The sequence below is a fragment of the Simplicispira sp. GW247-4R2A genome, assembly GCF_059424465.1.
The window spans coordinates 1-43,659 of the sequence record NZ_JBWKZM010000039.1; the positions used below are offsets into that span (position 1 = coordinate 1).

Below are 43,659 nucleotides of genomic sequence, written 5' to 3' on the forward strand. Positions count from 1 at the left end.
GGGTGGGCGTGGGGGCAATGTGCTCGGCCTGCAGCCAGTCGTCCAGGCTCCAGCCGCGGCGCACGGCGGGATGCTCGCGCGAGACCAGGCACACCACCTCATCGGCAAACAGCTTGCCCAGGTGCAGGTCGCCCGGCGGTTCGGGCCAGTTGCCGATCACCAGGTCGGCCCCGCCATCGGCCAGTTGCGCGTGGTAGTGCGCGTCGGGCGAGAGCGGCAGGATCTCGATCGGGCACAGCGGCGCCTCGGCCTTGATGCGCGCCACCAGGCGGGGCAGAAACAGCGGGTCCAGGTAGTCGCTGGCCGCGACGCGAAAGCTGCGCGTGCTGGTGCGCGGATCAAACCCCCGCGCATCGGAAAACAGCGCCTCGGCGCTGCGCAGAATGTCGGCCGCCGGCTCCACCATGCGCAGCGCGGCATCGGTGGGCACCATGCTGCTGCCCGAGCGCACCAGCAGCGGATCGCCCGCGAGCTCGCGCAGGCGTTTGAGCGCGCTGGACACCGCCGGCTGGTGCATGCCCAGACGGATAGCGGCCCTCGATACGCTGCGTTCAGTGAGCACGGTGTGCAAGACCCTTATGAGATGGAGGTCTATCTTGTCGAAAAGGGCTTGGTCTCTCATAGTTGTTTGCGCATTCGCGTCATATGCTGGCGCTTATGCGGGCCAGCGCAATGCGTTCTACCCTTAGTAACCGCATTTGGAGCGGATCACACAACTCAGCGAAGCGATCTTGGCTAGGCGCTCTGCCGCAGGCAGTACAAACCGTACGGCAAGGCAGAGCAACAACGCCAAGAGAGTTTTGTTATCCGCTCTCATCCTGTACCGCTGTACCCTTTGTCCATGCGCCCCTTGCACTTCATCCGTCGCGGTCAGCCTGTAGCGCTGGCCAATGTACCACCCGAGCGCACGCTGCTGGAGCTGCTGCGCGAAGACCTGGGCGCCACCGGAACCAAGGAGGGCTGCGGCGAAGGCGACTGCGGTGCCTGCACCGTGGTGCTGGGCGAAAGGGAGGGCACAGGCGCCGACGAACGCATCCGCTACCGCGCCATCAACGCCTGCATCCGCCTGGCGCATTCCATCGACGGCATGGCGCTGTGGACGGTGGAAGACCTGACCGAGGACCCGTTGATTGAAGCAAACGATGCAAAAGCCACGGCAGGTTTGCACCCCGCGCAGGAGGCGATGGTGCAGTGCCACGGCTCCCAGTGCGGCTTCTGCACCCCCGGCTTTGTCATGAGCCTGTTTGCCATGTACCAGAACCGCTGCTGCCAAGGCGAGGCGATCACGCGCGCCGATGCGGTGCACGACCTGTCGGGCAACCTGTGCCGCTGCACCGGCTACCGCCCCATTCTGGACGCCGCCCAGGCCATGGGCGATCTGCCGGTGCAGGCCGTCAACGAAACCAAATTGCTACAACAATTGAAGCTGCTAGCGCTTGATAGACAAGCGCTAGAGCCTGATTTGACCTATATTTCTCCTACCACGGAAGCGGCCCTGCTGGCGGCGCGCGCCGCACACCCGCAGGCACAGGTGGTGGCGGGCTGCACCGACGTGGGCTTGTGGGTCACCAAGCAGCACCGCCAGTTTGCGCAGGTCCTGGACGTCACCCAGGCGGCCGAGTTGCGCCGCATCGAGCGCGATGCCGGCCACCTGCGCATTGGCGCCGCCGTGACGCTGGCCGATGCCTTTGGCGCCTTGCAGCAGCACTGGCCCGACGCCCTGCGCTTTGCCGCCCGCTTTGCCGGCTTGCCGGTGCGCAACTCGGGCACGCTGGGCGGCAACGTGGCCAACGGCTCGCCGATTGGCGACTCGATGCCGCTCCTGATCGCGCTGCGCGCCCGCGTCGAACTGGGCAGCGTGCGCGGCACGCGCGAGCTGGCGCTGGAAGACCTCTACACCGGCTACCGGCAAAGCGTGATGGCGGTGGACGAGTTGCTCCTGCGCATCCACGTGCCCCTGCCCCAACCGCATGAACGGCTGCGCGCCTACAAGGTCTCGAAACGCTTTGACGACGACATTTCGGCGGTGTGCCTGGTGCTCAACCTCACCATCGAACACGGTTCTGTTCAAGCAGCCTCGATAGGTGCCGGCGGTGTCGCCGCCACGCCGGCCCGCGCCCGCGCGGCCGAGGCCGCGCTCGTCGGCCAGCCCTGGAGCGAAGCCACGGTGCAGGCCGCCACCGCCGCACTGCAGGCCGAGTTCAATCCGATCTCGGACATGCGCGCCAGCAGCGCCTACCGCCGCGCCATGCTGGCCGCCCTGCCCCGGCGCTTCTGGCTGGAAACCCAAGGGGGTGCACCGGCCAGCCTGGACCTGCTGGCCTTGGAGGAATTGCCATGACTGCACGCGATGGACTTTCCCTGAGCCGCGATGCCGTGGCCGATCCGGTGACCGTGACAGCCCACGCTGCGGGCGATCTGCCGCCCGCGCCGCAAAGCCAAGCGGCAGCCGCGTCACCGCGCGCGCTGGGCCATCCGCATGCGCACGAGAGCGCCCGTGCCCAGGTGGCGGGCAACGCCAGCTACATCGACGATCTGCCCGAGCTCAAGGGCACGCTGTACGCCGCGCCCATCCTGTCCAAAGTGGCGCACGGGCGCTTGAACGGTGTGGACACAGCCGCCGCGTTGGCGATGCCCGGCGTGCGTGGCGTGGTGCTGTCGGCCGACATTCCGGGCGACAAGATGCTGGCCGCGTTTGCGCACGACGAGCCGGTGTTCGCCTTTGAGACCGTGCAGCACGTGGGCCAGGTGGTTGGCGTGGTCGTGGCCGAGTCCGTCATGCAGGCGCGCCGCGCTGCGCGCGCCGTGCAGGTGGACATTGCCCCCCTGCCGGCGGTGCTGGACCCACGCGCGGCGCACGCGCAGCAGAGCTACGTGCTGCCGCCGGTGTTCGTGCGCCGGGGAGCGCCCGACACCGCGATGGCGAGCGCGCCGCACAAATTGTGCGGCAGTTTCGATGTGGGCGGCCAGGAGCATTTCTACCTGGAAGGCCAGATCGCCTACGCCCTGCCACTGGAACAAAACCAGTGGTGGATTCATTCGAGCACGCAGCACCCCGGCGAAGTGCAGCACTGGGTGGCCCACGCACTGGGCATCGACAACCACGCCGTCACCGTGCAGTGCCGGCGCATGGGCGGTGGTTTTGGCGGCAAGGAGACGCAGGCCGGCCATCTGGCGGTGTGGTCCGCCGTGGCGGCGCACAAGTTCGGCGCGCCGGTCAAGCTGCGGCTCGACCGTGACGACGACTTTCTGGTCACCGGCAAGCGCCACCCGTTTGCCTACGACTACGAGGTGGGGTTTGACGCGCGCGGCCGCATCACGGCGCTGGTGCTGACCATGTTGGCCAATTGCGGTTTCTCGGCCGACCTGTCCGGCCCGGTGGCGGACCGCGCGGTGTTCCACTGCGACAACGCCTATTTCCTTGAAAACGTACTGGTGGCGTCCTACCGCTGCAAGACCAACACACAAAGCCACACCGCGTTTCGCGGCTTCGGCGGCCCGCAGGGCGTGATTGCGATCGAGCGCATTCTGGGCGATATTGCCGGTGCGCTCGGGCTCGACGCCTTTGACGTGCGCATGGCCAACCTCTACAGCGACGAGCCACTGGCGGGCGGAGGCAAGCGCGACACCACGCACTACCAGATGCAGGTGGAAGACAACATCCTGCACGCGCTGATGCCCGAGCTGGAGCGAACCTGCAACTACCGCGCGCGAGCGGCCGAGATTGCTGCCTGGAACGCCCGGCAGACAGCGCTGCGCCGCGGCATCGCGATCACGCCGGTCAAGTTCGGCATCAGCTTCACGGCCACTTTGTTCAACCAGGCCGGCGCGCTGGTGCATGTGTACACCGACGGCAGCGTGCAGGTGAACCACGGCGGCACCGAGATGGGCCAGGGCCTGCACACCAAGGTGGCGCAGATCGTGGCGGACGAGCTGGGCGTGCCGATGGCGCAGGTGCTGGTGACGGCCAGCGACACCAGCAAGGTCCCCAACGCCAGCGCCACGGCGGCGTCCAGCGGCACCGACTTGAATGGCCGCGCGGCGCAGTTCGCCGCACGCAACATCCGCGACAACCTGGCCTCTTTCGTCTGCGGGCTCGACACCTGCGGCGCGGGCGAGATTTCCTTCGCAGGTGGCGAAGTCATCTCGCCCAAAGGCCGGCGCAGCTTCAACGAAGTGGTCAAAGAGGCCTACGCCAACCGCATCCAGCTCTGGAGCGACGGTTTCTACCGCACGCCGAAAATCCATTACGACAAAACGACGCTGACCGGCCGACCCTTCTTCTACTTCGCCTACGGCGCCGCCTGCAGCGAGGTGGTGATCGACACCCTCACGGGTGAGAGCCGGGTGCTCAAGGTGGACATCCTGCACGACGTGGGCCACAGCATCAACCCGGCGATCGACATCGGGCAGATCGAAGGCGGATTCATCCAGGGCATGGGGTGGCTGACCACCGAGGAGCTGGTCTGGAAGGCCGACGGCGCGCTCGCCACCCATGCGCCCAGCACCTACAAAATTCCTGCCACCGGCGATGTGCCCAAGCACTTTCGCATCGCCCTGTGGCCCGAGGCCAACCGCGAAGACAACGTGGGCGGCAGCAAGGCCGTGGGCGAGCCGCCTTTCATGCTGGCGGTCAGCGTGTACGAGGCGCTGCGCCACGCGATTGCCGCCGCCTGGCCAGGAGGCAAGGCCAACGGCCCCGTTGCGCTGACGGCACCTGCCACCGCGGAGAACGTGCTGCGCGCACTCTGCCGTATATGAACGGCAGGCCTGACTAGGTGTCCACCATCGACTGCACGGCTCCACGCGGCATCACCACTCGATTGCGCCCAGCCCGCTTGGCCTCGTAGCACGCCATATCGGCGGCACGCAGCACCGCCGATACATCTTTGAGCTCGCTGGTCAACGGCACCAAGCCGATGCTGACGCTGAAGGTAAAGCTGCGACCGCCATACACCGGCTCCCAGGCAGACACGGCAGCGCGCAATTGCTCGGCCACAGCCAAACCATGCGCAGCAGAGCAGGCAGGCATGACGACGACAAATTCATCGCCCCCCAGCCGCGCGACCCAACCCGCCTGGCGCACCTGCGCTTCCAGCAGGCGCGCAACGTGCGCCAAGACGTCGTCGCCGGCTTCGTGGCCCGCAATGTCATTGACCAACGTGAAATGGTCCAGATCCAGGTACATGACCACGCCGCACAGGGCGTCAGGTTCTGAGTGGCCCACCGATTGGCCTGCTGCCGCGCGACCCAGCAGCACCCCACGGAGCCGATCTTCAAATGCGCGCCGGTCGGGCAGGCCTGTGACAGGATCATGCAGGCGTTCGCGCCCGCGCTGTCGACGCGCCTCGTGCACGGCCGTCAATTCCTCCAGAATCCACACCGTTCCCGCCAGCATGCCGGGTGACTCCGCGGCACGCCCCTGCACACGTGCCCAGACCGGGCTACCGTCCTTGCGTGCGAAACAGACGTCACCGTCGAAAGCACCGTGAGCGGCAAACGCAGTGCGTACCCGCTTCTTCCATTGCCCATACGCATCATCGGATCCGTACAGCGCGCGCACAGCCTTGCCTTGCAATTCATCGGGCGCGTAGCCCAGCATTTGTGCGGCCTGGCGTCCCAACATGCTCAGGCGCGCAGCGCGGGTAATCACAAGTCCTACCGGGGCATGGTCGAGAATGGCTTGCAGCCGCCCAGCCAGCGCCCGATCATGCAACTGCTGTCCATTGCGCTGCTGCACAAACGTCTCCAGCACCTGTGCCAGCGCCGCCACCTCGTCGCTCCAGACCTGCACCGGTGCCACCGAATCGTCGAACCCGGTCGGCTGCGCTAGCCGCACCGCACGCTCACGCAGACGTGCCAGTGGCTGCATCTGCCAAAGGTTCAGCATCGCCGCGACCAGCGCGATCAGGCCCACTGCCATGGCTGCCAGCCACCACGCGCGGCGCTGCGCACCCTTCAGAGGGGCCAGCAGTGCCTGTGTATCGCTGATGCGTGCAACGGTCCATTGCGGCAGCGGCATGCTCGCCAGGCTGACCACATGGCCTGACACTGTTTCGGTGAGTATCCGATCACCGCTCGCACCCTGCGCCTCAAGCCAGTGCTGGCTCACCTTTTTCAGCCCCGGCTCATCGCTCACATTCCCCAACACGCGCGTGGGGTCCGGATGGGACAAGATAGTGCCGTCCCGTGCGAACACCACAAGGCGCGAGCCTGAGCGTTCAGGAGGCGCAATGGACGCGGGCAGCAGACCCTGCGATTGCAGGCGCAATGCGCCCGCGACCACGCCCATTACGCTCCCGTCCTTGGCGTGCAGCGGCTGGGTGAAGAGCACGCGCGCATCGCCGGCGCGGCTGCCGACCACCTCGGACACAATGGGTTTTCCCTCCACCAGCGTGCGCCGCAGGGTGTCGCGCTCATCGGGCTCCAAGGCGGCGGCCTCCCCCTGCACGCCATATTGCAGGTTGACGCGCAACGATCCATCGGCCCGGGCCACCTGCATGGCGTCAAAAAACTGCACTGCAGGCAAGCCTTGCTGGAGCAGCCAATCGAGCGACGATGGCGCTTCGAGCATTTCAGGCGTAATGCCTGCGGCTACGGTGCGCAGCACCTTCTGGCTTTGTTCAATCTTGCTGGCGAGCACGCGCGCCAAGGTCTGCACCTCATCGCCCTGCTGGCGCACGACCCGCTGGAGGGCTTCGTCAGCGGCGGCGCGCGTGGCGACCCAGCCCGAGAAAGCCCCAGCCAAGGCCACTGCAGCGACCAGCAGCAAGACCACGCGCAGGCTCAAGGTGCCTGGCAGCACGAAATGCCTGGCGTCCTGCCGCGTGTTCATGGCGCAGCTGATCGGGATCGCGATGCGACCACGGTGACAGGTAAGAACGACATCGCAGACATGGCTGCCGATGAATATACGCAGCCCTCACAGTCACCGTGCCTGGGTGGAACCCGCAACAGGGCGTATGAAAACCCTGAGAACCACAGGGCAGCCTCACGCAAAGGCGATGCTGAACAAGTCACCGCGATGACGCGCGCCGTGCATCGGGATGGGATGCAAGGCGCAAAGCCGCAAACCGTACCGACATACGGCAAGGCGAAGCAACGCAGTTACCTCTTTGATTGCGAACCTGTATCAAACACCCGCTACGGCCTGCAGCGCGCGCGGCTGCAGGAGCTTGAGCACATTGCCCGAGCCGTGAATCAAGCCATGCTCGCGCAGGCTGCGCAGGACGCGTGAGAAAGTTTCCGGTGCAATGCCCAGCTGCGCAGCAATCAAGCGTTTGCGCTGGTGCAGCGTCACACTCATCGCGCCATTGGCGTCGTTCTGCGCGTGGTGCAACAGCCACTGCGCACAACGCGCTTCGGCGTCTTGCGCCAGGCGGCTCACCGCCAACTCCGTTTGCTGGTGGTAACCCATGGCCATGTCATGCATCAACAGTTGTGCCGCACGTGGCAAGGCCTCCACCGCCATTCGAAACTGCGGCAAAGGCTGGCGCCGCAATTGCACCCGGGTTTCGGCAACCATATCGACGGCACAGGGCTGCTCCAGCATGGCAGAGGCAGCATCAAGCCAGAACGGACCGTCGACCACGCCGAGCTGATGGCGGATCTGCTCCCCCACACGCAGACACAGGATCACCCGCCCTTGCAACAGATGCAAAACGTCCTGAGGGCGCTCATGGCGCTGCCGCAGCACCTCGCCGGGTACCGCAGATTCCACTGCAGCGGAGAGAGGAGAAGAGAGATTGGGCAACATCCGAACCACTTTGCAAGGTGGTCAGAATGCAGATATTGAGCAATATCAAAAGGGCAGCCGACCAGACCTCTGGCACAGGCGCCGTTTGTCTTGCATCAAGCCGATGCACATGCTGCAATGCAACATCGATGGCCTGCCGATTTCCCTATCTCCAAGCAAGCTAAACACGATGGTCGCTGCATGATGATCAGAAAATCTGCCAGATACGCAAGGTTCTGGCATGGCGCTCAAGACCCGGCTGCGGGTGCCGCATCGCGCCAGCCACCCCCCAATGCCTTGTACAGCGCCACCTCGTTTTGTTGGCGCGCCAACCCAATCTGCGCGACGCTCTGCTGCGTCGCAAACAGCGAGCGCTGGGCGTCGAGCACGTCCAAGTAGCTGGCAACACCATTGCGGTAGCGCAGGTCTGCCAAGCGGAAACGGTCGGCCTCGGAGCTTGCTTGCGCCTGTGTCGCAGTCAGCTGCTCGCCGAGCGTGGATCGGCTTGCGAGCGCGTCAGCCGCCTCCCGAAACGCCACCTGAATGGTTTTCTCGTACTGCGCCACGGCCACCTTGCGACCGACCAGTGCTGAATCCAGGTTAGCCTGGTTGCGTCCACCATCAAAAATCGGCAACAAGGCCTGCGGTGCCAAGGTCCAACCCCAGGAGCCGTTCTTAAACAAACCGGACAGCGCACTGCTCCCTGTTCCAGCGCTGGCCGTCAGCGAAATGCGTGGGAAGAACGCCGCACGGGCAGCGCCAATGTTCGCATTGGCCGAGCGCAACTGCTGTTCGGCCTGAAGCACGTCAGGCCGGCGTGTCAGCAAGTCTGAAGGCAGACCCGCGGGGACGTCTGCAAACGTCGCCAATGGCAGGCCGTCTGTACGAAGCAAGTCATCTGGCAAGGGCCCTCCCGCCAGCAATGTGAGCGCGTTCACGTCCAGCGCACGCAGGCGCTGCTGCTGTGCGAGCGTAGCGCGCGCAGCAGCCGTGAGCGATTCGGCTTGGCGCAGATCAAGTGCCGAGCTCACCCCCTGGTCAAAGCGCAACTGGGTCAGCCGCTGCGAATCTTCGCGCGTGGCAAGCGTGCGCTGCGTCAAGGCCAGCAAGGCATCGTTCGTCTGAAGGCTCAGCCAGGCGTTGGCAAGCGCTGCCACCAGGCTGGTCTGCACCGCATTGCGCGCCTCCTGCGTGGCCAAATACTGGGCCAGTGCCGACTCTTGCAGACTGGCAATGCGGCCAAAGAAGTCGATTTCCCAGGAGGCCAGGGCAACGCCCGCTGCGTAGGTGCTTTGGATACCACCACTTCCATTGGTCGCCGGCTGGCGCGTTCCGCTGGCCGCCAGGTTGACGGTGGGAACGCTGTCAGCGGCGCGGATCTGGTACTGCGCATGCGCCTGCTCAATGGCCAGGGCGGCCAGACGCAGGTCGCGATTGCCGTCCAGGGCACGCGCAATGATGGCCCGCAGGCGTGCGTCGTGCACGAAATCCTGCCACGGAATGTCTGCCGCAGGCTGACTGGACACCGTGCTGGCAGCGCTTTCAGGGTACTGTGCCGCGATCGGCGCTTCAGGGCGCTGGTAGGTAGGCACAAACGAGCAGCCGGTAGCCAACACAGCTAGCGCACTGGTCGCCAGCAGCCACAGCCGGGACACGCGCGTAGGAATGGGCAGCATGGTGGCCTCAGGCATGGTGATCCTCCGCCGCGTTGTGTTGGTGCGCATGCTGGGCATCGAACTGGCGTTGGCGTGCACTGCCCTTGAACAGGCCGCGCACCAACACGAAAAAGATGGGAACAAAGAACACCGCCAGTGCAGTACCGGTCAACATTCCGCCAATCACGCCAGTGCCGATGGCGCGCTGGCTGGCCGAGCCAGCCCCAGTCGCCAGCGCCAGTGGCAGCACCCCCAGCGTGAAGGCCATGGAGGTCATGGAGGTCATGACGATAGGGCGAAACCGCAAGTGGGCAGCGGCCAGCGCCGCCTCAATCACACCCTTGCCCTGGGCCTGAAGGTCCTTGGCGAATTCAATGATCAAGATCGCATTTTTGGCCGACAGGCCAATGATGGTCACCAACCCCACTTGGAAATACACGTCGTTCGAATAGCCTCGCAAAAGCGTCGCGAGCAGCACACCGAGCACGCCCAGCGGCACCACCAGGATGACCGACAACGGGATGGACCAGCTCTCATACAGCGCCGCCAGACACAGAAACACCGCCAGAATGGAGAAGGCATACACGACGATGGCCTGCGAACCCGCAAGTTTTTCTTCGCGCGACTGGCCAGTCCACTCGTAGCCGAAACCCGCCGGCAGCTGCGCGGCGAGCCGCTCCATTTCTGCCATCGCCGCGCCGGTACTCTGACCGGGTGCGGCCGATCCGCTGATGCGCATGGCCGAATAGCCGTTGTAGCGCACGGTCTGCATGGCACCCGTCACCCAATGCGTGCTCGCAAAGGCCGAGAACGGCACAGCCTTGCCCTGCGCGTTCGGCACGTTGAGCTTTAGCAGATCTTCGGGCTGCATACGTGCAGGCGCATCGGCCTGCACCACCACCCGTTGCAGGCGCCCAGCATTCGGAAAATCGTTCACATAGGCCGAGCCCAGCGCCGTGGAAATAGTGCTGTTGATGGCATCGTACGACACGCCAAGCGCGCTGGCCTGGGCACGGTCGATGTCGATCTGCAATTGCGGCGCATCTTCCAGCCCGTCAGGGCGCACCTGGGACAGCACCTTACTTTGGGCCGCCATGCCGAGCAACTGGTTGCGCGCGGCAAGCAAGGCGTCGTGGCCCAGGCCGGCGCGGTCCTGCAGGCGGAAGCTGAAGCCCGAGGAAGAACCGAGCTCGGGGATCGGCGGCGGGTTAAGCGGGAAAATGAAGGCATCACGAATACTCGAGAGCGCACCGAACGCGCGCCCTGCCAACCCCGTGGCAGAACTGCCTGGGCCCTTGCGCTTGTCCCAGTCGGTCAGTGTGATGAACGCAAGCGCCGCGTTCTGCCCCTGGCCGGAAAAACTGAAACCGAGCACACTCACCATGCTTTGCACCTCGGGCTGCTTGAGCATGAAGCCTTCGACCTGCTTCATTACGGCCAGGGTCCGCTCCTGGGTAGCGCCAGGAGGAAGCTGGACATTGACCAGCATGGTGCCTTGGTCCTCTTCAGGCAGGAAAGACGTCGGCAGACGCGTATAGACCACTGCAGCCGCCACACCGATAGCGAGATACAGGATCAGCGTGCGCGGAGCACGCCGCAGCACGCGCGCCACCATGCCTTCATAGCCGTGGGTCGTGCGACTAAAACCCCGGTTGAACCAGCCAAAGAAACCGCTCTTGGCATGGTGGTGCCCGGCTTCCACCTGCTTGAGCAGCGTCGCGCACAGTGCGGGTGTGAGCGACAGCGCCAGGAAGGCGGAAAAGGCGATCGACGCCACCATGACCGCGGCAAACTGGCGGTAGATGTTGCCCACCGAACCGGCAAAGAAGGCTAGCGGGGTAAACACGGAAATCAGCACCACCGTCACGCCCACAATGGCGCCCGAAATCTGGCCCATCGCCTTGCGTGTGGCCTCGTGCGGGGGCAGGCCCTCCTCGCTCATGATGCGCTCGACGTTTTCCACCACCACAATGGCGTCGTCCACCACGATGCCAATCACCAGCACCATGCCAAACATGGTCAGCACGTTGATGGAAAAACCCAGCGCCAGCAGGGTGGCAAAAGTGCCCAGCAGCGCCACCGGCACGACAATGGTCGGAATGATGGTGTAGCGCAGGTTTTGCAGGAACAGGAACATCACCAGAAACACCAGGCCGACGGCTTCCGCCAGCGTCTGCGCCACCTGGGAGATGGAAATCTGCACAAAGCGCGAACTGTCGTAGGGAATCGACCACTTCATGCCTTGCGGGAAAAAGCGCTCCAGCTCGGTCATCTTGGCGCGCACCGCCTTGGCCGCCGCCAGAGCGTTGCCCGACGGCGCGAGCTGCAAACCCACGCCGACAGACGGCTTGCCATTGAGGCGGGCCGAGGTGGCATACGACTGCCCTCCGAGTTCGATGCGCGCCACGTCGCGCAGGCGCACCGTGCTGCCGTTCGGGTTGGCGCGCAAGATGATGGCGCCAAACTCCTTCACACTGGCCAGTTGGCCGTTGACCACCACCGTCGCTGAAATACCCTGGCCGGCGACGTTGGGCAGGCTGCCCATCTCACCCGCCGACACCTGCGCGTTCTGCCCGCGGATGGCTGCTGTGACGTCGGCACTGCTCAGGTTGTAGCCAAGCAGCTTGTCTGGATCGATCCAGATCCGCATGGCACGCTCGGTACCAAACAATTGCGCCTGACCAATGCCGGGGAGCCGCTGCAACTCGGGCACTACGTTGCGCGAAGCATAGTCGCCCAGGGCCACCGGATCCCAATCGGGCGAATCGGATGAGAGCATGGCAAACAGCAAGAAGTTGCTGCGTGACTTGTCCACGCGCACGCCCTGCTGCGTCACTGCCGCCGGAAGGCGCGGCGCAGCGCGGGAGAGACGGTTCTGTACGTCCACCTGCGCCAGATCAGCGTTGGTGCCGGGCTCAAAACTCAGCGTGATGGTGCCGGTTCCGTTGGCCTGAGACACCGACTCCATGTAAATCAGGCCCGGTGAGCCATTCATCTCGCGCTCGATGACGGACAGCACGCTGTCTTCCAGGGTCTGCGCGGACGCGCCCGGGTACGCCGCTGATACGACGATAGACGGCGGCGCCACCGGCGGGTACTGGGCAATCGGCAACTGCGTGATGGCCACGCCGCCGAGCACCATGATGAAAAGCGCGATCACCCACGCAAAGATGGGTCGGTCAATAAAGAATTTCGCCATGCTGTGCGCCCCTTAGCGCGTTGCGGCGCTGGCGGGTGAAGCCGGTGCCTTCGCGCTGCTGGCGCCACCCGGGGACGCGGTGCTCGCACTGGCCGCCGGGCCGGCTGGGCCGCCAGACTGTTGGGCTCCAGGGGGGGTCCATGGCACGGCCTTGACGGGCGCATTGCCGCGCAGTTTCTGAAAACCATCCACCACCACCTGCTCACCCTTTTGCAGCCCCTCGAGCACGACCCAATTGCCGTTTTGCTGTCCACCGAGCTTGACCTGGCGTGGCACGGTCTTGCCATCGGCCCCCACCACCAGCACGCTGTCGCCACCAGCGGAGCGGGTGACCGCCTGCTGGGGCAGAAGCACCGCATTGCCGGCCTGCGCCTGCTCCAGTCGCACACGCACATACAGGCCGGGCAGCAGGCGCATGCCGGGGTTGGGCACTTCGGCCCGCAGCGTGATCTGACCGGTGCTGGCGTCTACCGTCAGGTCAGAGAACAGCAATTTGGCTGGCTCTCCATATTCCGTGCCATCTTCCAGCACCAAACGCACCACAGCGGCCTGCGTGCCACTGGCACTCTTGAGACGGCCTGCCTCAAGGGCGCTGCGCAGTGCCATGACCTGGGCTGCCGATTGGGTGAAATTCACATACAGCGGGTTGATCTGTTGAATCACCGCCAGCTGCGTCGCGTCGCCCTGTCCGACCAGCGCGCCTTCCGTCACGAGCGACTGACCGATACGGCCGGAAATCGGCGCAACCACATTGGCGTATTTCAGGTTGATCTGCGCCGTGGCAACGGCTGCCTTGGCTGCCGCCACATCGGCCGCATTGGCCTGCTGCGCAGCCACGGCAGTGGCGTAATCTTGCTGGCTGACTGCATTGGCCGCGAGCAGCGGCTTGTAACGCTGCGCGAGTGCGCTACTTTGCGACAAATTGGCCTCAGCCCGCGCCAAAGCAGCCTGTGCACTTTGCATGGCGGCGGCATACGGCGCGTCGTCAATGCGGTACAGCGACTGGCCGGCTTTCACATCGCTACCTTCGCGAAACAGGCGCTTTTGCACGATGCCGGCCACACGGGCACGCACCTGCGCCACCCGCGAGGCTTCGAGCCGGCCTGGCAGTTCGGTGAGCAAGCCCACTTCGGTCGGCTCAACGGTGATCACCCCCACCTCTGGCGGGGGCATCCCGCCACCGGGTGGCCCTTTCGGCGCATCACCCTTGCTGCATGCGGTGAGTGCCAACACCATGGCGCCCGCAATGGCCAAACGGTTCAGGCCGTGAGGCGGCCGACCAAGAAAAGCAAAGGCAGAAAACGCGGAGGCGAACGTGGCGCGTTGCAGATCAGGCATGAAAATTCTTTCGGAAATGCGGCAAGCGGTACCGGCAAGCGCGCCAGTCTAGTAGGACTTTGGAAACCGCGTGCGGTGGGCCGCAGTGGCGTGCAACAGCAGGAAGCGAAGAAAATTATACATACAACCATGAATGTATGTACCATGACCGCCATGATTTTCAGTCCGCACCATGGCCCGTCGTACCAAAGCTGAAGCCCAGATCACCCGTGCTGCATTGCTCGATGCGGCGGAGCTGCTGTTTGACGAACACGGTGTCTCGCGCACCTCGCTGGCCGACATTGCCAAGGCCGCAGGCACCACACGCGGTGCCATCTACTGGCATTTTGCCGACAAGGCCGCCCTGTTTGATGCCATGGTCGAGCGCGCCACCGAGGCGCTCGCGCCCGACATGCCGTGCGACGAGGCGGCCATCGATATGACGCAGCTGTGCTGTGGCCTGGTGGGAGCGCTTGAGGGCATTGCCCACCACCCGCACCTGCGCCGCGTCATGCGCATTGCGATCCACCGCGTTGAATATGTCGGCGAACTCGACGCGATCCGCGCCCGGCATTTGTCGTCGCACCGGGCCTGGACGGCGCGCAGCGAACGTGCTCTGGCCATCGCATTTGCCGCGCAAAAGCAGCCACCGCCCTTGAGCAGCACGCTCGCAGCCATCGGCCTGCAGGCGCTGGTGGAGGGTCTGCTGCAAAGCTGGCTGCTGGACCCAGACGCCTTTGATCTGGCAGAAACCGGCCGCGCCGCCGTAGCAAACTGGCTGCGGGGGTTGGGACTGGACGATGCCGCCTGCGCCGCGCCTGCCTGAGGCCACAGCGCAGCACCCCCTATTGCGTCGGCGCTATTGCACCGGCGCACCCGCCTCGAACCAGCGCCCCACCAGCGCACGCTCTTCGTCCGTCATGCCGGTGGCGTTGTTCATGGGCATGAGCTTTTGCACCACCACCATCTGGTAAATGTTCTGTGCGTTCTGTCGTACCAGGGCTGGTGAATCGAGCCGTATGTTCTTCATCTGTACCTGGGCGCCGTGGCACATGTAGCAGCGTTGTTCGAGAACGGCATGGAGTTTTTCATAGCCAATTAACCCTGCAGCGCTTGACTGGCTTGCGCTGGAAGCTATCGAACTTGTAGTACTCGCAACCACGGGAGCCGGCCGCAACCAAACGATGACGCCCACAATCACCGCCATGCCTACCAGCGCGTACGGCAGCGGGTTGCCATTGCGCCCTAGTTTGTAACCGTGGCGCGTGACGAAAAACTGGCGAATCGCGGCGCCGGCAAACATCATCAGAATCAGTACCAGCCAGTTCTGCGGGTGGTTCCAGGTAAAGCTGTAGTGGCCGCTCAGCATGGCAAACAGCACCGGCAGCGTGAAATACGTGTTGTGCACGCTGCGCTGCTTGCCGCGCTTGCCGTGGATCGGGTCGACCGGATGGCCGGCCTTGATTTGCGCCACCACGGTGCGCTGGCCCGGAATGATCCAGAAAAACACGTTGGCGCTCATGGCGGTGGCCATCATGGCGCCCACCAGCAAAAAGGCTGCGCGCCCCGCAAACCAGTGGCAGGCCAGCCAGGAGGCAGTGCACACCAGCACCAGCACCAGCAAACCTACGATGGCGTCGCCATTCTTCTTCTGGCCAAACACGCGGCAAATGGCGTCGTACAGCACCCAGAACACCACCAGAAAGGCGAGCGCCACGGCAATGGCTTCGGCGGGGGCCCATGCCATCTTGGACTTGTCTACAAGATAGGTGCTGGCGCTCCAAAGGTACGACACCGTGAACAGCGAGAAGCCGCTTAGCCAGGTGGTATAGCTTTCCCAAAAGAACCAGTGCAAATGCTTGGGCAGTTGGGGCGGTGCCACATTGAACTTGACCGGGTGGTAGAAGCCCCCACCGTGCACAGCCCAGAGTTCGCCACTGACGCCTTGGCGTTTTTGCTCCGCGTCTTCCGGCGGCGTGAGGCTGCTGTCGAGAAAGACGAAGTAGAACGACGAGCCGATCCAGGCAATGGCGGTGATGACGTGGACCCAGCGCAGCAGCAGGTTGGCCCAGTCAAACAGATAGCTTTCCATGTGGTGACCTCCGCGGCGGTTGCGATGCACGCCGCTGTGACAGCCTGCTCACCACTGCGGGCGCTCTGAGCAGAAAAAGAGGTCGCGCACTCGGGGTGCGTGGGCCATTGGACCCGCCCGCCCTGGGCACCGCTGCGACACAGGCACGAAGTGTATGCAAATTTTGTGTGCAATTCCAGCGCTGCGATGGCGATCAGACCTCGGATTTACCCTCAAACCCAGCATTCAATTGTTGCAGCAACTGCGCCGCAACGGCCACGGCAATCACCTCGGGCTGTTTGCCCAGGATGCCTGGCACCCCGATCGGACAGGTCACATGCTGCAGTTCCTCCGCCGAAAAGCCGCGGCGGCGCAGGCGACTGCGAAACGTCGCCCATTTGGTGGCGCTGCCGATCAGGCCAATGAACGGCAGATCTGCCGCCGTGCGGTGGCGCGTGAGGCAGGCAGCGACGATGTCCAGGTCTTCGGCATGGCTGAAGCTCATGATCAAGACGCGGGAGCCACTCGCCAGTTGCGGCACGGCGCCGTGCACGGGCTCGGAATGCTCGCACACCACGTTCTCCGGCGCCGGGTCCGGGAAAATGCCGTCGCGGCTATCGATCCAGGTGATCGCGAAAGGCAGAGGCGCCAGCACGCGCACCAGCGCATGGCCCACATGGCCGCCGCCAAACAGCGCCAGAGGCTCGAGCGCGGGCGAGAGGCGTTTTTGCAGGTCCGCAAGCTCAGCATCCTGCGCCGAGAGATTTTCAAACCGCAAGTGCATCACGCCGCCACAGCACTGGCCCAGGCTGGGCCCCAGGGCGTAGCGCAGGGTTTCATTCGGTAGGGTCTTGGGACCAAGCAAGCGGGTGCGCGCGTGGGCCATGGCCGCAAACTCCACATGGCCGCCACCAATGGTGCCCAGCACCTGATCTTCGAACACCGCCATCCACGCGCCCACTTCGCGCGGCGTGGAGCCCACGGTGCTCTCTATCGTCACAAGACAGGCTGGCGCCCTACGAAGAACTTGCAGGAACTGGTGCAAAAATGCCATCAATCAAGCTCCTCCAAAGACCATCGCTATGAAACCCGATTCCCCGCCACCGACTGTGCCACGCCAGCGCTGGTTTCGCACCGGGCTCATGGCTTCGGTCGCGGCCCTGATCGCCGCCTGCCGCTCGGCGCCCAGTCCGTCACCCAGCGTGCCCCACGTCACCGGCCCTGTCCCTGCGACAAAGGGCTCGGCGCGCCCCTCGGCGGCGAGCAACCCGCGCGCCTACCGCCAGGACGCCGCAACCCACCTCTACGGCCTGAATGCATCCCGCATCTACCAAGGCCGCTTGCCGCCGCTCCTCTATGCCATTGGGGTGCTGCAAGTGGACATCGACGCCCGAGGCCGTGTGCTGCGCACATCCTGGATGCGCGCGCCGCACCAGGCACCAGAAGTCATGGCCGAAATCGAGCGCACCGTGCGCGCAGCCGCCCCCTTCCCGGCGCCCGCCCGCATGGGCAAGGTCACCTACACCGACACCTGGCTGTGGGACAAGAGCGGCAAATTTCAACTCGATACCCTGACGGAAGGGCAGGACTAAGTGCATCCCCCTGAGGCGCTTCGCGCCTTCCCCCTTCTCTCGCATGGCTGCGCCATCCGGGAAGGGGGACGATGCCCTCACTGCGGGGCGGCCCTTGCTCGGCATCCCTGACCTGGGCCGCGCCCACTTCATCGCCCGAGCCCTATTCCGCACTCGCAGCCCACTCTCGCTACGACCCCCGGTAGGTCGAATAGCTCCAGGGGCTGACCAGCAGCGGCACGTGGTAGTGCTGATCGGCGTGGGCCACTCCGAAATCCAGACGGACCTGGCCGAGAAAATTCGGCTCCGGCAAGGCCACGCCCTTGCCCTTGAAATAGCGCGCCACATCAAAAGTGAGGCGGTACGTTCCGGTGCGCAGCGAGGCGTTGTCGAACAACGGCGCATCGGTACGTCCATCCTGGTTCAGTACCAGCTCTTTGAGCAACGTGGCCTGCTCACCGTCGGTGGAAAAGAGGGCGACGCGCATGCCAGCCGCCGGGCAGCCATGCATGGTGTCGAGAACGTGGGTACTCAGGCCCATAAGGCGATCTCCTAAAGTTCTGGGGCAGGGCAATTTCTGTGCACCGAAAGTGTATACACTTTTGGCAATCGCGCCTATCATGCCGCCATGGAATCCTCCACCCACGCCATTGTCGAATCGCTGACCCGCGCCATCGTCGAGCACCGCCTGCAGCCCGGCACCAAGCTGGCGGAGCAAAAGCTCGCGGACCATTTTGGTGTCTCGCGCACGCTGGTGCGCCAGGCCTTGTTCCAGCTCGCGCAGAACCGCCTGGTGACGCTGGAGCCCGCGCGCGGCGCCTTTGTCTCCACCCCGTCGGCCGACGAGGCGCGCCAGGTGTTTGCCGTGCGCCGCATGCTGGAGACGCAAATGGTGCGCGCCTTTGTGCAGAGCGTCACACCGGCCAAGATCAAGACGCTGCGCGCCCATGTCGCCAGCGAAGCCGCGGCCCTGGGCGCCCAGGACACCAGCGGACGCACCGAACTGCTGGGCGACTTTCATGTCCGCATTGCCGAACTGATGGGCAACGACGTGCTGGCCCAGTTGCTGCGCGACCTGATCTCGCGCTGTGCGCTCATCACGCTGATGTACCAGAGCGCCAGCGAAGCGGCGCACTCGCACGAGGAGCATGCGGAAATCGTCGCCGCGCTGGCGGCGCGCGACGAGGCACGTACGGTGCAACTGATGCACGAGCACCTCGAACATGTGGAAGCCAGCCTCGCCTTCGAGCGCAAACGCCCGGTCAACGACCTTTCGTTGGCGCTCTCGCCCCTTTGAATCTGCACACGCCATGACTTACGACAGCACCCTTGCCTACCCGCGCGACCTCGTCGGCTACGGCCCCAAGCCACCGCATGCCCGCTGGCCCGGCGGCGCGCGCATTGCCGTGCAGTTCGTGCTCAATTACGAGGAAGGCGGCGAAAACTGCGTGCTGCATGGCGACGCCGGCTCCGAGCAGTTCCTGTCGGAAATGTTCAACCCCGCGAGCTACCCCGAGCGCCACATCAGCATGGAGGGCATCTACGAATACGGCTCGCGCGCCGGCGTCTGGCGCATCCTGCGGGAATTCCAGCAGCGCGGCCTGCCGCTCACGGTGTTCGGCGTCGCCACGGCGCTGGAGCGCCACCCCGAGGTGGCCCGCGCCTTCGTGCAGGCCGGCCACGAGATCGCCTGCCACGGCCTCAAGTGGATTCACTACCAGCAGGTACCCGAAGCCGTCGAGCGCGAACACATGGCGCAGGCCATGGCGATCGTCGAACGCCTCACCGGCACCCGCCCCGAAGGCTGGTACACCGGCCGCGACAGCCCGAACACGCGCCGCCTGGCGGCCGATTTCGGCGGTTTTGCCTACGACAGCGACTACTACGGCGACGACCTGCCGTTCTGGATGAAGGTGCGCAAAACCGACGGCAGCGCAGTGCCCCAGCTCATCGTGCCCTACACGCTGGACTGCAACGATATGCGCTTTGCCCTGCCGCAGGGCTACTCGCACGCCGACCCCTTCTTCCAGTACCTGCGCGATACCTTCGACGTGCTGTATGCCGAAGGCGACCCAGCGGGCCTGGACCGGCCCAAAATGATGAGCATCGGCATGCACTGCCGCCTGCTTGGGCGGCCCGGCCGCATCACCGCCCTGCAGCGCTTTTTGGACCACATCGCGCAGCACAAGAACGTGTGGGTGTGCCGCCGTATCGACATTGCGCGCCACTGGGCAACGCAGCATCCAGCGCCAAAAATTTGAACAAAATTGGCCTCTAGCGCTTATCTGGTAAGCGTTGGCAGCTCACTTTTTGATAGGAAAGCCCATGGTTCTGACCCTGCAGGAACTCAACGCCGCCAGCCCCGCCGAGGCGCTGGCGCTGCTGGACGGCGTCTACGAGCACTCGCCCTGGATTGCAAGCCAAGCCCTGGCCGAGCGCCCGTTTCGCTCGCTCGCCCACCTCAAGCACGCCCTGGCGAGCACCGTGCGCAATGCGCCGGCCGATGCGCAGCTCGCACTGATTCGCGCCCACCCGGAACTGGCCGGCAAGGCCATGGTGAGCCAGACCCTCACGGCCGAATCCACCCACGAGCAGGGCACTGCGGGGCTGACCGATTGCTCCCCCCAAGAATTCGCGCGCATCCAGCAGCTCAATGCAGACTACAACGCGCGCTTTGGCTTCCCCTTCATCCTGGCAGTGCGCGGCCCGCGCGGCACGGGCCTGTCCCGCAGCCAGATCATCGAGACCTTTGCCCGGCGCCTGGACAACCACCCCGACTTCGAGCGCGCCGAGGCGCTGCGCAACATCCACCGCATTGCCGAAATCCGCCTCGCTGACAAGTTCGACGCCCATCCCGTACTCGGCAACGAGGTCTGGGATTGGCACGAGTCGCTCGCCCGCCATTCCGACCCCGGCTACGCCGAACAGGGCCTGCTCACCGTCACCTATTTGACCGATGCGCACCGCGCCTGCGCGCAGCGCATCAGCCACTGGATGCGCGACTGCGGCTTTGACGAAGTCGGCATCGACGCCGTGGGCAACGTGGTCGGCAAGTACCACGCGGCCGTCGAAGCAAAAGCGGCCAAGACCCTGCTCACCGGCTCGCACTACGACACCGTGCGCAACGGCGGCAAGTACGACGGGCGCCTGGGTATCTTCGTGCCCATGGCCTGCGTGCGCGAGCTGCACCGCGCTGGCCAGCGCCTGCCCTTTGCCATCGAAGTGGTGGGCTTTGCCGAGGAGGAAGGCCAGCGCTACAAGGCCACCTTCCTGGGTTCAGGCGCGCTCATCGGCCACTTCAACCCGGCGTGGCTGGAGCAGCAGGATGCGGACGGCGTCAGCATGCGTGCCGCCATGGAACATGCCGGCCTGTGCATTGCCGACATCCCCAAGCTGCAACGCGACCCGGCGCAGTACCTGGGTTTTATCGAAGTCCACATCGAGCAGGGCCCGGTGCTCAATGAACTCGATTTGCCGCTGGGCGTCGTCACCTCCATCAACGGTGGCGTGCGCTACGTCGGCGAGATGCTGGGCATGGCCAGCCATGCGGGCACTACCCCCATGGACCGCCGGCGCGACGCTGCAGCGGGCGTGGCCGAGCTGCTGCTGTACGTGGAGCAGCGGGCCGCGCAGGACGGGAACTCGGTGGGCACTATCGGCGTGCTGAACGTGCCCAGTGGGTCGATTAACGTCGTGCCCGGCCGCTGCCAGTTCACCCTGGATCTGCGCGCGCCGAATGACACGCGGCGCGACGCACTGAGCAAAGATGTGCTGGCCCAGCTCGCCGCCATCGCCACTCGCCGCGGCCTGCACTATCGGCTGGAGGAATCCATGCGCGCCGCCGCCGCACCCAGTGCCGCCGCCTGGCAGCAACGCTGGGAGCGGGCTGTAGAGGCCTCTGGCATTCCCGTTCACCGCATGCCCAGCGGCGCCGGCCACGACGCCATGAAGCTGCACGAAGTCATGCCACAGGCGATGCTGTTCGTGCGCGGCGAGAACGCCGGCATCAGCCACAACCCGCTGGAATCGACCACCAACGACGACATGGAGCTGGCCGTGCAGGCCTTCGGCCATGTGCTGCACCAACTTGCCAAGGAACCCGCATGACCGCCACGACCGCCGCCGCCCCCTACCAAGCGCTTGACGCCTGGATCGACCAGCATTTCGACGAGGAAGTGGCTTTCTTGCAGGCCCTGGTGCGCGTGCCCACCGACACGCCCCCCGGCAACAACGCGCCGCACGCCGAGCGCACGGCCGAGCTGCTAGCGCCCATGGGCTTCGAGGTGGAGCGCCACGCCGTACCGCAGGCCGAGGTGCAGGCGTATGGCATGCAGAGCATCACCAACCTGATCGTGCGCCGCCCCTACGGCCCTGCAGGCAGTGGCCGCACCGTGGCGCTGAACGCCCATGGCGACGTCGTGCCGCCGGGCGAGGGCTGGACGCACGACCCCTATGGCGCCGAGATCGTGGATGGCAAGATGTACGGCCGCGCCACCGCGGTCAGCAAGGGCGATTTCGCCAGCTTCACCTTCGCGGTGCGCGCGCTCGAAGCGGTCGCCAAACCCACGCAAGGCGCGGTGGAGCTGCACTTCACCTACGACGAAGAATTCGGCGGCCTGCTCGGCCCGGGCTGGCTGCTCAAGCACGGCCTGACGCATCCTGACTTGCTGCTGGCGGCCGGCTTCTCGTACGAGGTGGTCACCGCACACAACGGCTGCCTGCAAATGGAAGTGACGGTGCACGGCAAGATGGCGCATGCCGCCGTGCCCGACACCGGTGTCGATGCCCTGCAGGGCGCGGTGCATATCCTCAACGCCCTGTACGCCCTCAACATCGAAAACCGCAAAGTGCTTTCCGAGGTTCCCGGCATCACCCACCCGTACCTGAATGTGGGCCGCATCGAGGGCGGAACCAATACCAACGTCGTCCCCGGCAAGGTCACTTTCAAGCTCGACCGGCGCATGATTCCCGAGGAAAACCCCGCTGAGGTCGAGGCTGGCATCCGCGCCTGCATCGCCAAAGCGGCAGGCGAATGCCCGGGCATCACGGTGGACATCCGCCGCCTGCTGCTGGCCCACGCCATGACGCCGCTGCCCGGCAACCAACCGCTGGTGGAAGCCTTGCAAAAGCACGCGGGCGAGGTGTTTGGCGCCGTGCCACCCGCCGTGGGCACCCCCCTGTACACCGACGTGCGGCTGTACGCCGAGCAGGGCATTCCGGGCGTGATCTACGGCGCCGGCCCGCGCACGGTGCTCGAATCGCATGCCAAGCGCGCCGACGAGCGCTTGGATCTGGATGACCTGCGCCACGCCACCAAGGTGATTGCGCGCTCACTGCATGACCTGCTGACGCCATCGGCATAAAGCGGGCCTGCACGCGCTCACGCAGCGCCCTACACTGGCCGACACCTTCTGGCGGCTAGTCTGCTCCGCGCATCCAGTGCCGCCCGAAGGCGTCACCAAATCCGAGGAGACACCATGAAAATTCGCCACACCCTGCTGGCCGGCAGCCTTGCGCTCGCGCTGCTCAACCTGGCCGCCTGCAGCGCTGCCCCCCAGGCGGCGGCCCCACCCGCCGTCCAGCAAACCGCCGCCGCCCAGGCCGCGAGTGCCGCCTACGACTTCGACATGGACGTGTTCCACCCCGTGGTGGCGCACCACGGCATGGTGGCGACCGAGCAGGCACTGGCCTCGCAGATTGGCCTGGACATCCTCAAGGGCGGCGGCAATGCCGTCGACGCCGCCGTCGCCATCGGCTTTGCCCTGGCCGTGGCCTTGCCCAACGCCGGCAACCTGGGCGGCGGCGGTTTCATGGTGGTCTACAACGCCAAGACCGGCAAAAGCGTGGCGCTCGACTTCCGCGAAATGGCACCACGCGCGGCCACGCGCGACATGTACCTCGATGCCAAGGGCAATGTGGTGGACGGCAAATCCCTCTACACGCACTACGCGGTCGGCGTGCCCGGCACCGTGGCCGGCATGGAGCACGCTTTGACAACCTGGGGCACGATGCCGCTGGCCAAGGTGGTGGCACCCGCCGCTGCGCTGGCCGAGCAAGGCTACCCAGTGAGCGAAACCCTGGCCAAGGTGCTGCAGCAGGAAAAGAAGACCATGGGCCAATGGCCCGCCACCCAGGCGATCTTCTGGAAGAACGGCGAGCCGCTCAAGGCCGGCGACTTGCTGGTGCAAAAAGACCTGGCCGCCTCCATCCGCCTGATCGGCAAGGAAGGCGCCAAGGCGTTCTACGAGGGCGCGATCGCCACGAGAATCGCCGCCGAAATGGCATCCCACCCAGGCGCCCTCACGCTGGACGACCTGCGCGGCTACAAGGTGGTGGAGCGCGAACCCACGCGCGGCACCTACCGAGGCTATGAGATCGTCACCATGCCGCCGCCCTCCTCCGGTGGCCCACACCTGGTGCAGATGCTCAACATGCTCGAACCCCTGCCGCTGGGCGAGTGGGGCCCCAACAGCGCGCAGACCATCCACTACATGGCCGAGAGCATGAAGCTGGCCTACGCCGACCGCGCGCAATACCTGGGCGACCCCGATTTCGTCAAGATTCCGCTCAAGGGGCTGACGTCCAAGCGCTACGCCGCGCAGCTCGTCGCCGGTATCGACCCCCACCATGCACGCCCCAGCAAGAGCATCCAACCCGGCAAGCCCCAGCCGTACGAAAGCGACCAGACCACGCACTTCTCGGTCGTGGACCAGGCCGGCAATGCGGTGGCCGTCACCTACACGCTGAACACCAATTTCGGCAGCGGCATCGTCGCCGCCGGCACCGGCATCACGCTCAACAACGAAATGGACGACTTCTCGGCCAAGCCCGGCGTGGCCAACGCCTACGGCCTGGTGGGCGGCGACGCCAATGCCGTAGCCGCCGGCAAGCGCCCGCTCTCGTCGATGACGCCAACCCTGGTGCTCAAGGACGGCAAGCCGGTGCTGGTGACCGGCAGCCCCGGCGGCGCGCGCATCATCACCACCGTGCTGCAAACCGTGGTCAACACCATTGATTTCGGCATGAACCCGGCCGAAGCGGCCTCCACGCCGCGCGTGCACCACCAATGGACGCCCGACGAACTGCGCGTGGAAAAGGGCCTCTCCCCCGACACCCTCGCCCTGCTGCGCCAGCGCGGCCACAACGTCGTGGTCAAGGCCTCGATGGGGCGCACGCAGACCATTGGCCTGCGCGGCGGGGTGCTGTACGGCTATTCGGACCCGCGCAACCCGGATGGCAAGACGCTGGGCTATTGAGGCGCTCTCATTCCCTTCACAAGCCGCCCCTCGCCGGGCGGTTTTTTTTGGGGTCATGGCAGTTCTGCGCGCGGCATGCAGAATCCGAATTTGCTATTGAATAGATAGCTTCATGCGCTTTACCAGTAAGCGCTATAGGCATTTTTTACTAAAACTTTTTCCTCTTTTCAGGTGAGGAAGATTCGCAGCCAGAACCCAGATCGCGCGGGAGCGCAGGGTTTCTCTCTAGTCGAATCTTCTTATGGTTTGTATACACTTTTTGTATGGACTCAGTCGCAATGCACGGCTGAGCGTTGGCGCCCAACCTTTTTCTTCGCACCCCGCAAGGAACATTTCATGCAAGCGACTGTTCACCCTGTTGACGAACACCTGCCGCTGGGCAGGCTGACTGCGCTGGGACTCCAGCATGTGCTGGTGATGTATGCGGGCGCCATTGCCGTGCCGCTCATCGTCGGGCGCGCCCTCAACCTCACGCCCGACCAGGTGGCCAAGCTGATTTCGGCCGACCTGTTCTGCTGCGGCCTGGTCACGCTGATCCAGGCGCTCGGCGCGACCCAATGGTTCGGCATCAAGCTGCCGGTGATGATGGGGGTGACCTTTGCCTCCGTCGCCCCCATGGTGTCGATGGCGCAGACCACGGGGGGCACCGCCGGCGCCGGGCTGATCTTTGGCTCCATCATTGGCGCGGGGGTCATCTCCATCCTGATCGCGCCGGCCGTCAGCCGCATGCTTCGCTTCTTTCCGCCGGTGGTCACCGGCACCATCATTGCCGTGATCGGCATCAGCCTGATGCGGGTCGGCATCAACTGGATTTTTGGCAACCCGGTGGGCCCTACGGCGCCCGCCGTGGTCAACCCGGACTACGTCAAGTGGCTCAGCGAGGTGCAGGCCGCCGTCGGCGCGCCGGGCAGTTCGCTGCCGCCCGTCCCCAAGGGGTTTGCCGTGGTGCCGACCATTCCCAACCCCCGCTATGCCGACTTGACCGGCGTGGGGATTTCGGGGCTGGTGCTGGCAGCCATTTTGCTGATCGCCCGCTTTGCCAAGGGCTTTCTGGCCAACATTTCGGTGCTGCTGGGCATCGTCATTGGTGCGGTCGCCGCCGCTGCCATGGGGCTGATGAACTTTGACAAGGTCGCCAAGGCCGCCTGGTTCGACCTCATCCTGCCCTTCGAGATCGCCACGCCGATCTTCGACCCCATCCTGATCCTCACCATGACGCTCATCATGATCGTGGTGATGATCGAATCGACCGGCATGTTCCTGGCGCTGGGCGAGATGACCGACCGGAAGATCAGCCAGGCGGACCTGGCGCGGGGCCTGCGCACCGACGGCCTGGGCACGCTGATTGGCGGCATCTTCAACACCTTCCCCTACACCAGTTTTTCGCAAAACGTGGGCTTGGTGGCGGTCACCGGCGTCAAGAGCCGCTTTGTCTGCGTGGCCGGCGGCGTGATTCTGATCATCCTGGGCGTACTGCCCAAGATGGGCGCGCTGGTGGAATCCCTTCCCACCGTGGTGCTGGGCGGCGCCGGGCTGGTGATGTTCGGCATGGTGGCCGCCACCGGCATCCGCATCCTGGGTGGCGTCGATTTCCGCGACAACCGGGCCAACGCCATGATCGTCGCCGTCTCCATTGGCGTGGGCATGATCCCGCTGGTGGCGCCCAACTTTCGCCAGTGGATGCCGCACGCCATCCACCCGCTGATCGAGTCGGGCATCCTGCTGGCGTCGGTCACCGCTGTTCTGCTCAACGTGTTCTTCAACGGCGCCAACGGGGACACCTCGGCTGCCGTCCACGCCGCTCGCCAGGCCCAAGCCCACTGACTGGCGGCGGTGACAAGGCGCGGCCCCGGCAAGCCCGGCGCCGCGCTTTTTTACATCATGGGAAGCGGCCATCCGCAAACCATTGCTCTATGCTTGTAATGCCTTTGCCTTCTGGAACCTGATATGACCGAACCCCTCAGCAACGCCGAAATGACCCTGCGCGACGCCGCGCGTGAATACCACCGCAACCCGACGCGTGGCAAGATTTCCGTCACACCTACCAAGACACTGTCCAATCAGCGCGATCTGGCGCTGGCCTATTCGCCCGGCGTCGCCTACCCGTGCCTGGACATCCAGGCCAACCCATCGCTCGCCTTTGAGTTCACCGCCCGCGGCAACCTGGTGGGCGTGGTTACCAACGGCACCGCCGTGCTCGGCCTGGGCAACATCGGCCCGCTGGCGTCCAAGCCGGTGATGGAAGGCAAGGGGTGTTTGTTCAAGAAGTTCGCCGGGGTCGACGTGTTCGACATCGAACTGGCCGAAAACGACCCGGACAAGCTGGTTGACATGATTGCCGCGCTCGAACCCACGCTGGGCGGCGTCAACCTCGAAGACATCAAGGCGCCCGAGTGCTTCTACATCGAAGAAAAGCTGCGCGAGCGCATGAACATCCCGGTGTTCCACGACGACCAGCACGGCACGGCCATCATTTCATCGGCGGCGCTGCTCAACGGCCTCGAACTGGTGGGCAAGGACATTGCGGCAGTGAAAATCGCCGTCTCGGGCGCCGGTGCCGCAGCGCTCGCCTGCGTGAACGTGATGGTGGGCCTGGGTGTGACGCGCTCCAATGTCTTCATGGTGGACTCCAAGGGCGTTATTTATGAAGGCCGCCCCGGTGGCTACGACGCCTCCAAGGCCCGATACGCGCAAAAAACCGAGGCGCGCACGCTGGCCGACGTGGTGAGCGGCGCCGATGTGTTCCTGGGCTGCTCGGCCCCCGGCGTGCTCACAGCCGAGATGGTCAAAACCATGGCCGACAAGCCCATCATCCTGGCGCTGGCCAACCCCGAACCCGAAATCCGCCCCGAACTGGCCAAGGCCGTGCGGCCCGATTGCATCATCGCCACCGGGCGTTCGGACTACCCGAACCAGGTCAACAACGTTCTGTGCTTTCCGTACATCTTCCGCGGCGCGCTCGACTGCGGCGCGACCAAGATCACCGAGGCCATGAAGCTCGCCTGCGTGCGCGAGATTGCCGACTTGGCGAAGGCGGAAATGAGCGACGAAGTGGCGGCTGCCTACGCCGGCCAGGAACTGCGTTTCGGGCCTGACTACCTGATTCCCACGCCGTTTGATGCGCGTCTTATCTTGCGCATCGCCCCGGCAGTGGCGCGCGCAGCACAGGAATCGGGTGTCGCCACACGCCCGATTGAAGACCTGGAAGCCTACCGCCAAAGCCTCACGCGCTTCGTCTACCAGACCAGCATGTTCATGCGCCCGGTCTTTGCCATCGCCAAGGCCCTGCCGCAGCGCGTGGCCTATGCCGAAGGCGAGGACGAGCGTGTGCTGCGCGCGGCGCAATTCGCCGTGGACGACGGCCTGGCGCGCCCGATTCTGATTGGCCGCCCGGCCGTGATCGAAGCGCGCATCGCCCGCGCCGGTCTGCGCATTCAGCCGGGGCACGACGTCGAGGTCTGCAACCCCGAGGACGACCCGCGCTTTCGCACCTATTGGGAGAGCTACCACGCGCTGATGGGCCGCAATGGCGCAACGCCCGAGGCGGCCAAAGCGGCCGTGCGCCGCTCGAACACGCTGATTGCCTCGCTCATGGTGCACCTGGGCGACGCCGACGCCATGCTCTGCGGCCTGGTGGGCAAGTTCGACAGCCATTTGCAGCACATCCGCGACATCTTTGGCGTGGAGCCCGGCGCCCATTGCCTGGCCACCGTCAACGCACTCATGCTGGACAAGCACACGCTGTTCATTGCCGACACCTACATCAATGACGACCCGGATGCCCTGCAGCTCTCGGAAATCGCCCAGATGGCCGCCAAGGTTGTGCACCGCTTTGGCCTTCCGCCCAAGGTGGCTTTCCTGTCGCACTCGAACTACGGCTCGTCGAGCCGGCCTTCGGCGCGAAAAATGCGTGAGGCGCGTGATCTGTTTGCCGCCGCTGCGCCCGACATCGAATGCGACGGCGAGCTGCATGGCGATGCCGCCCTGTCCGAGAGCATCCGCGCGCACAGCTTGCTGGATTCAACGCTGCACGGCTCGGCCAACGTGCTGATCTGCCCCAACCTGGATGCCGCGAACATTCTGTTCAATGTGCTCAAGACCACGGGCGGCCATGGCACCACCATCGGCCCCATTCTGCTGGGCGCAGCCGGCGCGGCCCATGTGCTGACACCCTCGTCCACGGTGCGCCGGGTGGTCAATATGACGGCGCTGGCTGCTGCGCACGCATTGGCAAGAAAAGGCTGATTCCAATGGCCCGCGCCTGCGGGCCGCGCCGCAAAAGGCTCAGCCGCCTTCTGCGGTCGGCTCGCGCTCCATGAGCGCAGCGACGGCTTCTGCCGGCGAGAGCGTGCCGTCCAACAGCGCCACCACGCCCTCGCTGATCGGCATTTCCACCCCCAGAGCGCGCGCACGTTGCACCACGGTGCGGGCGCAGTACACGCCCTCGGCCACATGACCGAGCGAATCCACCGCTTGGGCCAGTGTCTGGCCCTGCGCCAGGAGCAATCCGACACGCCGGTTGCGGGAGAGGTCTCCCGTGGCGGTCAGCACCAGGTCGCCCAGGCCCGAGAGGCCCATGAAGGTTTCTGCGCGCGCACCCAGCGCGACGCCCAGGCGCGTCATTTCCGCAAGCCCGCGGGTAATGAGCGCCGCACGGGCATTCAAGCCCAGCGCCAGCCCGTCGCACAGGCCGGTGGCGATGGCGAGCACGTTCTTCACCGCACCGCCCACCTCCACGCCGACGATGTCGTCGTTGGCATAGACGCGCACACTCGGGCCGTGGAAGGCGCGCACCAGCGCATCGCGCACGGCCGCATATTCGCTGGCGGCCACCAGTGCTGTAGGCCGACCGGCCGCGACCTCTTGTGCAAAGCTCGGGCCACTCAGCACACCAGCTATTAAATCAGGAGCTACTTGCGCCTGTATCTCATGCCCTAGAAGCCCAAAAGGCGCAGAATTCTGGCTGCTCGCCTCGAAGCCTTTGCACAACCAGGCGACCGGCGCGCGGCAGTCGCGCAAGCCGTGCAGCAACCCGCGCAGCGCCGCCATGGGCGCGGCGAGCACCACCAGGTCGGAGGCCTGTGCGCGTGCCAGCAGGTCGGCAGCGTCGCCGCTGGCCAGCCCAAGAGACGGGGGGAAGGCCACGTCGGGCAGATAGCGCGCGTTGCTGCGTGCGGCCTGCATGGCCTGCTCCTGCGCCCTGCTGTGCGCCCACAGCGTGACGGCGTGGCCATCGGGATGGGCGGCCGCACTGATGGCCACCGCCGTCCCCCATGCTCCAGCGCCACAGACTATTATTTTCATAGCTGTCTACGCAAGTAGGGAAAGCGCCGGAGGCAAAAAAAGACCCAAATTACTGTGGCAGTGGGGGCGTCTCGCCGGCGCCAGCCGCCTGCGCCTGCTGCTGCTCGTACATGGCCTGAAAGTTGATTTCGGCCAAGTGCACAGGCGGGAAGCCGGCACGATTCACGATGTCCGCCACGTTGCCACGCAGGTAGGGGTAGACGATCTGCGGGCAGGCGATGCGCATGATGGCGCCCATTTGCTCTTCCGGGACGTTGCGGATTTCAAAGATGCCGGCCTGCTTGGCCTCGACCAGAAACACCGTCTTGTCCTTGATCTTGGTCTGCACCGTGGCCGTGACCGCCACTTCGTAGATGCCGTCGGCGACTGGGCTGGCTTCCACGCCGAGCTGAATGTCCACGCTGGGCTGCTCGGCTTCGAGCAGGATGCCCGGCGAATTGGGCTGCTCAAGCGACATGTCCTTGAGGTAGACGCGCTGGATCTGGAAGATGGGGGTGTCGTTGTCGGCCATGGTGTGCTTGCTTTCAGCTCAAACCGGGCCTGGCCAGGAGCGGCAGGCCCAAAAACAAACCCGCTGCAGGAGCAACTCCCGCAGCAGGCACATAGGGCAGGATTATGCCGCGCCCAGCAAGGGCATCAGCTCGCCTCGGCTATCGAGCGCCACCAGGTCGTCGTGGCCCCCCACATGGGTGTCGCCGATAAAGATTTGCGGTACGGTGCGCCGGCCGGTGATCTCCATCATGTGCATGCGGGCTTGCGGGTCGGTGTCGATGCGGATTTCCTCAATCGTCTCGACACCCTTGGCCTTGAGCATCTGCTTGGCCCGGATGCAGTAAGGGCAAACGCCGGTGGTGTACATCTTCACGGCTTGCATGGAAGTCCTTTCATTTTTCAGGATTTTTCAACCGGCAGGTTGGCAGCACGCCAGGCATTGAGCCCCCCGGCGAGCACTTGCACGTTGGAGTACCCCAGTTTGCGCGCCACCGCCGCGGCGCGATTGGCGCGGGCACCGCTGGCGCACAGCAGCACGACCGGCAGCGCCTTGTTCTTGACCATCGCCGGCAAGCGTGCCTCCAGATCAGCCAGCGGAGCGTTGCGCGCCCCTACGGCGTGGCCAGCGGCGTATTCGTCGGCACTGCAGACGTCGATCAGCACGCCTTTCTCCCGGTTGACGAGCTGCACGGCGCCCGCAGGCGCGAGCCCGCCGGGCATGCCACCCTTGAACATCGGCACCAGCAGCATGCCCCCCGAGGCGATGGCCATTACGAACAGATACCAGTTATCGAGAAAGAAAGTCACAGGAATCCTTGGGTTGCAAACCTGTCAATTTTAGAATGTATGGTTTTGACCCGCTCGCACCCAGGCCATCCATGCACAAGCTCGTACTCATTCGCCACGGTGAATCCACCTGGAATCTCGACAACCGCTTTACTGGCTGGACCGATGTGGACCTGACGGACACCGGCATCGAGCAGGCCAAAAACGCCGGCCGGCTGCTGCGTGAAGAAGGCTACGAGTTCGACCTCACCTGCACCAGCGTGCTCAAGCGCGCCATCCACACGCTGTGGCATTGCCTGGACGCCATGGAGCGCCAATGGCTGCCCGTGACCAAGAGCTGGCGCCTGAACGAGCGCCACTATGGCGCGCTGCAGGGCCTGAACAAGGGCGAAACCGCCAAAAAATACGGCGACGACCAAGTCCTCATCTGGCGCCGCAGCTACGACACGCCGCCGCCCGCGCTGGACGCCGCCGACGAGCGCAGCGAGCGCTCCGACCTGCGCTATGCAGGCTTGGCCGAGGGCGAAGTGCCGCTCACCGAATGCCTCAAGGACACGGTGGCACGGGTGATGCCATTCTGGAACGACACGCTGGCGCCCGCCATTCGGTCGGGCCAGCGCGTAATGGTGGCCGCGCACGGCAATTCGATTCGCGCGCTGGTCAAGTACCTCGATGGCATCTCCGACGCCGACATCGTGGGGCTGAACATCCCCAACGGCATCCCGCTGGTCTACGAACTGGACGCGGACCTCAAGCCCCTGCGCAGCTACTACCTGGGCGACGCCGAGGCCGCAGCCAAGGCCGCCGCCGCCGTGGCGTCTCAGGGCAAGGGCTGAGCGGGTTTTCCCGCACGCTGGTCGGGAACCCTGGCGACTCAGGCGCTTCCAAGGCAGCACGGTGTATATTGAATCGGTTAAAGGGGCTGTATGGGTCAAAAACTGAAAATCACGAGTTGGGTGGCAATTGGCGTATTGGCAGGGGCACTCACGACGGTGTCTTTGCAGACGGTGGCACGTGGAGCCATGTCGCCGCTGCCGCTGGAGGAAATCCAGCAGCTGTCCGCCGTGTTCGGCCTGATCAAGACCGACTACGTGGAGCCGGTGGACGACAAAAAGCTGATTACCGACGCCATCTCGGGCATGGTTTCCAGCCTGGACCCGCATTCGCAGTACTTCGACAAGAAGTCGTTTGCCGAATTCCGCGAAGGCACAACGGGCCGCTTTGTCGGGCTGGGCATCGAGATCACCCAGGAAGATGGGCTGATCAAGATCGTCTCGCCCATTGAAGGCTCCCCCGCTTTCCGCGCCGGCCTCAAGACCAATGACCTGATCACCAAGATTGAGGACACGCCCGTCAAGACCCTGACCTTGAGCGAAGCCGTCAAGCGCATGCGTGGCCAGCCCAACACCCAGGTGACGCTGACCATCCTGCGCAAGAACGAAAGCCGCACGTTCCCGGTAACCATCACGCGCGAGGAGATCAAGACGCAGTCGGTCAAGGGCAAGATCATGGAACCTGGCTACGGGTGGATCCGGGTGTCGCAGTTCCAGGACCGCACCGTCGAAGACTTCGTTCAGAAGGCGCAAGAGCTCTACAAGCAAGACCCGAAGATGAAAGGCATGGTGCTGGACCTGCGCAATGACCCGGGCGGCCTGCTGGATGGCGCCGTCGCCATTGCCTCGGCCTTCCTGCCCGCTGACACCACGATCGTCTCCACCAATGGCCAGTTGGCCGAAAGCAAGGCCACCTACAAGGCCGCCCCCGAGTTTTACGCACGCCAGGGCGACCCGTTGCGGGGACTGCCGGCCGGACTCAAGACCGTCCCCCTGGTGGTGCTGGTGAACGAGGGCTCTGCCTCGGCCAGCGAAATCGTGGCTGGCGCGCTGCAGGACAACAAGCGCGCCATCGTCATGGGCAGCCAGACCTTTGGCAAAGGCTCGGTGCAAACGGTGCGGCCACTGGGCCCGGACACCGGCATCAAGCTCACCACCGCACGCTACTACACGCCCAGCGGCAAATCCATCCAGGCCAAGGGCATCGTGCCCGACGTGCTGATCGACGAAACCGCCGAAGGCAACCTGTTCGCCTCCCTGCGCATGCGCGAAGCCGATCTGGCCAAGCATTTGAGCAGCGGTCAGGGCGCCGAAGTCGAAGACAAGGCCCGCGAAGAAGCACGCGAAGAAGCGCGCAAGCGGCTGGAAGAAGAATCCAAGAAACCACTTGCCGAGCGCCGCGTACCCGAATTCGGCGCCGACAAGGATTTCCCGCTGCAGCAAGCTCTGAACCAGTTGCGTGGCAAGCCAGTACTGGTGAGCAAGACGCAAACCGAGCGCAAGGAAGAGGCCAAGGCCAACTGACTCCTCTAGGGACGTCTCGCAGGCTGGCGGCCTCTGGGCTGACCAGCCTTTGCTTTGCCCTTGGAAGCCTCGCAGCACTGCCATGACCGACGACCAACTCCTGCGCTATTCGCGCCACATTCTTCTCGATGACATCGGCATTGAGGGACAGGAGCGGATCATGGCCAGCCACGCACTGGTGATCGGCGCCGGCGGACTGGGCTCCCCCGCCTTGCTCTACCTCGCAGCCGCAGGCGTGGGACGCATCACGCTGGTGGACGACGACACGGTCGATCTCACCAACCTGCAGCGGCAGATCGCGCACACCAGTGCCCGCGTGGGCCTGCCCAAGGTGGTATCGGCGGCCCAAGCCATGCAGGAGATCAACCCGGACGTGCAGGTCACGCCCCTGCAGCAGCGCGTGGACGCCAACCTGCTGGACGACCTGGTCCCCGGCGCCGACGTGGTCCTCGATTGCAGCGACAACTACACGACACGCCAAGCGGTCAACGCCGCCTGCGTGCGGCATGCGCGCCCGCTGGTGGCCGGCGCGGCGATACGGTTTGACGCCCAGATCACGGTAGTGGACCAACGCGTGGCCGACACGGCCTGCTACGCCTGCCTGTTTCCTCCAGCCGCGCGCTTCGAGGAAGAAGCGTGCTCCACACTCGGCATATTTGCCCCCCTTGTGGGCGTGGTGGGCGCTCTGCAAGCGGCAGAAGCGCTGAAGCTTCTGGTGGGTACCGGCCAATCTCTGGCGGGGCGCTTGTGGATGCTGGACGGGCGTTCCATGGAGTGGAGCAGCATGCGCACCCAGCGCGACCCAGCGTGCCCCGTATGCGCAGGTTGCACGTAGGAGCTTGCCTACGGCAGGCACGTGCGTGTGCTGGCAGAATCATCGCCACTCGCTACGTACACTGCCCCCACGGGTCATGCGCTCCCGCCTCACCGGACTGGCCGACAGTGAAATTAAAAACCTACATCGTCGAAGACAACGCCACCATTCGGGAGAACCTGATCGGGACGCTGGAAGAGCTTGCAGCCATTGAACCGGTCGGAGTGGCCGAGACGGAAGACGACGGCAAAGCCTGGCTCACGCACCACAGCTCCGAGTGGGATTTGGCCATCATCGACCTTTTCCTGCGCCAGGGCAGCGGTTTGGGAATATTGGCGGCCTGCCACGAGCGCAAGCCGCACCAGCGGGTGGTCGTGCTGAGCAACTACGCCACGCCCGACGTGCGCATGCGCTGCGCACAACTGGGTGTCGACGCAGTGTTCGACAAATCAAACGAAATAGACGCTCTGGTGGATTACTGCATCTCGCAGGCCGACAGCCTTGACGCTGACACTGCGCACCCTCATTCCTGAGTGCTCGGCACCGCGGCGCAGCTGTCTGTGCACCATGCACCGGCACCAGCGCTTTTCAGTCGATCAAACGATTTTTCAGTGCGTAATAGGTCAGATCGCTGTTGGAGCTGAGCGCCATTTTTTCCATCAGGCGCGTGCGGTAGGTGCTCACGGTTTTCACGCTGAGCGACAAATCCTTGGCGATGTCTCCCGCCGTCTCTCCACGCGCCAACTTCAAGAACACCTGGAACTCGCGCTCCGAGAGCTGTTCATGCGGCGGTGCATCGTCCTTGCGGTTGAGTTGCTGCGCCAGCAGTTCGGCCACGGCGGGGGTCAGGTAGCGGCGGCCAAGGGCAATGGTGCGAATCGCCTCGACAATCTCCTTGGGCTCGCATTCCTTGTTCAGATAGCCGCTCGCACCCTGGCGAATGAGCGAAATGGCGTAGTGCTCCTCGGGATAGCCGCTGAGTATCAGAATCCCCATCTCCGGGGCCTTGGCGCGCAGCATGGCCAGCGCATCCAGGCCGCTCTGTCCGGGCATGGCAAGGTCCATCAGCAACACATCGATTTCGTGGTTGCGCACCAGATCGATAGCCTCGCGCCCGTTGCCCGCCTCGCCCACGACGCGCAGATCTACATGTTCCGAGAGGAACTGGCGCAAGCCCGAGCGAACAATTGCGTGGTCATCGACAATGCCGATATTGATCATGCTGCCTCTTTCTGCCCACCTGCTGGCGGCCTGTTTCTTGGTTTGAATGACAACCATCTGGAGCTGACTGCCCTCAGGGTGCGCATGCAGATCATTATCCGGAATTTGGCATTGTGACCACCGTCTTTAGGACATTTTCCATGCAATGGTCCCAATTGAAGAAATTTGCCTTCAGCCTGCCGATTGCGATAGCGGCCACCCTGGCGCTCTTGGCCATCAACGAAATCGGGTTTCGCAGCTCCGTCGCCGCACTCGAACAGGTGGAACGCACCCAGGCCCTGCGCGATTCGGTCATGCAATTGCTGCAAAGCATGCTGGACGCAGAAACAGGGCACCGGGGCTATCTGCTGACAGGCGACGAGCGCTACCTGGCACCCTACGACCAGGCGATCTCCACGGTCAATACCAACCTGGACCAATTGCGGATCATGGTGATCGGCTCGCAGGCCGATCTTGCGGAGTTCGCACAACTCTCGCGCCAGGTCTCACGCAAGCTGTCGGAAATGAACCTGAGCCTGCGCCTGCGCCGCGAGGGCAACGAAGATGCCTGGAAGTTTGTGCTCTCGACCGACGTCGGACTGGAAAACATGGAGGCCATTCGCCAACACGCCAAAGCCCTCATCGATTTCACCACGCTGGCCACGTTGCAGGACCGAGGCAAGATTCGCCAGTCGCTGCTGCTCTCGCGCCTGGGAATTTCTGCGGTGAGTGCCATTGGCCTGCTGGCGTTTGCCATGTATTTGCGCCAAACCACGGCGCTGCAAAAGGCGACGGAACGCGAACAGGTGTTGCTGGAAGCCGAGCGTGCACGGCTCGAAGGATTGGTACGCGCGCGCACCGAAACGCTCTCCGAGCTGGCCAGGCACTTGCAGGTCGTGCGCGAGGAAGAGCGCGGGCACCTTGCGCGCGAACTCCACGATGAACTTGGCGCACTCCTGACAGCGGCAAAACTCGACGTGGCACGCCTCAAGTCCCGCACGGCGACCGCGGGCCCCGAAGTGGCAGAACGGCTCCAGCATTTGACCGACACCCTGAATGGGGTGATTGCCCTCAAGCGCCGCATCATCGAAGACCTGCGCCCTTCCTCGCTCTCGAACCTGGGCTTGACGGCGGCGCTCGAAATTCTCACGCGTGAATTCGCCGAGCGTGCCAACCTTGATGTGCAAATCAACGTGGAGCCGGTCACGCTGCCCGATGCAACGAATCTCACGATCTACCGCATGGTCCAGGAATCGCTCAACAACATTGCCAAGTACGCCCGTGCACAGCATGTGCTGGTCACGGTGCACAACCACCCCACGCACATCGCCGTACAGATTCGCGACGACGGCATTGGCTTTGCGGAGGAAAACGTCCGGCGCAACGCCCATGGCCTCCTGGGCATGCGCCACCGGGTCGAAGCGGCAGGCGGGCGGTTGACCATTACCTCGTCGCCAGACACAGGGACACTGGTTTCTGCAGTGATTCCCATTGTCCCTACGGCCCCTGCGGCTCCTGCGCTGGCCACAGCCATCTGAGCTGCGGCGCCACCCCGGCGGCTTCACATCCTGCGGCAGCCGTGCGATTTTTGTAGGCCTATGCCTACACAACCACCCCCCTGCAAACTGACGGTGCGTGGCGACCGCACCTTGCAGCCCGCTGGTGGCAGCACGCTTAGAGTAGCGACAACTGTGTTGAAACCTTCAACGCACACCCGCTCAATCGCACCGCGACACTGAAACAGGAGCTAAAAAATGCTGCACTACGCCGTTGTCTTTCTTGTCATTGCGCTCATCGCCGCCTTGTTCGGCTTTGGTGGCATCGCTGCCGGCGCTGTGGGCATTGCCAAGATATTGTTCTTCATCTTTGTCGTACTCGCAGTGCTCACGTTCGTGGCAAGCTTGTTTCGGCGCGGATAACGGTATTTCGCCCCGCTCCAGCGCCAACCCCTATAGGAAACCGACATGAACCCGCAACAAGTCACCGAAAAAATCAACCAGGCCACGGATCGCACGGCTGACGCCCTACGCAACACCGCAGACGCCACCTTGCAGGGCGCACAGCACGCCGTGAACGCAACGCGCAATGCAGCAAACACCCAGTTGGACCGGGCTGCGGCCGCCGTGGACTCCATGCGTGACGACATCGACCCAACGATCAACGAGCTTGCCGCCAAGGCCCAGGCCCTGGCAGAACGCAGCATCAACTACTGCGCGCACACCAGCGAGCGCCTGCGCCAGCAGGTAGACCACTACAGCCAGGCGACCACGCGCTACGTGGTGGACCAACCTGCCAAATCCATGCTGATTGCCTTCGGCAGCGGCGCGGCGCTTGCCACGCTGCTCATTCTCGCCACGCGCGGCCGACGCGACTGACAGCCCACAACCGCCGCGGCCAAGTCCGACTTGCCCGCCCCATGACCAGCCAAGAAGGGACCCCATGAGCAAGAAGACCAACAGCACCACCTTGGAACTCGACCACACCGCCTTGCGCGCCGCCGCTACCCAGGAGCTTGACCGCGGCGCAGTGACGCCCGCTTCAAGCCCGTACCGCGAGTCCATCGTCAAATTGCTCAACGGTGCGTTGGCGACCGAGCTGGTCTGTGTGCTGCGCTACAAGCGCCACCATTTCACCGCCCATGGCCTGGCATCGCCCGCCATTGCCGACGAATTGCTGGTGCATGCCGATGAAGAATCCGGCCACGCGGACCTGCTCGCCCGGCGCATCGTGCAGCTGGGTGGCGAACCCGACTTCTCGCCCAAGGGCATTGAGGAGCGCAGCCATGCCGACTACGACGATTCCACCGATCTGAAAACCATGCTGCGCGCCGACCTGGTGGCCGAGCGCATTGCCGTCGAGGCTTACCGCCAGATGATCAACCTGATCGGCGACAAAGACCCCACCACGCGGCGCATGCTCGAAGAAATCCTCAGCGATGAGGAAGAGCATGCCGACGAAATCCGCGATTGGCTCGACCAGTAAGCCCTCGCTTTTCCCTTCTCCCTTTCCCCCCACAGTCGGTCCGATCCGGGAGGTGCAACAGATCGACCGGCTGCATGTTTCCCAGCACCAGTGTTCCCCCACCAACTTCCAAGGAAAAACCATGAAATACGCACGCGCCCTCGCCTTTGCCGCCATTGCCGGCATCACCGTCCTCTCCACCGGCTGCTCGGTGGCGCGCCACCAGCAAACGGTTGGCTCCTACGTGGACGACGCCGGCATCACCACGGCCGTGAAGGCCAAGATGGCGGAAGACAAGTCTGTCTCGGCCACCTCCATCAGCGTGGAAACGCTGAACGGCACGGTGCAGCTCTCGGGCTTTGCCAAGTCGCAACATGAGAAAGACACTGCAGCCGAAATCGCCCGCACCACCAAGAACGTGCGCGACGTGCGCAACAACATCGTGGTTCGTCCGTAATTTTTTCGGATCAGAATCAAAAACCCGCTTCGGCGGGTTTTTTTACGTCTGCCCGTTTCGGTAGGTTTTTTGCGTTTGCCCGCTTCGGCAGGTTTTTTTACGCAAGGTTCGGCGACGTCTGATCTCGCTTCTTTTGCATCAGGCGCGCCAGCACGCCGGGCGAGACGAACTTTTCGACCTCGCCGCCCAGCAGCGCAATCTCGCGCACGAAGGTGCTGCTGATGAACTGGAACTTGTCGCCCGGCGTGAGGAACACCGTTTCGACCTCGGGCATCAGCGCCCGGTTCATGCCGGCGAGCTGGAACTCGTAATCAAAATCGGTCACGGCGCGCAGGCCGCGCACCATGGCCTTGCCGCCGTTGTTCACGACAAAGTCGCGCACCAAGCCGTCGAAGCTCGCCACGCTCACCTGCGGATAGGGCGCCACGGCCTCACGCACCATGGCCAGGCGGTCTTCCAGGCTGAACAGCGTTTTTTTGTGGTGGCCGGCCGCCACCGCCACAATCACCGTGCCAAAGAGCTGCGTCGCCCGGTGCACGATGTCTTCATGGCCGAGCGTGATGGGGTCAAAGGTGCCTGGGTAAACGGCGATGACGTTTTTCTGGGTCATGGGCTTCTTTCAGCGGCTGCGCACCGCAGCCTGCGTGCGACAAGCCATTATGGACGCCAAGCGGCGACCGGATGCAGCGTCGAATTTCAAGCAAAATTAGGCTGTATCGCTTATTCTATAAGCGCAAGCAGCTATATTTTTCGGAGCAGATGCGCATGCACCGCGCCGGCACGCAAGTAGCGGTGAACCGCAAGGCCCAGGTCCGCCAGGGTTTCGTCGCTCCAGCGCTCGGGTGCTTCCAGGTAAATGAACCCCTGCGGCGCCAGCGCGGCAACCGCCGCGCGCAAGGCCGGCTCGAAGAGCGCACTGCCAAAAGGCGGGTCGAGGAAGACCGCATCCAGACTGGCCGGCGCGCTCTGGCGCAGCGCAGACACGCCGTCGCCGCGCTGCACGCGCACGGCACCCGCTTGCAGGCGCTGCTGCCAGGCGTGCAACTGCGCCACCAGCGCCGGCTCACTTTCCACCAGTTGGACCGAGGCCGCGCCGCGCGAGGCGGCCTCGAAGCCGAGCGCGCCAGTGCCGGCAAACGCATCCAGGCAGCGCCAGCCGCCCAGATCCTGGCCCAGCCAGTTGAACAACGTCTCGCGCACGCGGTCGGGCGTGGGGCGCAGGCCTTCGATTTTTGCCACCGGCAAACGCGTGCGCTTCCATTGGCCACCAATGATGCGCACTTCACCCGGCACTGCGGCGGGTTTGGCGCGCACAGCACCCGGTGCGGGGCGCTTCAAGGCTGCGCCCCCAGCACCACGGTGACCATGCGATCGGGCTGGAGCTTGCGCGCCATGGCGGCGCGCACGTCGGCCACGGTGAGTGCGGCCACGCGGTCGGTCCAGCCGTCGAGGTAGTCGAGCGGCAAGCCATTGGTGGCAATGTTCACCACGTTGCCCAGGAGCTTGCGGTTGCTGTCGATGCGCAGGGCAAAGCCGCCAATCAGGTTGTCCTTGGCGGCTTTGAGCTCGGCCTCGGTGGGGCCCTCGGCGACGAAACGCTCGAGCACCGCGCGCGACACCTTGAGCGCTTCGGCCGCCTGGTCGGGGCGCGTCTGCAGGCTCACGACAAAGGCGCCGGCGTTCAAGCCGGGCGCAAACTGGCTGGAGACGCTGTAGCTCAGGCCGCGCTTTTCACGCACCTGCTCCGTCAGGCGCGACGTGAAGCCCCCGCCTCCCAGAATGTGGTTGCCCACCAGCAGCGCGAGAAAATCCGGGTCGCTGCGCTTGAAGCCAGGCTGGCCGATGAGCACATAGGCCTGTGCCGACTGGAAGGGAATGTTGATTTCCTCGGCCTTTGCAAGCGGCTGCACCGCCGGCACGGCAGGCAGCGCAGCGCAGGGCGCACCGCTGGGCAGGTGGGCCAGCAAGGTGCCCACCAGCGTCTGCGCTTGCGGGCGCGAGACCGCGCCGACGATGGACACCTTGGCGCGGCAGGCCTGCAGGCTGCGCTCGGCATAGGCGCGCAGGTCGGCCACTTCGATCTTAGAGACGGTCTCTGCCGTCACCTGCTGGCCATAGGGATGCGTGCCATACACCGCCTTGGCAAACGCCTTGCCCGCCACGGTGCCAGGGCGGGTATCGGATTCGCGGATCGCCGCACTCCAGCGCGAGCGTTCGCGCTGCCAGACGTCTTCAGGCCAGGCAGGCTGGCCGATCTGGCGCGAGGCGAGCTCTGCGGCGCGCGCCAGCAGGGGTGCGTCGGTCAGGGAGCGCAGCGAAAAGCTGAAGGCGTCTCTATCGGCCCCGGCGCCAAACGAGGCACCGAGGTCTGCCCAGGCCTCGCCGAGCGCGTTTTCATCAATCGCCGGGGCATCGCCCGCAGCGCGTACGCCCTTGGTGACCATGTCGGCCGCAGCGCTGGCGAGGCCCGCCTGCGCCGCCGGGTCGCGCCGGCTGCCGGCGTCGAAATCGACCTGCACGTCCACCATGGGAAGCGCCGGGCTTTGCACCAGCCAGACCTGCGCACCGCTGGGCTCGACCCAATGCTCAATCGGCAGCAAAGCCCAGGCAGATTGAGAGTAAAAAACCACTCCAGCGCTTATTGCAAAAGCGCGAGCAGCTATTTTTTTAATAGCGTTCATGGAAACCGTCCTGAAAATGCGGGTAGCGGCGTGGGCTTAGCGAATGGCGCCGCCGGCGTCGCCCGCTGGGCGCTTGCGCGTTCCGGGTGCCACCGGCTGGGGCAGCAGCGTCGCCACCGTCAGCTGGTCGTCCCCAAAGTAGCGCTGCGCCACGCTTTGCACCTCGCTGGGCTGTACGCCGCGCAGCAAGGTCAGCAGCCGGTCTTCCGCATCGAGCGGCAGGCCCTGCACCCAGTTGCTGCCCAGCTCGCTGGCCTGGTTCTGCAGCGAGTCACGGTCGTACACGCGGCTGGCAATCCATTGGGTCTTGACGCGGGTGAGTTCCGCCTCGCTCACGCCCTCCTTGGCCACACGTGCCACTTCGGCACGCAGCGCGGCTTCGACTTGCGCCGCCGTCTTGCCAGTGGCCGGCACGCCGGAGAGGTAGAACTGCGACGGCCCCCGGCCAAACACCGAGGCACCGCTGTTGGCGCTATCGGCTACGCGGTCCGGCCCCTGGGTGAGGCCACGCTCCAGGCGCGCTCCGTCGTAGCCCGAGAGCACGCCCGAGAGCAGCAGCAGCGCCAGCGCGTCGCGATCGTTGGCAGTGGGTTCCGTGAGGGAACGAAGCGACGGCGCCCGGTACGCGAGCGCCACATAGGCCTGGTCGGCCGGGGCCTTGACCTCGATGCGCCGCATGCCCATCTGCGGCGGCTCGGCGCGCGGCTTGCGCGTGGGCACGGCCCGCGCCGGAATGGCGCCGTAGGTTTTTTGCGCCAGCGCCAACACCTGCTGCGGGTCTACGTCGCCGGCGACCACCACCACGGCGTTGGCCGGCACGTACCACTTGCGGTAGAAGGCGCGGACGTCGTCGGGCGCCATGGCGTCGAGGTCGCTCATCCAGCCTATCACCGGTCGGTGGTAGGGCGAGGCGATAAAGGCCGCCGCATAGAGCTGCTCGGACAGCAGGGCCCGTGGCTGGTCCTCGGTGCGCATGCGGCGCTCTTCCTTCACCACTTCAAGCTCGTGCCTGAATTCCTTGTCTGGCCACTGGTTGTGCGCGAAACGGTCGGATTCAAGGCGCATCACGTCTTCCAGCTTGTTCGCCGGAATCTGCTGGTAGTAGCCGGTGTAGTCGCGGCTGGTAAAGGCGTTTTCCTGCCCGCCCAGAGCCGCCACGCGGCGCGAGAACTCGCCCGGCGCCAACTTTTCGCTGCCTTTGAACATCATGTGCTCGATCACATGCGCGACGCCACTGACGCCATCGACTTCGTCTATCGACCCCACCCGCACCCAGACCATGTGCACCGCCGTGGGCGCGCGCCGGTCGGGCTGCACGATGAGCTGCATGCCATTGGCCAGCGTGAATTGTGAGGGGGCCACTGCCTGCGCCACCACAGGAGTGGCTTGCGTGGTGGCAGCGTGCGCGGGAAGGAAACCTGCGGCGCACAGCGCCAGGCCCAAAGCAGTGAAGATGCGTTTCATAGAATGGCTGATTCTAAGAAGCGGCGAAATGTTCAGTTTTTTCAAGAAAAAGCCGGCCCCCCCGGCCACTCCCGCCGAAGCCCCCAAGCTTGCGGCAACACCCAATGCCGCTGTGGACGCTGCGCAGGTCGCGGCGTCTGACCCAGGCCCGGAAGCGCGCGCGAGCGATTCTGTGCCAGTGGCAGCGCCACATGTTGCGGCGGACAGGCCCATGGCAACCGACGCTGCCGAGGCGCAACCCCGGCCGCCAGAGGCGCCTCCCACCCTGCCCGGCAAAGACAAGGACGAGGCCCCCGCACCGGCTGGCCCTCGCGGCTGGCTGCGCAATCCGTTTGCCCG

At 64.8% G+C, this 43,659-nt stretch carries 39 protein-coding genes; 21 read left to right on the forward strand and 18 right to left on the reverse strand.

The genetic code is table 11. The annotated features are described in order from the left end of the window. On the reverse strand, positions 1-622 hold a 622-nt coding region (locus AC07ZH_RS19330), incomplete at its 3' end, for a LysR family transcriptional regulator (protein ID WP_495200955.1). A 219-nt stretch (positions 623-841) separates the two neighbouring features. Between AC07ZH_RS19330 and xdhA the strand changes: the two genes are divergently transcribed. Next, positions 842-2,341, forward strand: a complete 1,500-nt coding sequence (gene xdhA, locus AC07ZH_RS19335; protein WP_495200956.1) for a xanthine dehydrogenase small subunit — start codon at positions 842-844, stop codon at positions 2,339-2,341. After that, a complete protein-coding gene (gene xdhB / locus AC07ZH_RS19340) occupies positions 2,338-4,761 on the forward strand; it encodes a xanthine dehydrogenase molybdopterin binding subunit (RefSeq protein WP_495200957.1) in 2,424 nt (807 codons plus the stop codon). Before xdhA ends, xdhB begins: the two co-directional genes overlap by 4 nt. A 13-nt stretch (positions 4,762-4,774) precedes the next feature. On the opposite strand, the gene AC07ZH_RS19345 is transcribed toward xdhB, so the two are convergent. After that, positions 4,775-6,835 carry a sensor domain-containing diguanylate cyclase gene (locus AC07ZH_RS19345; protein ID WP_495200958.1) on the reverse strand — a complete coding sequence of 687 codons (2,061 nt, stop codon included), beginning with the start codon at positions 6,833-6,835 and terminating at the stop codon, positions 4,775-4,777. Positions 6,836-7,132: 297 nt separating this feature from the next. Then, complete coding sequence (locus AC07ZH_RS19350) at positions 7,133-7,756, reverse strand: Crp/Fnr family transcriptional regulator (RefSeq protein ID WP_495200959.1); 624 nt, start codon at positions 7,754-7,756, stop codon at positions 7,133-7,135. On the opposite strand from AC07ZH_RS19350, the gene AC07ZH_RS19355 reads away from it, so the two are divergent. Then, complete coding sequence (locus AC07ZH_RS19355) at positions 7,746-7,940, forward strand: hypothetical protein (protein WP_495200983.1); 195 nt, start codon at positions 7,746-7,748, stop codon at positions 7,938-7,940. The two genes, AC07ZH_RS19350 and AC07ZH_RS19355, sit on opposite strands and share 11 nt — an antisense overlap. Before the next feature lie 43 nt (positions 7,941-7,983). On the opposite strand, the gene AC07ZH_RS19360 is transcribed toward AC07ZH_RS19355, so the two are convergent. From AC07ZH_RS19360 to AC07ZH_RS19370, 3 genes are read right to left on the reverse strand one after another with little or no spacing between them, the layout of a single operon-like run. Then, the gene (locus AC07ZH_RS19360; RefSeq protein WP_495200960.1) at positions 7,984-9,426 is read right to left on the reverse strand and encodes an efflux transporter outer membrane subunit; all 1,443 of its coding nucleotides are present in this window, start codon (positions 9,424-9,426) and stop codon (positions 7,984-7,986) included. Continuing rightward, positions 9,419-12,589 (reverse strand): efflux RND transporter permease subunit, encoded by a 3,171-nt coding sequence (locus AC07ZH_RS19365; protein WP_495200961.1) that lies wholly within the window; start codon positions 12,587-12,589, stop codon positions 9,419-9,421. The genes AC07ZH_RS19360 and AC07ZH_RS19365 overlap by 8 nt, the downstream gene beginning before the upstream one ends. Positions 12,590-12,601: 12 nt before the next feature. After that, complete coding sequence (locus AC07ZH_RS19370; RefSeq protein ID WP_495200962.1) at positions 12,602-13,927, reverse strand: efflux RND transporter periplasmic adaptor subunit; 1,326 nt, start codon at positions 13,925-13,927, stop codon at positions 12,602-12,604. A gap of 172 nt (positions 13,928-14,099) precedes the next feature. Here AC07ZH_RS19370 and AC07ZH_RS19375 point away from each other — a divergent pair, with 172 nt between their 5' ends. Next, positions 14,100-14,732, forward strand: coding sequence for a TetR family transcriptional regulator (locus AC07ZH_RS19375; protein ID WP_495200963.1), 633 nt, complete (start codon positions 14,100-14,102; stop codon positions 14,730-14,732). Positions 14,733-14,765: 33 nt separating this feature from the next. Here AC07ZH_RS19375 and AC07ZH_RS19380 read toward each other — a convergent pair whose 3' ends face one another. Then, entirely contained in the window at positions 14,766-15,998 is a 1,233-nt protein-coding gene (locus AC07ZH_RS19380) for a urate hydroxylase PuuD (RefSeq protein ID WP_495200964.1), read from the reverse strand. A gap of 193 nt (positions 15,999-16,191) precedes the next feature. Further along, the gene (gene xdhC / locus AC07ZH_RS19385) at positions 16,192-17,031 is read right to left on the reverse strand and encodes a xanthine dehydrogenase accessory protein XdhC (protein WP_495200965.1); all 840 of its coding nucleotides are present in this window, start codon (positions 17,029-17,031) and stop codon (positions 16,192-16,194) included. A gap of 28 nt (positions 17,032-17,059) precedes the next feature. On the opposite strand from xdhC, the gene AC07ZH_RS19390 reads away from it, so the two are divergent. Beyond that, positions 17,060-17,569 (forward strand): hypothetical protein, encoded by a 510-nt coding sequence (locus AC07ZH_RS19390; protein ID WP_495200966.1) that lies wholly within the window; start codon positions 17,060-17,062, stop codon positions 17,567-17,569. Between the two features lie 169 nt (positions 17,570-17,738). Here the strand turns inward: AC07ZH_RS19390 and uraH are convergent, their stop codons facing one another. Then, positions 17,739-18,089, reverse strand: coding sequence for a hydroxyisourate hydrolase (uraH, locus tag AC07ZH_RS19395; protein ID WP_119108819.1), 351 nt, complete (start codon positions 18,087-18,089; stop codon positions 17,739-17,741). An 87-nt stretch (positions 18,090-18,176) separates the two neighbouring features. Here uraH and AC07ZH_RS19400 point away from each other — a divergent pair, with 87 nt between their 5' ends. The 7 genes from AC07ZH_RS19400 (at position 18,177) to AC07ZH_RS19430 (ending at position 29,049) form a co-directional block, all read left to right on the forward strand. Further along, positions 18,177-18,845: a GntR family transcriptional regulator gene (locus tag AC07ZH_RS19400; RefSeq protein WP_119108820.1), complete on the forward strand. Its 669-nt coding sequence runs from the start codon at positions 18,177-18,179 to the stop codon at positions 18,843-18,845. Between the two features lie 13 nt (positions 18,846-18,858). Then, the gene (puuE, locus tag AC07ZH_RS19405) at positions 18,859-19,809 is read left to right on the forward strand and encodes an allantoinase PuuE (protein WP_495200967.1); all 951 of its coding nucleotides are present in this window, start codon (positions 18,859-18,861) and stop codon (positions 19,807-19,809) included. Positions 19,810-19,873: 64 nt separating this feature from the next. Beyond that, entirely contained in the window at positions 19,874-21,655 is a 1,782-nt protein-coding gene (gene uraD / locus AC07ZH_RS19410; protein WP_495200968.1) for a 2-oxo-4-hydroxy-4-carboxy-5-ureidoimidazoline decarboxylase, read from the forward strand. Next, the gene (locus tag AC07ZH_RS19415) at positions 21,652-22,911 is read left to right on the forward strand and encodes a M20 family metallopeptidase (RefSeq protein ID WP_495200969.1); all 1,260 of its coding nucleotides are present in this window, start codon (positions 21,652-21,654) and stop codon (positions 22,909-22,911) included. The genes uraD and AC07ZH_RS19415 overlap by 4 nt, the downstream gene beginning before the upstream one ends. Positions 22,912-23,025: 114 nt before the next feature. Then, complete coding sequence (gene ggt, locus AC07ZH_RS19420; RefSeq protein ID WP_495200970.1) at positions 23,026-24,804, forward strand: gamma-glutamyltransferase; 1,779 nt, start codon at positions 23,026-23,028, stop codon at positions 24,802-24,804. 336 nt (positions 24,805-25,140) lie between these two features. Continuing rightward, positions 25,141-26,628 carry a nucleobase:cation symporter-2 family protein gene (locus AC07ZH_RS19425; RefSeq protein ID WP_495200971.1) on the forward strand — a complete coding sequence of 496 codons (1,488 nt, stop codon included), beginning with the start codon at positions 25,141-25,143 and terminating at the stop codon, positions 26,626-26,628. Positions 26,629-26,751: 123 nt separating this feature from the next. Further along, positions 26,752-29,049, forward strand: coding sequence for an NADP-dependent malic enzyme (locus tag AC07ZH_RS19430; protein ID WP_495200972.1), 2,298 nt, complete (start codon positions 26,752-26,754; stop codon positions 29,047-29,049). A gap of 39 nt (positions 29,050-29,088) precedes the next feature. Here the strand turns inward: AC07ZH_RS19430 and AC07ZH_RS19435 are convergent, their stop codons facing one another. The 4 genes from AC07ZH_RS19435 to AC07ZH_RS19450 all read right to left on the reverse strand — a co-directional run bounded on the left by AC07ZH_RS19435 (position 29,089) and on the right by AC07ZH_RS19450 (position 31,407). Next, positions 29,089-30,108: an NAD(P)H-dependent glycerol-3-phosphate dehydrogenase gene (locus tag AC07ZH_RS19435; RefSeq protein WP_495200973.1), complete on the reverse strand. Its 1,020-nt coding sequence runs from the start codon at positions 30,106-30,108 to the stop codon at positions 29,089-29,091. A gap of 49 nt (positions 30,109-30,157) precedes the next feature. After that, positions 30,158-30,619 (reverse strand): protein-export chaperone SecB, encoded by a 462-nt coding sequence (gene secB / locus AC07ZH_RS19440; RefSeq protein WP_119108828.1) that lies wholly within the window; start codon positions 30,617-30,619, stop codon positions 30,158-30,160. Between the two features lie 102 nt (positions 30,620-30,721). After that, positions 30,722-30,982 carry a glutaredoxin 3 gene (grxC, locus tag AC07ZH_RS19445; protein WP_119108829.1) on the reverse strand — a complete coding sequence of 87 codons (261 nt, stop codon included), beginning with the start codon at positions 30,980-30,982 and terminating at the stop codon, positions 30,722-30,724. Between the two features lie 17 nt (positions 30,983-30,999). Further along, positions 31,000-31,407 (reverse strand): rhodanese-like domain-containing protein, encoded by a 408-nt coding sequence (locus AC07ZH_RS19450; RefSeq protein ID WP_119108830.1) that lies wholly within the window; start codon positions 31,405-31,407, stop codon positions 31,000-31,002. 71 nt (positions 31,408-31,478) lie between these two features. Between AC07ZH_RS19450 and gpmA the strand changes: the two genes are divergently transcribed. From gpmA to AC07ZH_RS19470, 4 genes are all read left to right on the forward strand, one after another. After that, positions 31,479-32,222: a 2,3-diphosphoglycerate-dependent phosphoglycerate mutase gene (gene gpmA, locus AC07ZH_RS19455; protein ID WP_495200974.1), complete on the forward strand. Its 744-nt coding sequence runs from the start codon at positions 31,479-31,481 to the stop codon at positions 32,220-32,222. A gap of 90 nt (positions 32,223-32,312) precedes the next feature. Continuing rightward, entirely contained in the window at positions 32,313-33,743 is a 1,431-nt protein-coding gene (locus tag AC07ZH_RS19460; protein WP_495200975.1) for a S41 family peptidase, read from the forward strand. An 82-nt stretch (positions 33,744-33,825) separates the two neighbouring features. Further along, positions 33,826-34,578 carry a HesA/MoeB/ThiF family protein gene (locus AC07ZH_RS19465; RefSeq protein WP_495200976.1) on the forward strand — a complete coding sequence of 251 codons (753 nt, stop codon included), beginning with the start codon at positions 33,826-33,828 and terminating at the stop codon, positions 34,576-34,578. A gap of 107 nt (positions 34,579-34,685) precedes the next feature. Continuing rightward, on the forward strand, positions 34,686-35,090 hold the full coding sequence (locus AC07ZH_RS19470) for a response regulator (RefSeq protein ID WP_119108834.1): 405 nt from the start codon (positions 34,686-34,688) through the stop codon (positions 35,088-35,090). Positions 35,091-35,145: 55 nt separating this feature from the next. Here AC07ZH_RS19470 and AC07ZH_RS19475 read toward each other — a convergent pair whose 3' ends face one another. Then, entirely contained in the window at positions 35,146-35,778 is a 633-nt protein-coding gene (locus tag AC07ZH_RS19475; protein WP_119109445.1) for a response regulator, read from the reverse strand. Between the two features lie 140 nt (positions 35,779-35,918). Here AC07ZH_RS19475 and AC07ZH_RS19480 point away from each other — a divergent pair, with 140 nt between their 5' ends. From AC07ZH_RS19480 to AC07ZH_RS19500, 5 genes are all read left to right on the forward strand, one after another. Then, positions 35,919-37,295 carry a sensor histidine kinase gene (locus AC07ZH_RS19480; protein ID WP_495200977.1) on the forward strand — a complete coding sequence of 459 codons (1,377 nt, stop codon included), beginning with the start codon at positions 35,919-35,921 and terminating at the stop codon, positions 37,293-37,295. Positions 37,296-37,511: 216 nt separating this feature from the next. Continuing rightward, positions 37,512-37,676: a DUF1328 domain-containing protein gene (locus AC07ZH_RS19485; RefSeq protein ID WP_119108836.1), complete on the forward strand. Its 165-nt coding sequence runs from the start codon at positions 37,512-37,514 to the stop codon at positions 37,674-37,676. Between the two features lie 45 nt (positions 37,677-37,721). Continuing rightward, positions 37,722-38,132, forward strand: a complete 411-nt coding sequence (locus AC07ZH_RS19490; RefSeq protein ID WP_495200978.1) for a hypothetical protein — start codon at positions 37,722-37,724, stop codon at positions 38,130-38,132. A gap of 64 nt (positions 38,133-38,196) precedes the next feature. Beyond that, entirely contained in the window at positions 38,197-38,739 is a 543-nt protein-coding gene (locus tag AC07ZH_RS19495; RefSeq protein ID WP_119108838.1) for a ferritin-like domain-containing protein, read from the forward strand. Positions 38,740-38,860: 121 nt separating this feature from the next. Then, on the forward strand, positions 38,861-39,175 hold the full coding sequence (locus AC07ZH_RS19500) for a BON domain-containing protein (protein ID WP_119109446.1): 315 nt from the start codon (positions 38,861-38,863) through the stop codon (positions 39,173-39,175). A 97-nt stretch (positions 39,176-39,272) separates the two neighbouring features. Here AC07ZH_RS19500 and coaD read toward each other — a convergent pair whose 3' ends face one another. From coaD to AC07ZH_RS19520, 4 genes are all read right to left on the reverse strand, one after another. Next, complete coding sequence (gene coaD, locus AC07ZH_RS19505; RefSeq protein ID WP_495200979.1) at positions 39,273-39,785, reverse strand: pantetheine-phosphate adenylyltransferase; 513 nt, start codon at positions 39,783-39,785, stop codon at positions 39,273-39,275. A gap of 131 nt (positions 39,786-39,916) precedes the next feature. Further along, positions 39,917-40,513 (reverse strand): 16S rRNA (guanine(966)-N(2))-methyltransferase RsmD, encoded by a 597-nt coding sequence (rsmD, locus tag AC07ZH_RS19510; protein ID WP_495200980.1) that lies wholly within the window; start codon positions 40,511-40,513, stop codon positions 39,917-39,919. After that, positions 40,510-41,856, reverse strand: coding sequence for a M16 family metallopeptidase (locus AC07ZH_RS19515; protein WP_495200981.1), 1,347 nt, complete (start codon positions 41,854-41,856; stop codon positions 40,510-40,512). The genes rsmD and AC07ZH_RS19515 overlap by 4 nt, the downstream gene beginning before the upstream one ends. Positions 41,857-41,892: 36 nt before the next feature. Then, positions 41,893-43,320: a M16 family metallopeptidase gene (locus AC07ZH_RS19520; RefSeq protein ID WP_495200982.1), complete on the reverse strand. Its 1,428-nt coding sequence runs from the start codon at positions 43,318-43,320 to the stop codon at positions 41,893-41,895. Positions 43,321-43,659 lie beyond the last annotated feature (339 nt).

Coding starts and splice junctions, on each gene's coding strand:
- AC07ZH_RS19390 (WP_495200966.1), top strand. CDS start 17,060: ATGAAACCCGATTCCCCGCCACCGACTGTGCCACGCCAGCGCTGGTTT.
- AC07ZH_RS19345 (WP_495200958.1), bottom strand. CDS start 6,835: ATGAACACGCGGCAGGACGCCAGGCATTTCGTGCTGCCAGGCACCTTG.
- secB (WP_119108828.1), bottom strand. CDS start 30,619: ATGGCCGACAACGACACCCCCATCTTCCAGATCCAGCGCGTCTACCTC.
- AC07ZH_RS19485 (WP_119108836.1), top strand. CDS start 37,512: ATGCTGCACTACGCCGTTGTCTTTCTTGTCATTGCGCTCATCGCCGCC.
- xdhC (WP_495200965.1), bottom strand. CDS start 17,031: ATGGCATTTTTGCACCAGTTCCTGCAAGTTCTTCGTAGGGCGCCAGCC.
- AC07ZH_RS19475 (WP_119109445.1), bottom strand. CDS start 35,778: ATGATCAATATCGGCATTGTCGATGACCACGCAATTGTTCGCTCGGGC.
- AC07ZH_RS19490 (WP_495200978.1), top strand. CDS start 37,722: ATGAACCCGCAACAAGTCACCGAAAAAATCAACCAGGCCACGGATCGC.
- puuE (WP_495200967.1), top strand. CDS start 18,859: ATGACTTACGACAGCACCCTTGCCTACCCGCGCGACCTCGTCGGCTAC.
- AC07ZH_RS19460 (WP_495200975.1), top strand. CDS start 32,313: ATGGGTCAAAAACTGAAAATCACGAGTTGGGTGGCAATTGGCGTATTG.
- uraD (WP_495200968.1), top strand. CDS start 19,874: ATGGTTCTGACCCTGCAGGAACTCAACGCCGCCAGCCCCGCCGAGGCG.
- AC07ZH_RS19435 (WP_495200973.1), bottom strand. CDS start 30,108: ATGAAAATAATAGTCTGTGGCGCTGGAGCATGGGGGACGGCGGTGGCC.
- AC07ZH_RS19380 (WP_495200964.1), bottom strand. CDS start 15,998: ATGGAAAGCTATCTGTTTGACTGGGCCAACCTGCTGCTGCGCTGGGTC.
- AC07ZH_RS19515 (WP_495200981.1), bottom strand. CDS start 41,856: ATGAACGCTATTAAAAAAATAGCTGCTCGCGCTTTTGCAATAAGCGCT.
- xdhB (WP_495200957.1), top strand. CDS start 2,338: ATGACTGCACGCGATGGACTTTCCCTGAGCCGCGATGCCGTGGCCGAT.
- gpmA (WP_495200974.1), top strand. CDS start 31,479: ATGCACAAGCTCGTACTCATTCGCCACGGTGAATCCACCTGGAATCTC.
- AC07ZH_RS19500 (WP_119109446.1), top strand. CDS start 38,861: ATGAAATACGCACGCGCCCTCGCCTTTGCCGCCATTGCCGGCATCACC.
- AC07ZH_RS19360 (WP_495200960.1), bottom strand. CDS start 9,426: ATGCCTGAGGCCACCATGCTGCCCATTCCTACGCGCGTGTCCCGGCTG.
- AC07ZH_RS19365 (WP_495200961.1), bottom strand. CDS start 12,589: ATGGCGAAATTCTTTATTGACCGACCCATCTTTGCGTGGGTGATCGCG.
- AC07ZH_RS19520 (WP_495200982.1), bottom strand. CDS start 43,320: ATGAAACGCATCTTCACTGCTTTGGGCCTGGCGCTGTGCGCCGCAGGT.
- xdhA (WP_495200956.1), top strand. CDS start 842: ATGCGCCCCTTGCACTTCATCCGTCGCGGTCAGCCTGTAGCGCTGGCC.
- AC07ZH_RS19480 (WP_495200977.1), top strand. CDS start 35,919: ATGCAATGGTCCCAATTGAAGAAATTTGCCTTCAGCCTGCCGATTGCG.
- AC07ZH_RS19465 (WP_495200976.1), top strand. CDS start 33,826: ATGACCGACGACCAACTCCTGCGCTATTCGCGCCACATTCTTCTCGAT.
- ggt (WP_495200970.1), top strand. CDS start 23,026: ATGAAAATTCGCCACACCCTGCTGGCCGGCAGCCTTGCGCTCGCGCTG.
- coaD (WP_495200979.1), bottom strand. CDS start 39,785: ATGACCCAGAAAAACGTCATCGCCGTTTACCCAGGCACCTTTGACCCC.
- AC07ZH_RS19350 (WP_495200959.1), bottom strand. CDS start 7,756: ATGTTGCCCAATCTCTCTTCTCCTCTCTCCGCTGCAGTGGAATCTGCG.
- AC07ZH_RS19415 (WP_495200969.1), top strand. CDS start 21,652: ATGACCGCCACGACCGCCGCCGCCCCCTACCAAGCGCTTGACGCCTGG.
- AC07ZH_RS19370 (WP_495200962.1), bottom strand. CDS start 13,927: ATGCCTGATCTGCAACGCGCCACGTTCGCCTCCGCGTTTTCTGCCTTT.
- uraH (WP_119108819.1), bottom strand. CDS start 18,089: ATGGGCCTGAGTACCCACGTTCTCGACACCATGCATGGCTGCCCGGCG.
- AC07ZH_RS19400 (WP_119108820.1), top strand. CDS start 18,177: ATGGAATCCTCCACCCACGCCATTGTCGAATCGCTGACCCGCGCCATC.
- AC07ZH_RS19430 (WP_495200972.1), top strand. CDS start 26,752: ATGACCGAACCCCTCAGCAACGCCGAAATGACCCTGCGCGACGCCGCG.
- grxC (WP_119108829.1), bottom strand. CDS start 30,982: ATGCAAGCCGTGAAGATGTACACCACCGGCGTTTGCCCTTACTGCATC.
- AC07ZH_RS19495 (WP_119108838.1), top strand. CDS start 38,197: ATGAGCAAGAAGACCAACAGCACCACCTTGGAACTCGACCACACCGCC.
- AC07ZH_RS19425 (WP_495200971.1), top strand. CDS start 25,141: ATGCAAGCGACTGTTCACCCTGTTGACGAACACCTGCCGCTGGGCAGG.
- AC07ZH_RS19375 (WP_495200963.1), top strand. CDS start 14,100: ATGGCCCGTCGTACCAAAGCTGAAGCCCAGATCACCCGTGCTGCATTG.